This is a genomic window from Nocardia implantans, from assembly GCF_035544775.1.
GTDB lineage: Bacteria > Actinomycetota > Actinomycetes > Mycobacteriales > Mycobacteriaceae > Nocardia > Nocardia implantans.
The window spans coordinates 225,009-282,679 of sequence record NZ_JAYKYQ010000010.1 but is presented as its reverse complement, the minus strand read 5'-3'; the positions used below and the strand labels follow the sequence as shown (position 1 = coordinate 282,679).

General features: G+C 69.8%; 51 protein-coding genes and 1 pseudogene (2 of these 52 cut by a window edge). 12 read left to right on the top strand and 40 right to left on the bottom strand.

Annotated features, from left to right (window positions below; translation table 11 throughout):
- The 5 genes and pseudogenes from mltG to U3653_RS24265 all read right to left on the bottom strand — a co-directional run.
- Positions 1–1,227: the 5' portion of an endolytic transglycosylase MltG gene (gene mltG / locus U3653_RS24285; protein ID WP_195082323.1), read on the bottom strand. 291 nt of this gene lie to the left of the window's left edge; the window shows 1,227 of its 1,518 coding nt (coding positions 1–1,227); it begins with the start codon at positions 1,225–1,227; the stop codon falls past the left edge of the window.
- Positions 1,224–1,787: a Holliday junction resolvase RuvX gene (gene ruvX, locus U3653_RS24280; protein WP_195082322.1), complete on the bottom strand. Its 564-nt coding sequence runs from the start codon at positions 1,785–1,787 to the stop codon at positions 1,224–1,226. The genes mltG and ruvX overlap by 4 nt, the downstream gene beginning before the upstream one ends.
- Positions 1,787–4,456 carry an alanine--tRNA ligase gene (gene alaS / locus U3653_RS24275; protein ID WP_195082321.1) on the bottom strand — a complete coding sequence of 890 codons (2,670 nt, stop codon included), beginning with the start codon at positions 4,454–4,456 and terminating at the stop codon, positions 1,787–1,789. Before alaS ends, ruvX begins: the two co-directional genes overlap by 1 nt.
- Positions 4,457–4,528: 72 nt before the next feature.
- Positions 4,529–4,795 (bottom strand): annotated as a pseudogene (locus U3653_RS24270) (Uma2 family endonuclease); the annotation flags it as partial.
- Between the two features lie 207 nt (positions 4,796–5,002).
- Positions 5,003–6,346, bottom strand: a complete 1,344-nt coding sequence (locus U3653_RS24265) for a replication-associated recombination protein A (RefSeq protein WP_195082320.1) — start codon at positions 6,344–6,346, stop codon at positions 5,003–5,005.
- Positions 6,347–6,451: 105 nt separating this feature from the next.
- Here U3653_RS24265 and U3653_RS24260 point away from each other — a divergent pair, with 105 nt between their 5' ends.
- Positions 6,452–8,116: an alkaline phosphatase D family protein gene (locus tag U3653_RS24260; RefSeq protein ID WP_195082319.1), complete on the top strand. Its 1,665-nt coding sequence runs from the start codon at positions 6,452–6,454 to the stop codon at positions 8,114–8,116.
- A gap of 184 nt (positions 8,117–8,300) precedes the next feature.
- Here U3653_RS24260 and U3653_RS24255 read toward each other — a convergent pair whose 3' ends face one another.
- Complete coding sequence (locus U3653_RS24255) at positions 8,301–9,470, bottom strand: phosphotransferase family protein (protein ID WP_195082318.1); 1,170 nt, start codon at positions 9,468–9,470, stop codon at positions 8,301–8,303.
- Between the two features lie 190 nt (positions 9,471–9,660).
- Between U3653_RS24255 and U3653_RS24250 the strand changes: the two genes are divergently transcribed.
- Positions 9,661–10,632 (top strand): hypothetical protein, encoded by a 972-nt coding sequence (locus U3653_RS24250; RefSeq protein ID WP_323124417.1) that lies wholly within the window; start codon positions 9,661–9,663, stop codon positions 10,630–10,632.
- A 7-nt stretch (positions 10,633–10,639) separates the two neighbouring features.
- Here the strand turns inward: U3653_RS24250 and U3653_RS24245 are convergent, their stop codons facing one another.
- Together U3653_RS24245 and aspS are read right to left on the bottom strand one after the other, a co-directional pair.
- On the bottom strand, positions 10,640–11,608 hold the full coding sequence (locus U3653_RS24245; protein ID WP_195082317.1) for a DUF389 domain-containing protein: 969 nt from the start codon (positions 11,606–11,608) through the stop codon (positions 10,640–10,642).
- 63 nt (positions 11,609–11,671) lie between these two features.
- Positions 11,672–13,465, bottom strand: coding sequence for an aspartate--tRNA ligase (aspS, locus tag U3653_RS24240; RefSeq protein ID WP_195082316.1), 1,794 nt, complete (start codon positions 13,463–13,465; stop codon positions 11,672–11,674).
- 191 nt (positions 13,466–13,656) lie between these two features.
- On the opposite strand from aspS, the gene ypfJ reads away from it, so the two are divergent.
- On the top strand, positions 13,657–14,580 hold the full coding sequence (gene ypfJ, locus U3653_RS24235) for a KPN_02809 family neutral zinc metallopeptidase (RefSeq protein WP_195082315.1): 924 nt from the start codon (positions 13,657–13,659) through the stop codon (positions 14,578–14,580).
- Positions 14,581–14,697: 117 nt separating this feature from the next.
- Positions 14,698–15,234 (top strand): hypothetical protein, encoded by a 537-nt coding sequence (locus U3653_RS24230; protein ID WP_195082314.1) that lies wholly within the window; start codon positions 14,698–14,700, stop codon positions 15,232–15,234.
- A 76-nt stretch (positions 15,235–15,310) separates the two neighbouring features.
- On the opposite strand, the gene U3653_RS24225 is transcribed toward U3653_RS24230, so the two are convergent.
- Positions 15,311–16,927: a hypothetical protein gene (locus U3653_RS24225; RefSeq protein WP_195082313.1), complete on the bottom strand. Its 1,617-nt coding sequence runs from the start codon at positions 16,925–16,927 to the stop codon at positions 15,311–15,313.
- Entirely contained in the window at positions 16,924–17,253 is a 330-nt protein-coding gene (locus U3653_RS24220; RefSeq protein WP_195082312.1) for a type VII secretion target, read from the bottom strand. The genes U3653_RS24225 and U3653_RS24220 overlap by 4 nt, the downstream gene beginning before the upstream one ends.
- Positions 17,254–17,461: 208 nt before the next feature.
- Between U3653_RS24220 and U3653_RS24215 the strand changes: the two genes are divergently transcribed.
- The 4 genes from U3653_RS24215 (at position 17,462) to U3653_RS24200 (ending at position 22,702) form a co-directional block, all read left to right on the top strand.
- Positions 17,462–18,466, top strand: coding sequence for an NAD-dependent epimerase/dehydratase family protein (locus tag U3653_RS24215; RefSeq protein WP_195082311.1), 1,005 nt, complete (start codon positions 17,462–17,464; stop codon positions 18,464–18,466).
- Positions 18,467–18,497: 31 nt separating this feature from the next.
- Entirely contained in the window at positions 18,498–19,514 is a 1,017-nt protein-coding gene (locus tag U3653_RS24210; RefSeq protein ID WP_195082310.1) for an Rv2578c family radical SAM protein, read from the top strand.
- A gap of 111 nt (positions 19,515–19,625) precedes the next feature.
- Positions 19,626–21,626, top strand: a complete 2,001-nt coding sequence (locus tag U3653_RS24205; protein ID WP_323124418.1) for a 2-oxoacid:acceptor oxidoreductase subunit alpha — start codon at positions 19,626–19,628, stop codon at positions 21,624–21,626.
- A complete protein-coding gene (locus U3653_RS24200; RefSeq protein ID WP_195082309.1) occupies positions 21,623–22,702 on the top strand; it encodes a 2-oxoacid:ferredoxin oxidoreductase subunit beta in 1,080 nt (359 codons plus the stop codon). Before U3653_RS24205 ends, U3653_RS24200 begins: the two co-directional genes overlap by 4 nt.
- A 29-nt stretch (positions 22,703–22,731) precedes the next feature.
- Here the strand turns inward: U3653_RS24200 and U3653_RS24195 are convergent, their stop codons facing one another.
- The 3 genes from U3653_RS24195 to hisS form a co-directional block, all read right to left on the bottom strand.
- Positions 22,732–23,736, bottom strand: a complete 1,005-nt coding sequence (locus tag U3653_RS24195; protein WP_195082308.1) for a malate dehydrogenase — start codon at positions 23,734–23,736, stop codon at positions 22,732–22,734.
- Positions 23,737–23,862: 126 nt separating this feature from the next.
- Positions 23,863–24,510 (bottom strand): hypothetical protein, encoded by a 648-nt coding sequence (locus U3653_RS24190; RefSeq protein WP_195082307.1) that lies wholly within the window; start codon positions 24,508–24,510, stop codon positions 23,863–23,865.
- Positions 24,511–24,656: 146 nt separating this feature from the next.
- Complete coding sequence (gene hisS, locus U3653_RS24185) at positions 24,657–25,928, bottom strand: histidine--tRNA ligase (protein ID WP_195082306.1); 1,272 nt, start codon at positions 25,926–25,928, stop codon at positions 24,657–24,659.
- 139 nt (positions 25,929–26,067) lie between these two features.
- Between hisS and U3653_RS24180 the strand changes: the two genes are divergently transcribed.
- Together U3653_RS24180 and U3653_RS24175 are read left to right on the top strand one after the other, a co-directional pair.
- Positions 26,068–26,946, top strand: a complete 879-nt coding sequence (locus U3653_RS24180; protein ID WP_195082305.1) for a peptidylprolyl isomerase — start codon at positions 26,068–26,070, stop codon at positions 26,944–26,946.
- A gap of 405 nt (positions 26,947–27,351) precedes the next feature.
- Entirely contained in the window at positions 27,352–27,897 is a 546-nt protein-coding gene (locus U3653_RS24175; protein ID WP_195082304.1) for a hypothetical protein, read from the top strand.
- A 91-nt stretch (positions 27,898–27,988) separates the two neighbouring features.
- Here U3653_RS24175 and U3653_RS24170 read toward each other — a convergent pair whose 3' ends face one another.
- From U3653_RS24170 to U3653_RS24080, 19 genes are all read right to left on the bottom strand, one after another.
- Positions 27,989–28,372 carry a DUF4913 domain-containing protein gene (locus U3653_RS24170; protein ID WP_323124419.1) on the bottom strand — a complete coding sequence of 128 codons (384 nt, stop codon included), beginning with the start codon at positions 28,370–28,372 and terminating at the stop codon, positions 27,989–27,991.
- The gene (locus U3653_RS24165) at positions 28,369–30,204 is read right to left on the bottom strand and encodes a type IV secretory system conjugative DNA transfer family protein (protein WP_195082303.1); all 1,836 of its coding nucleotides are present in this window, start codon (positions 30,202–30,204) and stop codon (positions 28,369–28,371) included. Before U3653_RS24165 ends, U3653_RS24170 begins: the two co-directional genes overlap by 4 nt.
- 42 nt (positions 30,205–30,246) lie before the next feature.
- Positions 30,247–30,810 (bottom strand): hypothetical protein, encoded by a 564-nt coding sequence (locus U3653_RS24160; RefSeq protein WP_195082302.1) that lies wholly within the window; start codon positions 30,808–30,810, stop codon positions 30,247–30,249.
- 65 nt (positions 30,811–30,875) lie between these two features.
- The gene (locus tag U3653_RS24155) at positions 30,876–32,540 is read right to left on the bottom strand and encodes a peptidoglycan DD-metalloendopeptidase family protein (protein WP_195082301.1); all 1,665 of its coding nucleotides are present in this window, start codon (positions 32,538–32,540) and stop codon (positions 30,876–30,878) included.
- A 37-nt stretch (positions 32,541–32,577) separates the two neighbouring features.
- Complete coding sequence (locus U3653_RS24150; protein ID WP_067802237.1) at positions 32,578–32,886, bottom strand: transposase; 309 nt, start codon at positions 32,884–32,886, stop codon at positions 32,578–32,580.
- Positions 32,883–35,027, bottom strand: a complete 2,145-nt coding sequence (locus tag U3653_RS24145; protein WP_195082300.1) for a putative type IV secretion/conjugal transfer ATPase — start codon at positions 35,025–35,027, stop codon at positions 32,883–32,885. The genes U3653_RS24150 and U3653_RS24145 overlap by 4 nt, the downstream gene beginning before the upstream one ends.
- A gap of 7 nt (positions 35,028–35,034) precedes the next feature.
- Positions 35,035–36,525 carry an SCO6880 family protein gene (locus U3653_RS24140; RefSeq protein WP_195082299.1) on the bottom strand — a complete coding sequence of 497 codons (1,491 nt, stop codon included), beginning with the start codon at positions 36,523–36,525 and terminating at the stop codon, positions 35,035–35,037.
- Entirely contained in the window at positions 36,522–37,997 is a 1,476-nt protein-coding gene (locus tag U3653_RS24135; protein ID WP_195082298.1) for a hypothetical protein, read from the bottom strand. The genes U3653_RS24140 and U3653_RS24135 overlap by 4 nt, the downstream gene beginning before the upstream one ends.
- Positions 37,991–38,800 (bottom strand): DUF8175 domain-containg protein, encoded by an 810-nt coding sequence (locus tag U3653_RS24130; RefSeq protein ID WP_195082297.1) that lies wholly within the window; start codon positions 38,798–38,800, stop codon positions 37,991–37,993. Before U3653_RS24130 ends, U3653_RS24135 begins: the two co-directional genes overlap by 7 nt.
- 23 nt (positions 38,801–38,823) lie before the next feature.
- Positions 38,824–39,636 (bottom strand): DUF8175 domain-containg protein, encoded by an 813-nt coding sequence (locus U3653_RS24125; protein ID WP_195082296.1) that lies wholly within the window; start codon positions 39,634–39,636, stop codon positions 38,824–38,826.
- Entirely contained in the window at positions 39,633–40,289 is a 657-nt protein-coding gene (locus U3653_RS24120) for a DUF8175 domain-containg protein (RefSeq protein ID WP_323124420.1), read from the bottom strand. Before U3653_RS24120 ends, U3653_RS24125 begins: the two co-directional genes overlap by 4 nt.
- Positions 40,290–40,320: 31 nt before the next feature.
- Entirely contained in the window at positions 40,321–40,596 is a 276-nt protein-coding gene (locus U3653_RS24115; protein ID WP_228826988.1) for a hypothetical protein, read from the bottom strand.
- An 8-nt stretch (positions 40,597–40,604) separates the two neighbouring features.
- A complete protein-coding gene (locus U3653_RS24110) occupies positions 40,605–40,901 on the bottom strand; it encodes a hypothetical protein (RefSeq protein ID WP_195082295.1) in 297 nt (98 codons plus the stop codon).
- A gap of 51 nt (positions 40,902–40,952) precedes the next feature.
- Complete coding sequence (locus U3653_RS24105; protein ID WP_067811318.1) at positions 40,953–41,615, bottom strand: DUF6668 family protein; 663 nt, start codon at positions 41,613–41,615, stop codon at positions 40,953–40,955.
- The gene (locus U3653_RS24100; RefSeq protein ID WP_195082294.1) at positions 41,612–42,490 is read right to left on the bottom strand and encodes a MinD/ParA family ATP-binding protein; all 879 of its coding nucleotides are present in this window, start codon (positions 42,488–42,490) and stop codon (positions 41,612–41,614) included. Before U3653_RS24100 ends, U3653_RS24105 begins: the two co-directional genes overlap by 4 nt.
- 15 nt (positions 42,491–42,505) lie before the next feature.
- Positions 42,506–43,474, bottom strand: a complete 969-nt coding sequence (locus U3653_RS24095) for a DUF8176 domain-containing protein (RefSeq protein ID WP_195082293.1) — start codon at positions 43,472–43,474, stop codon at positions 42,506–42,508.
- A 57-nt stretch (positions 43,475–43,531) separates the two neighbouring features.
- A complete protein-coding gene (locus tag U3653_RS24090; RefSeq protein WP_195082292.1) occupies positions 43,532–45,130 on the bottom strand; it encodes a cutinase family protein in 1,599 nt (532 codons plus the stop codon).
- Positions 45,131–45,429: 299 nt separating this feature from the next.
- A complete protein-coding gene (locus tag U3653_RS24085; RefSeq protein ID WP_195082291.1) occupies positions 45,430–47,838 on the bottom strand; it encodes a RelA/SpoT family protein in 2,409 nt (802 codons plus the stop codon).
- A gap of 344 nt (positions 47,839–48,182) precedes the next feature.
- Positions 48,183–49,160, bottom strand: coding sequence for an alkaline phosphatase family protein (locus U3653_RS24080; RefSeq protein ID WP_195082290.1), 978 nt, complete (start codon positions 49,158–49,160; stop codon positions 48,183–48,185).
- A gap of 411 nt (positions 49,161–49,571) precedes the next feature.
- Here U3653_RS24080 and U3653_RS24075 point away from each other — a divergent pair, with 411 nt between their 5' ends.
- A complete protein-coding gene (locus U3653_RS24075) occupies positions 49,572–49,901 on the top strand; it encodes a YnfA family protein (RefSeq protein ID WP_323124443.1) in 330 nt (109 codons plus the stop codon).
- 85 nt (positions 49,902–49,986) lie between these two features.
- Here U3653_RS24075 and U3653_RS24070 read toward each other — a convergent pair whose 3' ends face one another.
- The 3 genes from U3653_RS24070 to U3653_RS24060 all read right to left on the bottom strand — a co-directional run bounded on the left by U3653_RS24070 (position 49,987) and on the right by U3653_RS24060 (position 52,893).
- On the bottom strand, positions 49,987–50,613 hold the full coding sequence (locus U3653_RS24070) for an NUDIX hydrolase (RefSeq protein ID WP_195082288.1): 627 nt from the start codon (positions 50,611–50,613) through the stop codon (positions 49,987–49,989).
- Positions 50,614–50,682: 69 nt separating this feature from the next.
- Positions 50,683–51,936, bottom strand: a complete 1,254-nt coding sequence (locus tag U3653_RS24065) for an adenylosuccinate synthetase (protein WP_195082287.1) — start codon at positions 51,934–51,936, stop codon at positions 50,683–50,685.
- Positions 51,937–51,945: 9 nt separating this feature from the next.
- Positions 51,946–52,893: a hypothetical protein gene (locus U3653_RS24060; RefSeq protein ID WP_195082406.1), complete on the bottom strand. Its 948-nt coding sequence runs from the start codon at positions 52,891–52,893 to the stop codon at positions 51,946–51,948.
- Between the two features lie 30 nt (positions 52,894–52,923).
- Between U3653_RS24060 and U3653_RS24055 the strand changes: the two genes are divergently transcribed.
- The gene (locus tag U3653_RS24055; protein ID WP_494338311.1) at positions 52,924–53,196 is read left to right on the top strand and encodes an MmcQ/YjbR family DNA-binding protein; all 273 of its coding nucleotides are present in this window, start codon (positions 52,924–52,926) and stop codon (positions 53,194–53,196) included.
- Positions 53,197–53,203: 7 nt separating this feature from the next.
- Here U3653_RS24055 and U3653_RS24050 read toward each other — a convergent pair whose 3' ends face one another.
- From U3653_RS24050 to secF, 5 genes are all read right to left on the bottom strand, one after another.
- On the bottom strand, positions 53,204–54,793 hold the full coding sequence (locus U3653_RS24050; RefSeq protein ID WP_195082286.1) for an ABC-F family ATP-binding cassette domain-containing protein: 1,590 nt from the start codon (positions 54,791–54,793) through the stop codon (positions 53,204–53,206).
- 161 nt (positions 54,794–54,954) lie between these two features.
- Positions 54,955–55,062: a DUF4291 family protein gene (locus U3653_RS24045; protein ID WP_195082405.1), complete on the bottom strand. Its 108-nt coding sequence runs from the start codon at positions 55,060–55,062 to the stop codon at positions 54,955–54,957.
- 49 nt (positions 55,063–55,111) lie between these two features.
- Positions 55,112–55,684 (bottom strand): adenine phosphoribosyltransferase, encoded by a 573-nt coding sequence (locus U3653_RS24040; protein WP_067811329.1) that lies wholly within the window; start codon positions 55,682–55,684, stop codon positions 55,112–55,114.
- A 37-nt stretch (positions 55,685–55,721) separates the two neighbouring features.
- Complete coding sequence (locus U3653_RS24035; RefSeq protein ID WP_195082285.1) at positions 55,722–57,443, bottom strand: ABC transporter substrate-binding protein; 1,722 nt, start codon at positions 57,441–57,443, stop codon at positions 55,722–55,724.
- 18 nt (positions 57,444–57,461) lie between these two features.
- Positions 57,462–57,671, bottom strand: partial view of a protein translocase subunit SecF gene (secF, locus tag U3653_RS24030; RefSeq protein WP_195082284.1) — the end only. Its footprint extends 1,026 nt past the window's final position; the window shows 210 of its 1,236 coding nt (coding positions 1,027–1,236); its start codon lies off the right edge, out of view; the stop codon is at positions 57,462–57,464.

Genomic DNA, 57,671 nt, shown 5'->3' with positions numbered 1-57,671 from the left:
GTTCACCGTCGAGTCGAACTGCAGCATCTGATCGGCCCGCAGCCGGTTCACGATCACCCGCGCCACTTTGCCCATGTCCTGGGGTTGCGCCTCACGTTCCACCAGCGAGGCGGCCACCAGCGTCTGATACGGCGTCAGTTTCGTGTCGGCGCCGGATTGCAGCAGTCCGGTGGATTCGTAGCTCTTCGCGCTCGCGGTCACCAACTGCCGCAGGATCTCCTGCGGTGTGGCGCTGGGATCGAAATCCCAGGTACCCGCGGCGATGAGGCCTTCCAGCTGCCTCGTCCGGTCCGGGCAGTCCTTGACACCCTGCATCGCCCACGCGGGCACCCCTAGCGCGGCCAGGTCCAGGCTCGCGCCCGCGGCATCGAGCTGTTCGTAGGTCACGCACTTCTGGTTGGCGCCGGTGCCGATGCAGCTGGCTTCCGCGATCTTGCGGTAGATGCCGTCGTAGCGCCCGCCGGTGTTCATGTCGTGCTGGTCGTGCAGCAGCCGCCCCTCGGAGACGACCAGATTGCCGACCCTGGACTGTTTGCTGACCAGCGTCGCCACCGCCTCCGCGGCGGGGCTCTGGCTGGGGATCGCGTAGAAGCCGGGCTGCACCGAGTTCATGTTCGAATTACGCACGGCCGCTTGGAAGAACGCGCCCGTGCTGGCCACGACACCGCGCTCGACCATGGTCGCGGCGATCTGCTGCGAGGTGTCGCCGGGATGCACCTGCACCACCACCAGCGGTCCCCCCGGCCCTGCGAAGTCTTTCGGCGGAGCCAGACTGCCGATGAACTTCATCCCGGCGAAGACGACGGCGCCTGCGAAGAGCAGCACGAAGACGCCCGCGACGACCCAGAGGGTGCGGCGGCGCTTCTTGCGCTCGGCGGCTTTACGCGAGGCGACCCGGGAGCGCTTACCGCGCTGCGAGCGGCCGGAGCGTTCGGGCTTGGCGCGTTTCGACTCCGCGCGTTCGGAGTCAGCGCGCTTCGAGCGGCGCGGCGCTTCCGCACGCGCGGCCCTCGGGCGCTGTCCGCCACGCCGCGGGGGCGGTGGTGGCGGTGCGGGCTCCGGCTCCTCCTCGTCGTCGACGTAACGGGGGATGACGGTGGTGTCGTCGTCGTAGTCGTCGTACCGGTCACCGTCGTACTCGCCCCAGGCCCGGTCGTCTCTCCGGTAACGCCGATCAGCTTCGCGCTGTCGGAACAGTTCCTCGGCCCGCGCCCACCGATCCGTCATGCATCGTCCCCGGGCGACGCAGGACGTCCCGCTTCCACCGACCTCAACACCGCACTCCGTTCGTCCAACCATCCTTGCAGGATCGACACGGCCGCCGCCTGATCGATCACCTGCCGCTGGCCACGCGCGCGAACTCCACTGTCCCGCAATGCACGTGCAGCTGACACCGTAGTCAAACGTTCGTCGGAAAGCCGGACCGGCACCGACCCGACAGCAGCCCGCAATCGCTCAGCGAATGCGCTGGCCAGCGTAGCCGCAGTGCCCTTCTCCCCGCGTAATGTCCGCGGCAATCCGACGATTACCTCGACTGCCTCGTACTCCCGCACAATTTCGGCAATTCTTTCGATATCGGGTGCGGGAGCCGATCGCCGAGACTGTTTCGCGCGCGGCACGGTCTCCACCGGGGTGGCGAGAATCCCGTCGGGATCGCTCGCGGCGACCCCGATCCGGACACTGCCGACGTCGACGCCGATCCGCCTGCCCCGACCGGGGTCGGTGGCCGGATGCGGCCGGTCGGCGCCGCGCTGCGCCGACCGCTCCGGTTCCGTTGGATCGCCCATCACCCGGCGAGTTCGGCCACCCGTGCCCGGACCGCGGCCAGGCCGGCCGGAATGCCGGAGGGGTCCGAGCCGGCGCCCTGCGCCATCTCCGGCTTGCCGCCGCCGCGTCCCGCGATGCTCGGGCCGAAGCTGCCGACCAGATCGCCCGCCTTGATGCCGAGCTCCTGAGCGGGCTTGTTCACCGCGACCACGAACGGCACCTTGCCCTCGGCGTTGCCGAGCAGCACCACCACGGCGGGCTCGCTGCCGAAGCGGCCACGGATGTCGGTGGCCAGGGTGCGCAGATCCCCCGCGGAGACGCCCTCCGGCGCGGCCACGGCGACCAGCAGCAGCCTGCCGATCCGCTCGGCCTCGTCGACGAATCTGCCCGCCGAGGACAGCACGGCTGCCATCTTCGTGCGCTCGAGCTCTTTCTCGGCCACCTTGAGCCGCTCCACCAGCTGCTCTACGCGCGCGGGCACCTCTTCGGAGGGCACCTTCAGCGCGGAGGCGACACCGGCCAGCAGCGCGCGCTCCTTGGCCAGGTACTTGTAGGAGTCCAAGCCGACGAACGCTTCCACGCGACGCACGCCGGAGCCGACCGACGACTCGCCGAGCACCGTGATCGGGCCGATCTGGGAGGAATGTTGCACGTGCGTGCCACCGCACAGCTCCATCGAGAACGGGCCGCCGATCTCCACCACGCGCACCTCGTTGCCGTAGTTCTCGCCGAACAGGGCCAGCGCGCCCATCTGCTTGGCCTTGGGCAGATCGGTGACGAAGGTGTTCACCGGGAAATCGGCGCCCACCGCGTCGTTGGAGACGGCCTCGATGTCGGCCTTCTGCTGCTCGGACAGCTGGCCCTGCCAGTTGAAGTCGAAGCGCAGGTAGCCCGGCTTGTTCAGCGAACCGGCCTGTACGGCGTTCGGACCGAGCACCTGCCGGAGGGCGGCATGCACCATGTGCGTGCCGGAATGGCCCTGCGTGGCGCCGCGCCGCCAGGCCGGGTCGGCCTGCGCGAGCACGACGTCGCCCTCGGTGACCTGGCCGTGCTCCACCGTGGTCTTGTGCACCCACAGCTTCTTGGCGATCTTCTGCACGTCGTTGACGCGCAGCTTCAGACCCGAGGAGGCGGTGATGGAGCCGCGGTCGGCGATCTGGCCGCCGGACTCGGCGTAGAGCGGGCTGCGGTCGAGGATGACCTCGACGTCCTGGCCGGCGGTCGCGGCAGGCACCCGGACGCCGTCGGCGATCAGGGCGAGCACGGTGGCCTCGGAGGTCAGCTCGTCGAAGCCGGTGAACTCGGTGGCGCCCCGGTCGACCAGTTCCTTGTAGATCGTCAGATCGGCGTGGGCGTGCTTGCGCGCCTGGGCGTCCTCCTTGGCGCGCTGGCGCTGCTCGGCCATGAGCGAGCGGAAGCCGTCCTCGTCGACCGACAGGCCGGCCTCGGCGGCCATCTCCAGCGTCAGATCGATCGGGAAGCCGTAGGTGTCGTGCAGGGTGAACGCGTCCGATCCCGCGATCGTGCTGCCGCCCCGCGCCTTCACCGCGGCGGCGGTGTTGTCGAAGAGGGTGGAGCCGGTGTTCAACGTCTTGAGGAACGCCGTCTCCTCGCCGACCGCGACGGTCTCGATGCGGCGGAAGTCGGTGGCCAGCTCCGGGTAGGACGGGGCCATCAGGTCGCTGACCACCTTCATGAACTCGCTCATCACCGGCTTCTCGGCGCCGAGCAGGCGGGCCGAGCGCACGATGCGGCGCAGCAGGCGGCGCAGCACGTACCCGCGGCCGTCGTTGCCCGGGTTCACGCCGTCGGCGATCAGCATGGCGGCGGTGCGGGCATGGTCGGCGATCACGCGGAAGCGCACGTCGTCCTCGTGCTGGACACCGTAGGAGCGTCCGGTCAGTTCTCCGGCCTTGTCGATGATCGGGCGCAGCAGGTCGGTCTCGTAGACGTTGTCCACGCCCTGCAGCAGCAGCGCGATGCGCTCGACGCCCATACCGGTGTCGATGTTCTTCTTCGGCAGCGACCCGACCGGCGGGTGCCCGAGCTTCGGGCTCAGCTCACCGCGGACGTCCTGCATGAACACCAGGTTCCAGATCTCGAGGTAGCGGTCCTCGTCGGCGACCGGTCCGCCGTCGCGGCCGTACTCGGGGCCGCGGTCGTAGTAGATCTCCGAGCAGGGGCCGCCCGGGCCGGGCACGCCCATGTCCCAGTAGTTGTCCTTGCCGTCGCGGAACTGGATGCGCTCCTCGGGGATGCCGGCGACCCGCTTCCAGATCTCGGCGGCCTCCGGGTCGTCCTGGTACACGGTGACCCAGATCCGCTCGGGATCGAACCCGTAACCGCCGTCGTCCTGCGGCTTGGAGATCAGCTCCCAGGCGAGGGTGATCGCCCCCTCCTTGAAGTAGTCACCGAAGGAGAAGTTGCCCGCCATCTGGAAGAACGTGTTGTGCCTCGTGGTGACGCCGACCTCTTCGATGTCGCCGGTCCGCACGCATTTCTGCACGCTGGTCGCCCGCGGGTACGGCGGCGCCTCCTGACCCAGGAAGTACGGCTTGAACTGGACCATGCCCGCGTTGACGAACAGCAGGTTCGGGTCGGCCAGGATCAGCGAGGCACTCGGCACCTCGGTATGGCCGGCACGGAGGAAATGGTCCAGGAAACGCCGTCGAATCTCGTGGGTCTGCACGAATACCCAGCCTACCGGTGCCGCGCACGCGAATTTTCATCGACCGGGCTCCGCGCGCGTCCCCGCGACCGGTCAGCGAACCCAGGCGCGCAGCGGCTCGCTGTCCAGCGTCATGCCCACGGGAGCAGGCAGTTCGACAGTCTTCCCGAACGCCCGCCGCACGGTCTTGCTGTACACACCGTCTTCCGGCTCGCTGAACACGACCACCTCGCAGCTGTCCCGGTCCACCAGCAGGTAGACCGGGATACCGGTCTCGGCGTACGCGCGCGGCGTCTCGACCCGGTCCCGACGATCGGTGTCGGTGTCGTACGAGGTCACTTCCACAATCATGAGGACTTTCGCCGGGTCGGCCCATTCGCCTCACCTGCGAAACTCCCGTCGGGGGCGAACACCCCATCCGGACGCACCCGCCCCTTCCGGTACGACTCGACCTGCAAACCGCGCTCCGGATACAGCCACATCTCCGGCCGTTGCGGAACGAAATGGCGGGCCGACCAACGGATGACCTTCACCGATACCGACACAGTACGCCTGGTACTGGGCGGATCAGCCGCGGACGATGCGGCGCAGCTTGTCGATCCTGGGGCCGATCTCGCGTTCGTGGCCGTGGTCGGTGGGGTGGTAGTAGTCGACGCCGACCAGTTCGTCGGGCGGGTATTGCTGGGCGAGCACGCCGTCTTTGTCGTCGTGGGGGTATCTGTAGCCCTGCGCGTTGCCCAGCGCCGCCGCGCCGGGGTAGTGGCCGTCGCGCAGGTGGGGCGGGACGGGGCCCGCCTTGCCCGCCGCGACGTCGGCCATGGCGGCGCCGATCGCGGCCACAACGGCGCCGGACTTCGGAGCCGTGGCCAGGTGGATCGTTGCCTGCGCGAGCGCGAGGCGGCCTTCTGGCAGGCCGACCAGCTGCACCACCTGCGCGGCGGCGGTCGCGGTCTGCAACGCCATCGGGTCGGCCATGCCGATGTCCTCGCTCGCGTGGATCATCAGCCGTCGCGCGATGAAGCGCGGGTCCTCCCCCGCGCTCAGCATGCGGGCCAGGTAGTGCAGCGCGGCATCGACGTCCGACCCGCGGATGGACTTGATGAACGCGCTGATCACGTCGTAGTGCTGGTCGCCGGCACGGTCGTAGCGGACCGCGGCCTTGTCGACGCTGGCCTCGACCAGGTCCACGTCGACGGTGCCGTCGAGCGAGGATTCCGCGGATGCTTCCAGGGCGGTCAGCGCGCGGCGGGCGTCGCCGCCCGCGATCCGGACGATGTGATCGAGCGCGGCGTCGGTCACGGTGTACTCGCCGCCGAGGCCGCGTGGATCGCCGATCGCGCGGCCGAGCACCTCGCGGATGTCGGCTTCGGTCAGCGACCGCAGCTGCAGCACCAGCGAGCGCGACAGCAGCGGCGACACCACCGAGAACGACGGGTTCTCAGTGGTCGCGCCGACGAGCAGGACGATGCGGTTCTCCACCGCGGCGAGCAGGGCGTCCTGCTGGGTCTTGGAGAAGCGGTGCACCTCGTCGATGAACAACACGGTCTGCTCGCCCGCCGACAGCCGCCGCCGCGCCATGTCGATGACCGCGCGCACCTCTTTGACCCCGGCCGAGAGCGCCGAGAGCGCTTCGAACCTACGGCCGGTGGCCTGGGAGATGAGCGAGGCGAGGGTGGTCTTCCCGGTGCCGGGCGGCCCGTACAGCAGCACCGACGCGGCGCCCGAACCCTCGATCAACCTGCGCAGCGGCGAGCCGGGCCCGAGCAGATGCTGCTGGCCGACCACTTCCTCCAGCGTGGCCGGGCGCATGCGCACGGCCAGCGGCGCGCCCGCGTCCCGGCGCACCACAGTGTCGATCGAATGCTCCGGGGGCACCGCGGCTCCGGGCACGTCGAACAAACCATCGCTCACGGCAGGAACGTTACCCAGGCGCACCGACAGCGCGACATGCCGTGGCGCGCCCTCGCGGTCCGCACCGCGAGCGGCACACGGAGTTGCGCGTCGCCGGTACTTCGGATGGGATCGGTACCCGTGACTGAAAACGCATCCGTTTCAGATCCCTCGTCCACTTTGCGCTTCGCTCGACGCGTGCTTTTCCAGGGCAGCGCCGCCACCGCGACCGTGGTGCTGGCCGCCGGGCGTGCCGACGCCGCGACAACGGTGTTCCGCCACGGCGTCGCCTCGGGGGACCCGCTGCCCGACGGCGTGATCATCTGGACCCGCGTCACCGTCTCCGACGACGCGGCGCCTGGCTCGGGCCTGGGTGACCCGGCGACCGTCCGGTGGGAGATCGCCGCGGACGAGCGGTTCGCCTCGACCGCCGCGTCCGGCACCGTGACGACCTCGGCGGACTCCGACCACACGGTCAAGGTCGACGTTTCCGGCCTGACTCCCGGCGTCGAGTACTTCTATCGGTTCAGCGCACTCGGCCAGACTTCGCCGGTGGGCCGCACCAGGACCGCGCCCGCCGCGGCCGACACACCGGACCGCCTTCGGTTCGGCGTGGTGTCGTGCGCGAACTGGGAGGCAGGCTACTTCGGCGCCTACCGCCATCTGGCCGCTCGCACCGACCTGGACGCGATCGTGCACCTGGGCGACTACATCTACGAGTACGGCCGCGGCAAGTACGGCGGCCGCGACGGCGCCGTGCGCGCGCACGATCCGGCCAACGAGATCGTCAGCCTGGCGGACTACCGCATCCGCCACGCCCAGTACAAGACCGACCCCGATCTGCTCGCCCTGCACGCCGCGCTGCCGTTCATCTGCACCTGGGACGACCACGAATCCGCGGACAACTCCTGGTCCGGCGGCGCGAACAACCACGATCCCGCCACCGAGGGCAGCTGGGCGGACCGGCGCGCCGTTTCCGCGCGGGCCTACCTGGAGTGGATGCCGGTCCGCGCGTCCGGCTCCGGCGCGGATGTGCGGATCTACCGCAGGCTGCGCTTCGGCACCCTGGCCGAACTCGCCATGCTGGATCTGCGCAGCTACCGCGACCAGGAGGCGAAGCCGGGGGCGAACTGGCGCGAGGCCGACAACCCGGCGCGCACCATCACCGGTAAGGCGCAGATGGAATGGCTCACCGCCGGCTTGGCCTCCGCTCCGGTGCGGTGGAAGCTGGTGGGTAACTCGGTCATGATCGCCCCGCTGGTGTTCCCGCCGCTCGAGCCCGCCACCACGGCGGCGATCACCAGCACCATGGGCCTCCCGCAGGCCGGCCCCTCGTTGAACGGCGACCAGTGGGACGGCTACACCGCCGACCGCACCCGGCTGTTCCGCGCCATCGTCGACCAGCAGATCTCCGACGTGCTGTTCCTGACCGGGGACATCCATTCCTCATGGGCCGCCGACCTGCCTCTGGACGCGGCGGGCTACCCGGGCGGCGCGACGGCGGGCGCCGAGTTCGTGGTGCCGTCGGTGACCTCGACCAGCATCGGCGACATGCTCCGGGCGAACTCCGCTCCGATCGCCGAATCGATCAAGACGGTCAACCGCCATTTGCGGTACGTCGAGTTGGATGCCCACGGCTACGGCGTCCTGGAGATCACCGCGGACCAGGCGCAGATGGACTGGTACTACCTGCTGAACGTGGCGGACCAGAACTCCGGTGTTCGCCATGGCGCATCGTTCGCCGTCCGCTCCGGGGGCCGGATCGAGCCGAGGCAGATCCCGCTCGGCTGAGCGCTGCCGTCGACCACTGGCGTCCTCCCCGGCACGCTACCGGCATTTCGGTGCCGGGACCGCACGACGATGCGCGTCCCGGTGCTGTGCCTGCGGGCGTCGACCACCTGGAGGCCGCCTTACTCGCACGCAGGGCGGGTGTCGCCGAGAGCGGCCTGATGCACGCGAACTCGACGCAGCGGGCTTACTCGCCCCAGCGTTCTTCCAGCCGCGCCGACACGTCCTCGGCGAAATCCCCCACGATGTCGTCTCCCGTGCACCGCGCGTCCTCGGCGAGCGCGGCCCAGCGGTTGATCAGCGCCGCCGAACGCGGCACCGAAAGGCCGTGCTCCCTGGCGGCGGCGATGCGGGCGTGGTCGGCGGGCAGGAACCAGTAGGTGGACAGCCAGACCCAGATCAACCGGGCTTCCAGGATGCGTTCGGCCAGCTGGTCGTCGTCGGCCAGCGCGGGCCACACGCCGACGACCTCCGCACGCCAGGCCTCCACCATCTGGCGCGCCCGCTCCCGCGAGAGCTCGAGATCGCACAGGCAGCCGGGGAAGGATACCAGCGCGTAGGCGATGTCCAGGGTGGCGTCGCGGAATCCGCCCCACTCGTAGTCGAGGAAGCGAGCGCCCTCCTCGTTCAGGATCACATTGTCCGGGCAGAGGTCCGACGGGCTGAACGCGCGGAAGCGGCCCGCGGAGTACAGGCGGTTGCCGCGCACGATGCGCTCGGCGATCTCGCCGGGCACCTCGATGCCGAGCTCGCGCTCGAGCAGACCGGGCACCTCGGCGATCGCCGACTCGGCCTGCTGGGCGATGCCGTCGACCCGGTGCACCACATCGACCCGGCGCAGCAACGCGACGAAGTCGGCTTCGCGCCCGACCGTGGCGGCATGCATCCGGCCCAGCGCCTGGGCGAACGCCATCAGGGCGTTGCGGGTGGCGGGCTCGGCGCCGGAGCGGAGCACGGCGGTCAACAGGGAGTTCTCACCGAGGTCGCTGAGGATCAGCAGACGGTCGGGAAGGCTGTGGGCGATCAGGTACGCGCCCGGCCGGTGCTCCCGGCTCAACGCGGTGGTGAACTGATACGACACCGTTTCGCGCAGGAACGCGGAGTCGATGCTGGCGACCCCGGGCGCCAAGCCGCTGGTCCGGCGTTCCTGGGCGGCGCCGCGAACCTGCTTGATGATCAGGGTTCGCGGCAGCGAGAAGGCATTTTCCGCTACACGCACACGTAGGACCGTCGTCCTACCACTACCGCTGAGTTCGATCGGATCGCTCAGCTTTACCGGAGCACCCATTCGCTTTGTGAGCAACTGTTGCGCTGCGGACACGACTTCGGCGGCGCGTTCGGCCAATAGTGCGGTCATCGCCTCTCAAAGTACTCGCTCGGGGTCACTTCTAGCGAGCGGTTACACAACCTTTCCGCGTCGCTCGGCGTGTCCGCGGCACGGCCGGACGGCGCCCGCCGGTCGCTTGACACCTCCGCACCCGTCGGGTTTTGTCATCGTCAACTGCCCTGCGCCACACCGCAAACCAGTTGAGTGGAAAGGTCTACGCATGACCGACACCCCGCCTCCCGCACCCAAACAATCAGCTGGCGGCGCTCCCTCCCAGCACGACGACGCACGCTCCGCCGCGCGGCCGGGGCAGCACGTGAACCCTGATCCGCAGGCTGCCGGCCCCAGGACAGGGCACGCCCCCCACGAGATGGCAGGCCCGGGCGGATACCCGCAGTACGAGGGGCCCGGCGCGGCGCATTACGGCAACGAACCACCGCAGCAGGCCCCACCTGCCGGCATAGGCCACCCCGGTTACGGCCCGCAAGGCACCGGGCCGGGCTGGGCGCCCTCCGGTCCGGCGCCCGCCCAGGAGCCGGTCTACGGCTACCAGCAGGTGCCCACCGGTCCGGCCACCCTGGACGTGGGCCGGGCGCTCAGTTACGGCTGGGCGCGATTCCGGTCCAATCCGGGGCCGTGGGTGGGGGTGACCGCGGCGGGCCTGGTGATCTACCTGGCATTCGTGCTCGTCGTGCAGGTCGCCGACCCTACGACGATGCTGCCGCTGCTGCTCGTCTTCCTGGCGGTCATGGCCGCGATATGGCTGCTGCAGGCGGCGATGGTGCGTGGCGCACTGTATGAGACCGACGGCACGCCACCGCCTTTCGGCGCCTACTTCCGATTCGTCAACGCGGGCAACGTGCTGCTCACCGCACTGCTGGCGTTCACGCTGACCTTCCTCGGGTCGGCGCTGTGCCTGCTTCCCGGGTTGATCGCGGGATTGCTGTGCGTGTTCTCGCTGCACTTCGTCGTCGATCAGGACCAGGGTCCCTTCGAGGCGCTGAAGTCCAGCTTCACGCTGGTGGTCGCCAACGCGTGGCAGGTGCTCCTGCTCGCGCTGGCGGTGCTGGTGATCACGTTCCTGGGGCTGCTGCTGTGCGGGTTGGGGCTGTTGGTCGCGGGCCCGGTCGCCGTGATCGCGGTGACCTACGCCTACCGAGTGCTCACCGGAGGCATCGTCGCCGCGGCGTGACGCAGGGTCACTTCTCGATCAGTGAGCGCATGCCGATCCAGCGCTTGAACCGTTCCACAGGACCGGCCTCGCTGCCCGCGCGCGGCCGGAGCTGGAGCACGATGATCCCGGCCACGATGATGCCTGCCATGTTCACCGCCAACTGCCCCGCGGACAGGAACGCCACCCGCCACTCCCCCAGGGTCGCCGCGACCACGGCGAAGCCGGCCGCGGGCACGGTGGTCACCGAGATGAACACCCCGACCAGCGCGGCCGATTTCGCGGTCACCAGCGACAGCATGCCCGCCGCGCCCGCGAGCAGCGCGACGACCAGGGAGAACGGCCCCACCTGATAGATGAAGTCGACCTGCTCGACGCTGCTCACCCCGTCCATGGTGATCCAGCCGACCTGCTCCCACACCAGCGTCGCGAGCAAGGTCACCATCATCGCCACCGGAAACCCGACGGCGAGCGCGATGGCCGAGCGACGGGCGAGCCCGAAGTCTTTGCGCGCCAGCGCCACCGCGAACGCCGCCAGCGGGCCGAACTCCGGCCCCACCACCATCGCGCCGACGATCGTCACCGGCGAATCGGTCGCGACACCTACGGCCGCGAGCAGGCACGCGATGGTCAAGAACGCCAGAAACGTCGCGTTGAGCCTCGACTCCTCGTGCGTCTGTGCGACCAGTTCCTCCCACACCACCGCGTCGCTCGGATCACCGGGCGCCTCGTGCACCGCGCGCTCGCCCGCCTCCGACAGGACCGTCTCGACCGGCGTGAGCGTCATCCCGCCGGATCGGCAGACGCCGAGAGCGGTCAGGTCCTCGAGCACGTCGTTGGCAGCCTCACGAGCCACGTCCGCTTGCACCAGATCGCCCTTCGGCTCCAGCGCGATGCCGCGGGCCAGGGTCACATGCGTGACCCCCGGATCGGCGGCGAGCACCGCGAGCACCTCGTCGGTGAGTTCGGGCGGGCTGATCAGGCGCAAGTGCAGCAACGGGTTTCCTCGCGGTCGGGCAGACGGAGCTGACCAGAAGGTACCGTCCGGGTGAGCGCTCCGCTACGACGCGGCCTCGGCGTGCTCGCCCTTCTTCTGCTCCGGCTTGACGTCCAGACCCGCCTCTTTGCGCTGCAGCTCGCTGATCGGCGCGGGCGCGTCGGTCAGCGGATCGACGCCACCGCCGGTCTTCGGGAACGCGATGACCTCACGGATCGAGTCCTCGCCCGCCAGCAGTGCGGTGACCCGGTCCCAGCCGAAGGCGATGCCGCCGTGCGGCGGCGCGCCGAAGGCGAAGGCGTCGAGCAGGAAGCCGAACTGCTCCTGGGCTTCCTCCGGCGTGATGCCCATCACGTCGAAGACACGTTCCTGCACGTCACGACGGTGGATACGAATCGAGCCGCCGCCGATCTCGTTGCCGTTGCAGACGATGTCGTAGGCGTAGGCCAGCGCCGAGCCCGGATCGGTGTCGAATGTGTCCAGCGACTCCGGCTTCGGCGAGGTGAACGCGTGATGCACGGCGGTCCAGGCGGAGTGGCCGACCGCCACGTCACCGCTCGCGGTCGCCTCGACGGTCGGCTCGAACAGCGGCGCGTCCACGATCCACACGAACGACCAGGCGTCCTCGTCGATGAGACCGACCTTGCGGGCGATCTCGACCCGCGCCGCGCCGAGCAGCGCGCGCTGCGCCTTCGCGGCGCCCGCCGCGAAGAACACGCAGTCACCCGGCACCGCGCCGACGTGCTTGGCCAAGCCGTCGCGCTCGGCCTCGCTGAGGTTCTTCGCGACCGGGCCGCCCAGAGTGCCGTCCTCGTTCACCAGCACGTACGCCAAGCCCTTGGCGCCGCGCTGCTTGGCCCATTCCTGCCACGCGTCGAGCTGCCGCCGTGGCTGGCCCGCGCCGCCCGGCATCACCACCGCGCCCACGTAGGGCGCCTGGAACACCCGGAACGGGGTGTCCTTGAAGTAATCGGTGCACTCGGTGATCTCCACACCGAAGCGCAAGTCGGGCTTGTCGCTGCCGAAACGGCGCATGGCCTCGGCGTAGGTCATGTGCGGGATCGGGGTCGGGATCTCGTAGCCGATCAGCTTCCACAACGCGACCAGGATCTCCTCGGCCAGCAGGATCACGTCCTCCTGGCGCACGAAGCTCATCTCGATGTCGAGCTGGGTGAACTCGGGCTGCCGGTCGGCACGGAAGTCCTCGTCGCGGTAGCAGCGCGCGATCTGGAAGTAGCGCTCGATGCCGCCGACCATGAGCAGCTGCTTGAACAGCTGCGGGCTCTGCGGAAGGGCGTAGAAGCTACCCGGCTGCAGGCGCGCCGGCACCACGAAGTCGCGCGCGCCCTCGGGGGTGGACCTGGTCAGCGTCGGGGTCTCCACCTCGACGAATTCGTGGCGGGCGAGCACCTCGCGGGCGGCCGCGTTGACCTTGGACCGCAGCCGGATGGCATGCGCGGGGCCTTCGCGGCGCAGATCCAGGTAGCGGTGCTTCAGGCGCGCTTCCTCGCCGGGCTGCTCGTCCAGCTGGAAGGGCAGCGGGGCGCTCTCGTTCAGCACCTCGAGTTCGGTGACGTTCACTTCGATGGCGCCGGTGGGCAGTTCCGGGTTCTCGTTGCCGCTGGGCCGCGGTTCGACGGTGCCGGTGACGCGCACGCAGTACTCCGCGCGCAGCCGGTGGGCCTGCGCGGCGGGTTCGCCCTCGCGGAACACCGCCTGGGCCACGCCGGACGCGTCACGCAGATCGATGAAGATCACCCCACCGTGGTCACGCCGCCGGGCCACCCAGCCGGTGAGAGTGACGGTCTGACCGGCATGCTCGCTTCGCAGCGAACCAGCCAAGTGGGTGCGCAGCACGGGGTTCCTTTCGACGACTCTGGCACCGGCGCGGTGTGACCAGGTGCGAGTCCATCGTAGTGAGACACATTCGGTGAGTGGAAACCGATATCGACGCGCCCGTGCCAAGCTGTATCCGAGGGAGTGTGAACCGGGGGCCCGGACCGCCGCGGGTTGGGTGACCCCGGGGGACGAGCGAGAAAGCGACGACGATGACCTTCAACGAGGGCATGCAGATCGACCCCGACCGGGTTTCGTCCGGCGGTCCCGGCATGGGCGGCAAGCTCGCGCTGGGCGGCGGCGCGGGCGGGCTCATCGTGCTGGTGCTGGCGCTGCTGCTGGGTGGCGACCCCGGATCCATCCTCGGCAGCTTCACCGGCGCGCAGGACCAGAGCCAGACGCAGCCGGGCACGGCAGGCACGCCGAGCCACTGCAAGACCGGCGCGGACGCCAACAGATACGTCGACTGCCGGGTGGCACTCACCGCGCAGAGCCTGGACGCCGTGTGGTCGGCCGAGCTGCCGAAGCAAGCGGGCAAACGCTATTCGCAGCCGAAGGTCGTGCTCTTCTCCGGAGCCACCTCGACCGGATGCGGCAACGCCACCAGCGAGGTGGGACCGTTCTACTGCCCGGCCGACCGGACCGCCTACTTCGACACCAGCTTCTTCCAGGAACTGGTGGATCGCTTCGGTTCCAGTGGCGGCCCGCTGGCGCAGGAATACGTCGTGGCGCACGAGATCGGCCATCACATCCAGAACCTGCTCGGTGACATCGGCCGCGCGCAGCGCGATCCCAGGGGCGCGAACTCCGACGCGGTGCGCACCGAATTGCAGGCCGACTGCTACGCGGGCATCTGGGCGCACTTCGCGGACAAGCAACCCGCGCCGGGCAGCGACCAGCCGTTCCTGAAACCGCTGTCCGACAAGGACGTCAACGACGCGCTGTCGGCGGCCGCCGCGGTCGGCGACGACCGCATCCAGCGCGCCGCGCAGGGCCGGGTGAATCCCGAAGCGTGGACCCACGGTTCGTCCGATCAGCGGCAGAAGTGGTTCCTCACCGGCTACAAGACCGGTCAGGTCCGCGCCTGTGACACGTATTCGGCGCCGGACCTGAACAACCCGTCCGGTCTGCGATAGCAGCGGATCCGAGCGATACAGCGCGCCGACTCCCGCCGAGGGTCGGCGCGCTGTCATGATCTACGGCAGTTCGCCTGTGCCGCAGGTGGACACGGACAGCACCGGAAGATGGGATCGATGCGAGTAACGAAAGCCGTTCTGCTGGTTGTGACGCTGATCGTCGCGGTGGGCTCGGGCGCCGCGACGGCCGACCCGGCACTGGATCGCCCCAGCGCGCTACCGCCGATCGCCGCGCCGCTGGCGCTGTTCACGCTGACCACCATTCCCGACGGTTGGCAGACGCGGACGGATCTGCGCCCGCAGCTGGAGATCTTCGCCGACGGCAGGGCGGTGAGCAGCCCCGACGCGGTGGCCGCCGAGCGTCGTCCCGAGACTCCGCCGAAGCGGATCGACGGGCATATCCCCTCCGACGTGCTCAGCGCGGCGCTGGCCGAGACCAAGGCGCTGGCCACGGCGGACCTGGGCGTGCCGAAGGCCACGGACCAGAGCAGCCGGATCATCGACCTCATGCCGCAGTCGCCGTCGGACGACGTGCACCTGGTGGTGTACTCGCCGGACACCACCGAGGGGCTCGGCGCGGAGCAGCAGGCCGCACGCAAACGCTTCGCCGACCTCTACCGGAAATTGATCGACTCGTTCGTGCAGGACAACTGAGACTCTCGTCGTCACCCGGCCCGGCGGCGGTGATCCGTTCGGGCCGGGTACGGCGCCCGGCCCGCTCGGCGTCGCGTCAGAACTGGTCCTGCTCGTAGTCGGAGCTGATGATCTCGTCCGAGTGCGTGGCACCGATGACATCCGGCGTCGACTCGCCCAGGGGGCCGGTGAGGTCGTCGTTGCCGGTGGGGCTCGAGTAGGGCTGCACCGTGCGCGAGTGTTCCTCGTCGTTGGCGCGCTGCCCCGCCGCGCCGGCCGGGCCGCCCATGAAGCTGCTCGATCCGGCGGGGGTCGTACCGGCCGGTGTGCCGGTACCGAGCGACATGCCCGGTACACCGGAGACCGGCCGGATCGGCGGGACAGTGGTGCCGGGCAGGCCGCTGGCTTTGGGAACCGACGGCGTGCTCGGGCTGCCGGGACGGCTGGGGCTGCTGCCCAGCAGACTGCTGGGCGTGCCGTGGCTGGTGCTCGGACTGTGCGGGGTGCTGTGCACCGACGACGGCGTGGTCGTGGGCGACGTGGTCCCCGGCGTGGCGGAGTCCAGGCCCGCCACCTTGGTCGCGGTGTCCGAAGCGGTGGACTGCGCCTGCTCCAGGATCGGTTGGCCGACGTTCTCGGCCAGAGCCTGGGCGACTTCCTGCGGCGCGGGCCCGCCTCCCGGCGCGACCAGCTGCTGCACCATCCCGCTGAGCTCGGCGGTCTTACCCGCCAGGTCACCGCGGGTGGCGTTGACCACGCCGACGGCCTGACCGAGGTGTTCGGTGGCCGACGCCATCAGCGTCGCCTGGGCGGGCGGGGTGAGGATCACCGGCGCGAGCGCGGTGGCCTGGGTGGCGAACGACGACGCGATGCCGAGCAATTGCGCGTTGCCCTGCTGCACCACCGCGGCGGCCCGCTGCGTGAGTTCGGAGATGTCGATGCCCCGCTGGCTGGTCTCCTGCCCCTGCACATTCGCCTGCTGACTCGCCGCCTGGGCGTTGCGCGCGGCCTGGCTCTGCCACAACTGCTCGACCGTGCTCATGCTGCCCTTGCCCACCTGCATGGCCATCTCGATGACCTTGGAGGACTGGCTGAGGATCGCGGTCGGGTCGAACGCGCCGATGACGCCGGTGCCGAAACTGCTCAGCAGGTCCAGGATCGGCTTCATCAACATGTCGACGCCGGGCAGCGCGGGCACCGCGACGCCCTGCAGCAGGGCGGCCACCGGATCGGCGGGCAAAGCGGGCAGCGAGCCGGCCGCGGCCGCCGCCTGATTCACCGTGCTGGCGATCGCGCTCGGCGCGGCGGCGAGCGCGCCGTTCAGCACGCCGTTCGCCTGATCGAGCGCCGTCTCGATCGCGGGTGCCGCGACCTGGTCGAACGCGGTGTTCGTGTCCCCGAGCAGCGCCGAGGCCTGATGCGCGACGCCGTGCGCGTCCTCGGCGCTCGGCGCGCCGTTCAGTCCGGGCAGACCGGCGGGCACGGTGGCCGACTGCTGATCCTCGGAGATCTTGCGCGACAGCACGAACGCGGGCGGCTCGATGGGGGGAAGGTCTTCGGGCAACTGCGGCAGCGGCAGGTCGAGCACCGCCTGGGCCGGTGTCTGCTGCAGCGCGTCGAGCACGGCCTGCTGGCCGATGGCGACGTTCTGCTCGGCCGCGTGCGCGACCGCCTCGTCCTGCGGCGCGATGAGGCCGCTGTCCAGTGGTCTCATACCGCGCCCCCGATCTGGCCCGCGATGGACCCGAGCGCACCGGCGTTGGACCAGTCCACGGCGTCGTACGCGGCGGCGGCGCTGAACGCCGAGTCGGACAGCTTGGCGTACCTGGCGGACAGATCGTTGATGTCCTTGGCCTGCAGCACTTGCGCCGCGGCGAACATCGCCAGGTAGTCCGCCCCGATCAAGCCGAAGACCGGCACGAGCGCCGAAACGTTCTTCACCGCGTCGAAATTGCCCGCCCCCGCGAGATCACCGGCGATACCGGCGTTCGTGGCGGCGAACGCCCGGACCGCTTCGGTCTCTACCGAGAGATCACTCATCGAGTTGCCCCCCAAATCGTCGTACAGATCCGCGTCATGCAGTTTTCGAATCCGCCTACCCTGCCGAATCGGCAAGGGCCGCTACGGATGCGCTCAATATAGCGGACCGGACCGGCATGTTTCGAGCCCGAACGCGCCGCAGGACCGGGCGAACCGGACCGAACTGGAACGTGTTGCAAATTAGAACAAGTTCTATATTCTCAGTCCCATGAAGGTCGCAGTGACCGGCGCAGCCGGCTACCTTGGCACGAATCTGCTCCGCCTCCTCACCGAGCGCGGTCACCAGGTCACGGCCGTCGATCGGGCCGTTCCCGCCGAGCCGGCGGCGCCCGGCGTCACCTGGGTGCGCGGCGACGTGCTCGACCCGGCGTCGATGCGCGCCGCGCTGGACGGCGCCGAGGTGGTCTACCACCTGGTCGCGGTGATCACCCTGGCCGAGAAGAACGATCTCGCCTGGCGGGTGAACACCGAGGGGGTGCGCGTTGTCGCCGAAGCGGCGCTGGCGGTCGGCGCGCGCAGGATGGTGCACGCCAGCTCGATCCACGCGTTCGACCAGTACAGCTGCGGCGGCCGGATCGACGAGAACGCGCCGCGCTCGACCGACCCGGCGCTTCCCGTCTACGACCGCTCGAAATGGGCGGGCGAGGTGGCGCTGCGCAAGGTGATCGACCAGGGACTCGACGCCGTGCTGTGCAATCCCACCGGCGTCTTCGGCCCGCTGGACTACGGCAAGCCGCTGTCCCGCATCAACCGGACGCTCAGGGACGCGGCGCTCGGGCGCGTGCCCGCCATGATCGGCGGCGGATTCGACCTGGTGGACGTGCGCGATGTCGCCGAGGGCCTGGCACTGGCCTGCGAGCACGGCCGCACGGGCGAGAACTACCTGCTCGGCGGCTCGATGATCTCGATGCTCGAGCTGTGCCGCGTCGCCGCGACCCACGGCGGCAAGCGCGGCCCGAGGTTCGCCATCTCCCCCAAGCTCGTGTCCGGCGTCATCCCGGTGCTCGCGCCGATCGGCAAGCTGTTCAACTCCGACATCGTCTCCAAGGCGGCGCTCGGCGCGCTGATCTCCGCCCCGGTCGTCGACCACGGCAAGGCCGAACGCGAGCTCGGCTACCGGCCGCGCCCGCTCGACGACACGGTGCGCGACCTGGTCACCTTCTTCGCCGACCCGGCGGCGCTCACCCCGCCCGGCGCCAAGCAGATCGCTTGACAGTCGCTAGAACACATGTTCGACTGAGGGGGTGCGGTGGCAAAGCCAGACCCTGGACGCCGAGGACGGCGCCTTGCCCGGGTTGTCCCGGGCCGGTCTGGTGCGCACCGTGCGGACACCGGAGTTCGAGGGCATCACGTTCCACGAGGTGCTGTGCAAGAGCGCGCTGAACCGGGTGCCCGAAGGCGCGAACGTGCCGTTCCAGTGGACCGTCAATCCGATGCGGGGCTGTTCGCACGCCTGCCGCTACTGTTTCGCGCGCGGCACGCACGAATACCTGGACCTGGACGCGGGCCGGGACTTCGACTCGCAGATCGTGGTGAAGACCAATGTCGCCGCGGTGCTGCGCAAGGAGCTCGGCAGGCGGTCATGGCGCCGCGAGCCGGTGGCGCTGGGCACCAACACCGATCCCTATCAGCGCGCCGAGGGGCGATATCGGTTGATGCCGGGCATCATTCGCGCGCTGACCGAATCCGGCACCCCCTTCTCCATCCTCACCAAAGGCACCTTGCTGCGCCGGGATCTGCCTTTGCTCACCGCCGCGGCGGGGCAGGTGCGGGTGAGCCTGGCGGTGTCGATCGCGATCCTCGACGAGGATCTGCACCGGAGCCTGGAGCCGGGCACGCCGTCGCCCCGGGCCCGGCTGGAGTTGGTGCGCGCGCTCACCGACGCGGGGTTCGCGGTGAACGTCCTGGTCGCACCGGTCATTCCCTGCCTCACCGACGGCCGCGCCCACTTGGACGCGATCTTCGGCGCGATCGCCGAGGCGGGGGCGGAATCGGCGGTCGCGTTCCCCATGCACCTGCGCGGCAGCACCAGGGGCTGGTTCCTGTCCTGGCTGGCCGAGCACCATCCGGCGCTGCTGCGCCGCTACCGCCAGCTGTACCGGCACGGCGCCTACGTCACCCCGGAGTACTCCGCCTGGCTGCGCTCCCGGGTCACTCCGCTGCTGGCGAAACACGGTTTGACGGCGCGCGGGCGACCCGAACCGGAGACACGAACCGAAACCGCACCCACGAGCGACGCGCAGCTGGCATTGTTCGCCTGACGCGGGCAACCGCCGAATCTCGCCGGTCCGCGCGCTTCACGGGCGCGCACCGCGTTCGACGGAGTAGTTTGGCGATGGCACCTCTCAGCGACGAGGAAGTGAAGCAGGCATATGGTTTCACACCAAAACGATGTCGGCACAGCTAAATTGGAAAAGGTTGTCATTCGGTTCGCCGGGGACTCCGGCGACGGAATGCAGCTGACCGGCGATCGCTTCACCCACGAGGCCGCCGCCTTCGGCAACGACCTGGCCACCCAGCCCAACTTCCCCGCCGAGATCCGCGCGCCCCAGGGCACGCTGCCCGGCGTCTCGTCGTTCCAGATCCAGATCGCCGACTACGACATCCTCACCGCGGGTGACCAGCCCGACGTGCTGGTCGCGATGAACCCCGCCGCGCTCAGGGCGAACCTGGAGGACCTCCCGCGCGGCGCCACCGTCATCGTCAACACCGACGAGTTCACCAAGCGGGCGCTCGCCAAGGTGGGTTACGCCGCCGATCCGCTGGCCGACGAGACGCTGTCGGACTTCGTGGTCCACCGGGTCCCGATGACCTCGCTCACCCTGGGCGCGACCGAGTCCACCGGAGTCGGCAAGAAGGACGCCCAGCGCGCGAAGAACATGTTCGCCCTCGGTCTGCTGTCCTGGATGTACGGGCGCCCGATCGGCGGCACCGAGCAGTTCATGCGGGAGAAGTTCGCGACCAAGCCCGACATCGCCGAAGCCAACATCCTGGCCTTCCGCGCGGGCTGGAACTACGGCGAGACCACCGAGAGCTTCGCCACCACCTACGAGATCGCTCCCGCCAAGCTCCCGCCGGGCACCTATCGGCAGATCACCGGCAACACCGCGCTCGCGTACGGCCTGATCACCGCCGGTCAGCTCGCCGGGCTGCCGGTCTTCCTCGGCACCTACCCCATCACGCCGGCCTCCGACATCCTGCACGAGCTGAGCAAGCACAAGAATTTCGGCGTCACGACCTTCCAGGCCGAGGACGAGATCGCGGGCATCGGCGCGGCGCTGGGCGCGGCGCTCGGCGGTTCGCTCGGCGTCACCAGCACATCCGGCCCCGGGCTCGCGCTCAAGAGCGAGACCATCGGCCTCGCGGTGATGACGGAGCTGCCGTTGGTGGTGATCGATGTGCAGCGCGGCGGTCCGTCGACCGGACTGCCGACCAAGACCGAGCAGGCCGACCTGTTGCAGGCGCTCTACGGTCGCAACGGCGAGTCACCGGTGGTGGTGCTCGCGCCCCGCTCCCCCGCCGACTGCTTCGCCACCGCGGTCGAAGCCGCGCGCATCGCCCTCACCTACCGCACTCCGGTGCTGCTGCTGTCCGACGGTGCGATCGCGAACGGGTCCGAACCGTGGTCCATCCCGCGCGTGGCGGAGCTGGAACCCATCGACCCGGCGTTCGAACCGGAAGGCGACGACAGCGATCCGTTCCAGCCGTACGCACGCGACCCCGACACGCTCGCCCGCCCGCTCGCCGTCCCCGGCACGAAGGGCCGCGCCCACCGCATCGGCGGTCTGGAGAAGGCGGACGGCAGCGGCAACATCTCCTACGACCCGGCCAACCACGAACTCATGGTCCGCCTGCGCCGAGCCAAGATCGACGGCATCGAGGTGCCCGATCTCGTGGTGGACGATCCGGACGGCACGGCCGAGCTGCTGCTGATCGGCTGGGGCAGTTCCTACGGTCCGATCGGCGAGGCGTGCCGGCGCGCGCGGCGGCGCGGTGTGCCGGTCGCCCAGGCGCATCTGCGGCATCTGAATCCTCTGCCCGCCAATCTCGGTGACGTGCTGCGCCGCTATCGCGTCGTGGTCGCGCCGGAGATGAACGGCGGCCAGCTGGCCATGCTGCTGCGAGCGAAGTACCTGGTCGACGTGCGGCCGTGGACGAAGATCGCGGGCACGGCGTTCTCCGCCCAGGAACTGGTCGGGGTCATCGACGCGGCGCTGGACGGGTCGATCGAGGAGCTGGAACAGAACAAGGTGTTCGCCGCGAAGGCGAGGGCCACATACCGAACGCTGCCGGACGAAGTCCGTCCACAGCCCTGTGCCGGGCCGAGCGCAGGCGAGGCAGCCACGTACCGGATGGCTGGGGGTAACGCATGACCATCGTGGAAACCGCACTGGTCGGCACCGACCTGGGACTGACCGGAGTCTCCGGGGTGCCGTCGGCGGACGGACCGCAGAAGGTGAAGGACTTCACCTCCGACCAGGAAGTACGCTGGTGCCCCGGCTGTGGCGACTACGTGATCCTGGCGACGGTGCGGGGCTTCCTCGCCGAACTCGGATTGCGCCGCGAGAACCTGATGTTCGTGTCCGGGATCGGCTGCTCGAGCCGCTTCCCGTACTACTTGGAGGCCTACGGGATCCACTCCATCCACGGTCGCGCGCCCGCGATCGCGACCGGCTTGGCGGTCAGCAGGCCGGACCTGTCGGTGTGGGTGGTGACCGGTGACGGCGACGCGCTGTCCATCGGCGGCAACCACCTCATCCACGCGCTGCGCCGCAACGTGAACATGACCATCCTGCTGTTCAACAACCGCATCTACGGCTTGACCAAGGGCCAGTACTCGCCCACCTCGGAGCAGGGCAAGATCACCAAGTCCACCCCGATGGGCTCGGTGGACCACCCGTTCAACACCCTGTCGGTGGCGCTGGGAGCGGAAGCCACCTTCGCCGCCCGCGCCCTGGACTCCGATCGTGCGGGACTGACCGAAGTGCTGCGCGCCGCCGCCGAGCACCGCGGCACGTCGTTCGTGGAGATCCTGCAGGACTGCCCGATCTTCAACGACGGCTCGTTCGACGTGCTGCGCCGCGACAACGCCGCGGACCATCTCATCCCGCTGCGGCACGGCGAGCCGATCCGCTTCGGGGCCGAGGGGGAATTCGCGGTTGCGCGCCGTGGTTTCGGGCTCGCGGTGGCACGCGCCGACAGCGTCGCGGAGTCCGACATCGTGGTGCACGACGCCTACGCCGACGACCCGGAGTACGCCTACGCGCTGTCGCGGTTGTCCGATCAAGGGCTCGAGCATGTCGTCACGGGCATCTTCCGCAGCGTCAGCCGGCCGACCTACGACGACGCGGTGCGCTACCAGACCGAGACGGCGCGGGAACGGAAACCGGTCGGTCCGGAATCGCTGCAGTCGCTGCTCACCGGCTCCGAGACCTGGACGGTCGAATAGCGGGCCCCGCGCCTGCTCCGCGGGGCCGGTCAAGCTCGCTTGGCGAAACCGAGGTCGATGACGGCGTCGCGCTCCTGCTCCAGCTCGGCGACCGAGGCGTCGATCCGGGCGCGGGCCTGCTCATCGATCGTCAGCCCGGGCACGATGGTGTACTCGCCGTTCGCGCAGGTGACCGGGAACGAGCTGATCAGCCCTTCGGGCACACCGTAGGAGCCGTCCGATGGCACGGCCATGGACACCCAGTCGCCGTCGCGGGTGCCGTGCACCCAGTCGTGGATGTGATCGATCGCGGCGCTGGCCGCACTCGCCGCCGAGGACGCGCCGCGGGCCTGGATGATGGCGGTGCCGCGCTGCTGCACGGTGGGCACGAACTCCTCGGTCAGCCACGCCGGATCGCCGACGAGGTCGAGGGCGGGACGTCCCGCGATGGTGGCGTGCGCGATGTCGGGGTACTGCGTCGCCGAGTGATTGCCCCAGATCGCGACCCGCGCGATGGCGGCGGCGGGCGCACCGGTCCGCTTGGCCAGTTGCGCGATGGCGCGATTGTGATCCAGACGGGTCATGGCGGTGAAACGCTCGGCGGGCACGTCCGGCGCGTTGCTCATGGCGATGAAGGCGTTGGTGTTGGCCGGATTGCCGATCACGAGCACCTTCACGTCGTCGGCGGCGCTGGCGTTGATCGCGGCGCCCTGCTCGGTGAAGATCGCGCCGTTGGCGGCGAGCAGGTCCGCACGTTCCATCCCGGCGGTGCGCGGCCGTGCGCCGACCAGCAGGGCGATGTCGGCGCCCGCGAAACCGATCCACGGATCGTCGCTGATGTCGACGGAATCCAGCAGCCCGAACGCGCCGTCTTCCAGTTCCATCGCCACGCCCTCCAGCGACGCCACCGCGGCGGGAACTTCCAGCAGCCGTAGACGCACGCGCGTGTCGGGGCCGAGCATCGCGCCGGAGGCGATCCGGAAGAGCATGCCGTAGGCGATCTGGCCCGCGGCTCCGGTCACGGTGACGGTCACGGTCCCAGCGGCGGTGCTCACGAACGAACTCCTTGCGATCGGCGGACTTCTGCTGCCCACCCTAACCACTCTCACCGCGACCGAACGCCCACGGTGAGCTACGCGACAGTGCCGCGCGCGCGGTCCCCGAGGACAACCGCGGCAAGGTCAGCCGAGCGTGGCGACCTCGCTGTCGGTGAGCACGATCGGCGACACCGCGTCCTTGGCGCGCGCCAGCCGCACGGCGCGATACAGCGGCCGCTCCTCCAGCCCGGCATCTCGTGCCTCGGCCCGCAATTGCTGCACCAGCATCTCCGAAACCGCTACCGCCGCGGCCAATTGACTGGCGGCGAGCGCGTCCGCGAGCCTGCGCAAACCGAGCAGATGCATTTCGCGGCCGCTGCCCGCGTCGGTGTACATGGCCAGCGGAACGACCTGCGACACCTCCCCCGCGGTGACCCGCAGGGCGATCCGGCTCAACCGGGCCGGGAACACCAGGACTTCGACCCCGGTGGCCGCCGACATCTCCACCCGCCGCTCGCCGAACAGCCTGCGCGCGTGAATCACCGTGCCCGTCAACCACATTCGCCGCCGGCGCAGCGCGACGGCGTACAGGACGGTCGGCGCGCCGACGACGATGCCGACGGCGGCCGCGATCGGCCAGCTCACCACGGTCGCGGCCAGCAATGCCGCGCCGAGCCCGATGCCCGACGCGGCCAGCGCGAGGCGGCGCAGCATCGGCGCGTACAACTCGGGCGCGACCAGATCGAGGCCCACCGGCGCGATCGCCTGCTGGTCATCAGAATTCGTGGACACTGCTCCGCCCTCTCGCGACTCCGGCGGCGGTGGTGCGCGCGCCGGTCACGCTACCGCTCCCGTCGCCCGGCCGGCCACGGGTTCGACGCACAGTACCGTGCGGTCGGCGGTCGCGCCGCGAAACCCGACGCGTACCCGCCACCGCGCTACCCGGCCAGCGACTCCCGAATCACGCCGACCACCTCCGGCAGCGGAATCTGCCGCTGGTCACCGGTCGCCATGTCCTTGAGCCCGATGGTGTTCTCCGCGAGATCGCGATCGCCGAGCACGAGGGTGAACTTCGCCCCGGAGCGGTCGGCCGCCTTCATCGCGCCCTTCACACCGCGTCCGCCGTAGGCCAGATCGACCCGGACGCCCGCCGCGCGCAACTGGGCGGCCACCACCACCAGCCGCTGCTTGGCGGCGTCGCCCAGCGGCACGCCGAACACCTCGCAGCGCGCCGGGTTGCCCGCCGACTTGCCCTCGGCCGTCAGCGCCAGCATGGTCCGGTCCACGCCGAGGCCGAACCCGATACCCGACAGCGGCTGCCCGCCGAGTTCGGCCATGAGACCGTCGTAGCGGCCACCGCCGCCGATGCCGGACTGCGCGCCGAGACCGTCGTGCACGAACTCGAAGGTGGTCTTGGTGTAGTAGTCGAGGCCGCGCACCATGCGGGGGTTCACCACGTACGGCACACCGAGCGCTTCCAGGTGGCCGAGCACCTGCTCGAAGTGCGCCTTGGCCGACTCCGACAGGTGATCGATCATCAGCGGCGCGTTCGCGGTCATCTCCCGCACCTGCGGCCGCTTGTCGTCCAGCACGCGCAGCGGGTTGAGCTGGGCGCGCCGCTTCGTCTCCTCGTCCAGCGGCAGCCCGAACAGGAAATCCTGCAGCAGTTCGCGGTACTGCGGGCGGCAGGTCTCGTCACCGAGCGAGGTGACCTCGAGCCGGAAGCCGTCCAGGCCGAGCCCACGGAACCCGGCATCGGCGATGGCGATGACCTCCGCGTCCAGCGCCGGATCGTCGACGCCGATCGCCTCGATGCCCACCTGCTGCAACTGCCGGTACCGGCCCGCTTGCGGCCGCTCGTAACGGAAGAACGGACCGGAGTAACACAATTTCACCGGGAGCTGGCCGCGATCGAGACCGTGTTCGATCACCGCGCGCATCACGCCGGCGGTGCCTTCGGGCCGCAGCGTGACGCTACGGTCGCCGCGGTCGGGGAAGGTGTACATCTCCTTGGTGACCACGTCGGTGGACTCGCCGACACCGCGGGCGAACAGGCCGGTGTCCTCGAAGACCGGCAGCTCGATATGCCCGTACCCGGCCAGTCGTGCGGCGCGGAGCAGGCCGTCGCGTACCGCGACGAACTCGGCCGAGCCGGGTGGCACGTAGTCCGGTACCCCCTTCGGGGCGGAGAAGCTGCTGGTCTTGGTCACGATGCTCCAGTTTCCACCACTACGGCCCCGCAAGTCCAACCGGTTGTCCGAACCGCCTCTCGAGGAGGTTGCGGAACAGTCTCAGGGAGAAATGGCACACTCTTATCCCGATGTAACCGGATACGGGAGGAACGTGGTAGTGCCGACCAACGAACAGCGACGAGCAGCGGCGAAACGCAAGCTGGAACGTCAGCTCGCCAACCGGGCCGAGCGGGCGCGCAAGCGCAAGCAACTCACCATCGCCGGATCGGTACTCGGTGTCGTCGTGGTGGTCGCCGCCGTGACGGGGGTGTACTTCTTGACCCGCGGCGACGACAGCAGCAGCTCCGACGCCGCCGACGCCTCGCTGTCCAGCACTCCCGCCGCGGCCGCGCCGCCGTCCGCGAAGGCCAAGCCCGCGACGGTCGACTGCACCTATCGCGACAGCGCCAAGCCCGCCGACAAGCCGGTCGGCAAGCCGAAGGCCGACGGCATCCCCACCACCGGCGTCGATGCCAAGATCAGCGTCAGCGTGGAGACCAGCCAGGGGCCGATCGGGCTGACCCTGGACAACGCCGATTCGCCGTGCACGGTGAACAGCTTCGTCAGCCTGGCGTCGCAGAACTACTTCGACGGCACCAGCTGTCACCGTATGACCGCGGGCGAGGGCCTGAAGGTCTTGCAGTGCGGCGATCCGACGGGTACCGGAATGGGCGGACCCGGTTACGAGTTCGACAACGAATACCCGACCGATCAGTACGCTCCGAACGATCCTGCGGCGACCTCGGAGCCGATCGCCTACAAACGCGGCGTGCTGGCCATGGCCAACGCGGGACCGGGCACCAACGGCAGCCAGTTCTTCATCGTGTACGCCGACTCCCAGCTTCCGCCGCAGTACACCATCTTCGGCACCGTGGACGACAACAGCCTCGGCACGCTCGACAAGATCGCCGCGCTGGGCCAGGACGACTCCAACGGCCCCGGCGACGGCAAGCCCAAGCAGCCGGTCACGATCCAGTCGGTGCGTATCGACCGCTGAGTGTGCGCCCTCGGGCCCGCCGCCGTTCTCCGGCAGCGGGCCCGAGTCGTGTCCAGCCCCAGGTCCACGTGAGAAAGTCGAGCCATTCTTCGGTTAGGATGCCCTCAGCTCGAAGATCGTCCGGCTCGCCCGAAGACACGCCGGAAATGTGCGATATATGCCGATGAAGCAGCGCACTCGTTCGTTTGTGCCGACCTTTGTCAGGTAACCTCGAAACAAGAAGTTCTTGCAGCGTAGTGCGGCCTCGGCCGGGCTATCCCCGGGCAGGAAGCGCCACGCCACAAGTCTTCGGGTGTCCACGTTTGCAGGCGGGACCCGCTGCACGGGACTACAGTTCGCGTGGCGGCGTCCGTAACGAAGCACCACAATCATCCATAGTGATCACTGCAGCATCGGGGAGCAGCCATGTCCGAGGAACTGGACGACATCGGCCGGGAAACCGCGGCCATGATGAGGACAATGTTGCAGCTTGCGACGCTGGTCGCCTTGCGGACCCGCGAGCGTGGTCAGAAGGAAGCCGAAGCGCGCGTCAAGCTCACCGAAGCCCGGCTCAAAGAGGCCAAGGAACTGCAGCTGCGGGAGGCCCGCGACGCGAAGGCCAAGGATCCGCGCAACACCGAGCTGGCCCGGCTCATCGAGAAGCCCATCCCGCAAAAGGGTGTGTCGCTGGAAAAGGACCGGTTCTCCGCGCAGGCGGAGGCTTCCCGAATGGCGGCCACCGCCGCGGGCAACCCGGCTATGCGGTACGACTCCCAGGAACGTCGCATGGCGATCGCGGCCCATCTGGCCAAAATGGGTGTCGCGCCGGAGCTTGCCGCGGTACGGATGCTGATCGAAGTAGGACAGGCACAGCCGCCCGGCGAAGCCGTGCGCACCCGGCCCGGTGAGGCCCCTACGGTCACCAGGGCGGGACGGGAACAGGAGTCCCGCGGCCTGGAACGAAGTCGATAGCCGGAAGACGAACGAGTGCCCGCTGGATCATCCAGCGGGCACTCGGCTGTCGGCGAACCCTTTCGACGGGAAGTGCCCTGACGCCTCGTCGTCACGCAGGAAAGTTACCTATCGTGGGGTCGCTGAACATGCCGTTCTGCGGCGCTTTCGTCGGCAGCGGACTGAGCATGTCCTTGTGTCCGTTGCGCACACTGCAGTACTTGAACGGCCCCTTGGGATCGAACAACTTCGCCATATGCGGATCGGCGTGATCCAGGAACCAGACGCTCAGTCCGGTCGCTCCGTCCTGGCGGTAGTGCTCCCAGGCGCGCCACAGCGCGTCCAGCCGGGCGATGGCCTCCGCGTGTTGCCACCACTCCGGGCACCACACGGTGTCACTGAGATCGGTGACCTGCCGACGGTAGATCACGCTGAGATAGTTCTCGACGAAATCCACCACGTTCGCGTAGTGCATGTTCTGCTGCTGTTCGTTCACAGCGGCCGGACCTCCTCGACTTGGCCGTACTCCGGCGGTGGCGTCGACTTGCTCAGCGACGGCGAACCGATGACGTCCGCGATTCGCGTCTTGTGCTGCGGATCATGGTGCGAGATGGACTGTTTCACGTCCGCAGCGTACTCACCCTCCCACCACGGCACGGTGCGGATGAGCACCGGTGGCGCACCGGAGGGGAACAGGATGGCCCGTCCGCGCGGCAGCGTCGCCAGTCCGTTGACCGAGAAGGTCTTGGACGAGCTCAGCGAGCGCGAGTAGCTCTTGCCGCCCTTGGATTCGGAGACCGACTGCGAGATCGCGTCGTACTCGCCGAGCACGTCCGAACGTTCCTGCAGGAACTTCGTGTCGTCCACGCCGCTGCCGAGCACTTTGATGTTCGCCGCCGACCACAACGCGTTCATGCCGCTCTCGCCCCAGCAACGGACGCCCTGCGCCCAGGACTGCAGCACGGTCATCACGACGATGCCCCGCGAGCCGAAGTGGCTGTACTGCTTGGGCAGATCCTTCCAGCGCACCACGTTGGCCGCCTCGTCCAGCACCGCCAGCAGCGGGATCGCCAGGCGGCCACCGGCCGACTGCGACGCCTTGCGCATCGCCACGTCCACCACCGCCTCGGTGAGCGCGCTCACCAGCGGCGCGGCCGAACCGCGGCCCTCGAGCGACAAACTGTAGAGCGTTCCGTTCTTCTCCAGGAACTCCAGCTCGTCGAATTCCTGGCGGTCGCCGCCCCGGGAGATCCACGGATGCACGTTCGACAGTTTCAGGCACCGGATCATCTTCTTCGCCGTGCCGAAGATGCCGCTGCGCGTGCGCGGATCGGTGTTGTACTGCGAGGACAGGCCCGAGGCCGTGTAGTGATGGCGGGCGGCGCGCAGCAGCTCGATCGGTTCGGTGTCCTGCGGGTTGGTCACCCACTCCCACACCTGCACGATCGGCCTGCTGCCGTTGCGGTCGCCGACGGCGGCGGCGAGGAACAACCCGGCCAGCAGGTCCTCGGCCTCGGGATCGAAGAACGCGTCGGTCTTGGTGTCGCGGCCGTCGTCACCGTCGGCGAAGTGCCCCGCCAGCCGCGCCGCGCGCATCTCACAGCCCTCGCGCTTGGCGTCCACCCAGGACAGCGGATCCCAGAACCAGGTCGGCTCCTCACCGGCGACGCCCTGCGGATCGAAGACGAAAGTGGGACTTCCCTTCCCCTCGCGCACATCCCGGGTCGCGTCCACCACGTCGCGCTTGTTCGAGGTCGCCAGCACCGGACCGATCGCGGTGAGGATCGCCGGGATCACCCGCGACGTCGACTTGCCCTGGCGCGGACCCCAGATGTCCAGGTGCAGATCCTCGTACGAGCCGTAGAGCATCACCCCGTCGGCCACACCGACGCCGATCGGCACGCCCGGAGCGTCGTTGTAGCCGAGCTTCACCCCGAGCTGCTGGGCCTTCTCCCGGACGCCCGCCTCGGTGAGCATCGAGATCGCGCCGCCGTTGCCCATCACGTCGGCCTTGTCGTCGACCGGCAGCCTGCCCTTGGACCTGCGCTTCTCCAATTCCTTGCGGATCACCAGATACGCGACGACGCTCAGGATCACCAGCAGCACGATCGCCGTGGCCGCGGCGGGCCAGCGCAGCCTGCCCCGGGCCAGATCCGCCAGGATGGCGATCGGGTTGAAGGGGACCTTCTGCGGGCTGCCCTCCAGCATGTTGCCCAGATGCAGTGCCAGCCAGAGGGTTCCGAAGATCGCGAAGCCGGCGTAGGTCAGTAGCAGGCTGACGTCGGGTCCGGGGATGGCCGGATCCGTCACCTTTTTCTTCTTCGCCATGTGTCCCTCCTGGGTAGGCCGTCCGGTACGGAAAGCGGGTGGTCAGCGGAATGCGTCGAGCCGCCAGCCGTCGGGTGTGCGCACAACGGTGGCGATCACCGTCGCGGGCGGCAGCGGCTCCTTGCGTCCGTTCGGATAGACGACGGTCTGCTCGATCCCGATCTTGAACTGCTGGATGTTCGGATCGCTCAGGGCCGGCGCCTTCTCCCCGGACGCGAACGTGAACGCCTCCACGTGCGCCCCTTCCCTCGCCCAATCCGCCCATTGCAGCGTCGACTTCGGCGTCTCGGCAGCGGTGGGCGTGGCATCAAGCATACGAATCAGGCTGGGGCCGAGAAACTTCCGCGCCCGGCCCAGGGACTCGCCCTGGGCCTCGGTGGCGGGCTGCCAGCTGTAGATCTCCCGCAATGCCGCCACCGCGACACCGTCCGGCGTGACCGGGTCGGGTGCGGGCACGCCCTCCAGCAATCGGGGTGTGGACGTAGCGGGGTGCGCCGCATCGGATCCCGAGTCCGCGCGGTCGGTCCGGCCACAGGCCGCGCCCAGCACCGCGACGCTCACCACCAGCATCACCACCAGTTTCGCGCGTGCATTCGCTCTATCCATCCAGGCTAGCCGCACACCGGGGCGTCGCGGCAGTACCGCCACCGTGTGTTCGCGCCCGTCAACGCTCACAGCACCCTCCTCGCCCGTCCGTCTCCCGGCACCGCGACTTCCGAAACGCCACCGCCAGAGCGGACGTCCGCGCCGGGCACCGACTGGATCATCCGCCCGTTGCCCGCGTAGACGCCGACCTGTGCGGGTCCGCGCGGACCGAAGGAGCTGAACACCAGATCCCCCGGCTGCGCCTTGCTGATCGGCACTTCCGCGCCCGCCTCCCACTGCTGTTCGGCCGTGCGCGGCAACGTCACCGTGCCGGAAGACGCCGCGAACACGGCCGCCGCGGTCAGACCCGGCCCGTCCAGTCCCCCGCCGCTCGGTCCTTGCGGCCCGCCGCCGCCCCAGACGTAGGGCGTGCCGAGCCACTCGTGCGCCGCTTGGACGATCTGGTCGCCGGGCGAACCCTGCCCGGGGGTGAACCGGCCGAGTGAACCCGGCGCCCGGTACTGCGCTTCCATCGTCAGGATGTTGCGCACGTACGGCTGCGTCTCGGCGTAGTGAGCGGCGAGCTGGTTCGGCATACCGCCGGAGGCCAGCACCGCGCCCTCGCCCGCGTTGTACGCCGCCAGCGTCAGCGCGACGACATCGCCCTGCACCCTGCCCTCGGCCTGCCACCGCTGGATCTGGTGCGCGATCGCGCACATGTAGCGCCCTTGACCGATGATCGCGTCCCCGTCGTCCCACACGCTGGCGACGCCGTTGCCGTCGGCGTCGATCACATAGGGCTGACCGTCGTCGGGGTTGATGCTCACGGCGGTGGTGGGCAGGAACTGGGCCAAGCCCTGCGCACCGGCCGGCGACGTCGCGCCGCGGCGGAAACCGGACTCCTGCCTGCCCTGCGCGGCCAGCAGCGAGGGCGTGATCTGCGGGCAGAGGGAACCAGCGCGGCGATACCAGATCTCCAGCTCCTGCGGCACCTTGCCCGGGGCGAGCGCGCCACCGGCCGTGCCGAAGCCGAGGCTGCAGCGGGGATCGCTGGAAAAGGCGCGCGCACCGCCGACATCCGGGGTCGGCGCACCGTCCAGCCATGGCAGCGGGTCGATCTGCCGTCCGCCGGTGAACCGGCCGCCGGGGACGATCTCGAAATGCAGGTGCGGGCCGCTGGACTCACCCGCCGACCCGACCGCGCCGATGTGCTGCCCAGCGGTCACCGTGTCGCCCGCCCGGACCAGGACGCCGGAGTCCCACATGTGGCCGTACACCGCCGAGTACGACCTGCCGTTGGTGTCCACCGAGTCGACCACGATCCAGTTGCCGAATCCGGACGCCGGACCGGCGGCCACGACACGGCCGTCGGAGACCGAGAAGATGGGCGTGCCGTCCGGCGCGGCCAGGTCGACGCCCTTGTGCGCGCCACCCCGCGAGCCGAAGGTGTCCGACACGGTGAAGGTTCCGGTGGCCATCGGCAGCGTGCGGCGCAGCGGGCCCGCTCCCGCGGCGAGCGATGGCGTGGCGGTCGCGGCCGGATTGGTCCGGCTCGCGCCGGGACCGGTGGTCGCGGCGGCGCGCCGATCGCCCGGCGGGTAACCGCCCAGGGGCGGAAGCGCCGACTGCGAGCCGAGCACGGAGCCGCCCTCGCAGGCGTCGTCCACGGCGGGCATGACGATGACCAGCACGATGGTCATCAGGCCGAGCACCGCGCCGAGCGCCGTCCACAACGCCGTTTTGCCGCTCACCGCCGCACTCCGGCATCCTGCCGCGCGCGTGCGGGGTTCACGTGCGGCGCCGAGTCTCGTTGAGCGTGTCGGCCAGCGTGCGGTTCATCTCGGCGGCGGCCGCCAGTTGCTGTTGCAGCAGTGCGACTTTGCGCCGCAGCGCGGTCGCGTCCATCCGCTCCAGGCTGGGGCCTTCGGCCGCGCGCACCCAATTGCGCACCGAGTTCGTGTGCACACCGATCTGTTCGGCGACCACCCGGCAGGCCTCCGACTCGCTGCGCAGTTTGCCGGTCAGCGCGATGACCTGCTCGACCGCCGCTTGGCGCACCTCCGGCGACACGCGTCGGTAGGACCGGTGGGGCATCATGCTGCGCTCCCCGGTGAGTCCGTCCCCCGCGAGATCGATTCGGTGAACTCGCTGAACCGCTGGTTGGTGTCGTGGATCCCGCTTTCCTTCTCCGACAGCGTGAATTCCATGTGGAACGGGATGCCCGGACGGCGATCCTCGCCGATCTTCAGCAGGAACTTGCCGGTACCCGGCGGGGACGGCCGCTGCTGTCCCGGTTTGAGCGCCTCACCGGTCAGCGCTTGCGGCGCGGACCATCCGGTCACCATCTCCTCCTCGGCCGATGTGAACGGAACCGTGCTGTCGAGCCGTTTGATCTCCTCGGCCGGGAGCGCGCCGAAGATCTTGGCGCGCGCCCGCTCGAGGAAACCGAGCGCCTTCGCGATGGCGGCTTCCGATCCGAGCGCCTGCAGGTCCTTGATGGTGTGGCTGATCATGATCAGCGCGGTGGCGATGCCGCGCTGCAATCGGGTGAGCTCGTCGACGCGGTCGACCATGAAGTCACCGAGGCCGAGCACCTGCCACAGCTCGTCCATCACCACCTGGAAATAGCGCTGCGGACCGAGTTTCGCGTCGGCGAGCACGTGCGCGGCCTCCACCGAGGCGAACCCGTCGGCCCAGCAGGCGAGCATGACCGCGGCCTTGAGCTTCTTGTCGCCGGTCGGGATGTGCGAGACGTCCATGCACACCGCGACCGCGCTGGTGTCGATCGGCACGGTGGTCTGCCCGTTGAAGACCGCGCCGAACGGTCCCTGGGTGAGCGCGCGCAGCGAGCGGCGCAGACCCTTGATCGCCTCCTGATACTCCGCGACGTCGTCGGCGCCCGCGTCCAGCATCAATTCCTCGCCGCCGCCGACGATCACCTCGAGCAGGTTCTCCATGATCGGCGGCTGGTCCGGCGTGTACCCGCTGCCCGGCCGGTACAGGATGCGCAGCGCGGTGGAGATCAGCGTCTCCTCGTAGTCGCGGACCCGGTCGCCGCGAACAAGCTCGACGAGGCCGGCGATCAACGTCACCTGCCTGGCCCGCAGGTCCTGCAACACCTGCAGTTGCAGCGCGGGGAACTCCTCCAGCCGCGGGACGACCGCGCCGAGCACGCCGGCGGCGAGCGGGTTGAGCTTGCCGTGCCCGTAACCCAGATCGATCACCTGGCCGCCGACGAGCTCGACCATCTTCCGGTAGTCCGGCTTGACGTCGGCGAGGATCAACGGCGTGATCCCCTGCGCGATGCCGCCGAGCACGATCCGGCGGACCAGCGAGGATTTGCCGAAACCGTTGAGGCCGAGCACGAACAGGCTGGGCGCGGTGATGAAACTGCCGCGCATGAACCAGTTCATCGGGTCGAAGCAGACCGGAGCGCCGGTGTGCAGATGCGACCCGAGCGGCGTGCCGATCAGCGGCGCGCCCGCGCCGACCGACCACGGCCACAGACCGGCGACCTGGGCCGTGGTGGCGCGGTACTCGACCGGGCGGCCGACCACGTTCATCCGGCCGCCGCCAGGGCCCGCGTAGCCGCGGTCGGTGAGTTGCGCCGTGCTGCGGTCGAATCCGTCCTCGATCGTCTGCTCCGCGCGGGCCGCGTAATTGCGGCGGCGGATGTCGTCGGTGCGGACCCGGAACTGCGCCCACGCCGCCCGCAGGCCGTTGCCCTCGCGGGCGATCATCTCCAGCTTGGCACGGGTGGCGTCGTCGAGCAGCGGCGGCCCGGACTGCTTGCGCCGATCGGCTTTCGCCTTCGCGCGGCGGGCCGCCTTGTCCGTGTACGGGCTGCCCATGGCGCGGTCGGCGGTGTAGTCGACCTTCGCAGGCCGTGCCATGCGGCCGTTCCTCGCGCCGTTGCGATCCGGACGCGCGGCGCCGCGCTCGGCGGCCGCGTCACGGGACGTGCGCGAGGTCCGCTCGGCGCGAGAACGTTCGGCGTGGCCGCGTTCGGCGCGCGCGCCGTCGCTGCGGCCCGCGCCCGGTCGCGCGCGCCGTTCGCCCGCGCGCCGGTCGGCCGTGTCGACGCCGAACCGGTCCTCGCCGTTCACCCGCGCCGAGTCCCGTGTGGGGCGCCGCCGCTCCGGCCGCTGTCCCCACTCGTCCCGTCCGGATTGCTCGAGTCGCCTGCGGCGTGCGTCCTCGTCCCGTTCTCGTACGGGTGGCTCGTAGTCCCGTGCCATGAATCGCTCACCCCGCCAGTGCCTTCGGAATTGTCGCGTGTTCCGGCAGGATCACCCCGCAACCGAGCGAGGCCGCGAAGGCCGCCGCCTGGTAGCGGTAGCACCGCCGAATCTTCAGGCGCGCCTGGGTCGACAGGTCGCGCGTGATGGCTTCGATACGCGGCAGGTCACCGCGCAAGGGCTCGGTGATGGTCACCAGCGCCCCGAAGCGGGTCACACCGTGACCCCTGGCCTGCTCTTCGCGGGCCTGCTGAGTCGCGCCGACCCGCAGCGTCGCCGCCGCGGACACGACTCCGCGTTCGCTCTGTTGGGCCACCAACGCGTTCTTGAAATCGTCGTCGACGATCTCGGCGGCGTCGGCGGCTGAATGCGGACGGTACACGATCGCGATACGTTTGCGCGGCACTTCGGGATTCGGTGCGAGCAGCCGCTGCAGCACCCGCTCGTCGACCGCGCCCTCGGGCGCGGCGTCCATCTCCCAGGTGACCGACCGGCCACCGTCGTGCACCAGGTGATCCCACTTCTCGTCGTGGGACACCGGGCCCGCGTCCGCCCAGTCCAGGCCGTGCCCCTCCGGTTCGCCCGCGGCCACCTCGAGGTCGGCCTGGGAGGCGGGATCGTAACTGCGGCGGATGAACGAGATCACCTCGTCCGCCGACATCGGCTGGGCGCGCACACCGGCTTCCGCCAGCGCGGCGCAGATGCCGGGCAGGCGACGGCCGATCTCCACGGCCTCTTCGGCCGGGTTCTTGCGCCGCTCGGCGGTGGTGGCCTTGAACGTGATCGCCACCCGCGGCAGCAATTGCACCCGCTCCTGCGGCAACTCGGTGGCCAGCTCGTACATCACCTGCTGGGCCAGCTCCGGCGCCTCCGGCCTGGTGATCGTGGAAACCTCGGTGAGCAAACGGTTTCCGGTCTCCGGCACGGTGTCGATCACCGGAACCACGGCGACGATGTCGCTGGTCTGGCCGACCGAGGCGAGGAAGGTTCCCCACGCCGACACCCACCGGTCGATCACGGGCTGATCCACCGCCTCGTGACCCTGCGGCCACGCGCGCAGCACCACGGTGTACTGGGCGAACTGGGGCAGGTGGATCATGCCGAAGCTGTAGCCGCCCGCGTCGATGCCCTCGTACAACTTGGAGGGTGCGAGCAGGCCCGGCAAGCGGGTGACGCCGCCCGGGATCCGGGAGAAGCGGCCACCGCGGTACACGTGCTCGCCACGACTGCGCGAGCGCATCCAGTTGAACATCATCAATCCCGTCTCGTAGCCCGAACGACCTCCGGTCCGCCACACCAGCGGGACCATCACGACGACACCCGCGCCGCCGACGATCACACCCCACTGGAAGCCGCCGACCATCGCGGTGATCAGCGCCGTGATCACGACCGCGAAGCCGAGCACGGTTTCCTCCCAGCGCAAGCCGAAAAGGCCCGCGCTGCGCGGCTTCTGCCAGAGTCCGTACGAGCGCCGCTCGTAGGTGTCGCTGATTGTCATCGCGGAATGGTGCTCCTCCCGAGGTCGGGTGAACGGTTCGTCCAGCGATCGCCCGCGACGTCACCCATGGCTTGGTCGGCCCGGCTGAGCCCGCCGCTCGCGGCGCGCGCCGCGCCGATCCGGCCTGCCGTCCTGGCCGCTCCGGACGCTACCCCGGCCGCGCCCGCAGGTCCGGAGGCGCGCGGAGCCGCGCCGCCCTGCGGACCGCCGCCACCACGCGGCGGCGTCGGCCGTGGCGCGCCGCCGCCACCACGCGGTCCGCCCGCGCCGCCCGGACGCGGGCCGGTGCCGCTGCCGCTCACATAGCCGGCCCGGCCCGGCGCCGCCGCGTCCCTGACGCCGACGGCCTTGGTGCCCATGGCGCCGAGCGCAGCCACACCGACCAAGGTGCCGCCCGCCGCGGTGAAACCCGAACCGCCGCTGCCGACGATCGCGACGGCCGGAGTGGCCAGTCGCATCAGCGCGGGCAGCACGAACGCCACGCTGCACAGCAGCACGATCGCGACCAGCATGCGCTGGGCCTGTTCACCGTCGGGCAAACCGCTGGTCGGGGTGAGCGAGTCGACGTGGCCCGCCGTGGTGAACGCGATCATGTAGACGATCGCCGCCACCGGCTTCCACAGCATGAAGGCGATGATCCAGCCGATGAGCTTCTGATAGGACTGCTTGCCGATGTTCATGCCGGAGGCCGCGGCCGCCAGCGGCAGCACACCGGCCGCGATCACCAGCAATCCTTGCCGGACGATGGCGAGCACGATCTGCGCGAGCGCGCCGAGCAGGCCGACGATCGCGATGATCAGCACCAGGCCGGGCGAGAAAGCCTGCAGCTTACTGGTTTTCACCATCAGCTCGGCCAGGTCCTTGGCATTGCCGTTGGTCGAGTCGTCGATGATCCACTCCGCGAAGCGGTCCGACGCCTGCGTGCCCGCGACGATCACCGCGCCGAGCATCCAGGAGCTGAACACGACGCGGGTGAACATCCGGAACGATTCGGCCGCCTCGTTCATCGCGGCCCCGCGTCTGGCTTCGGCCAGTCGCGCCCCGGACAGGATCACCGACGCGATCAACAACAGGATCTGCGCTTGATAGGTGTAGTCGTTGATCTTGGTGAACAGCGACCCGGAATCGCTGGCCGCCTCGTTGGGCACCTTCATCCAGAAGGTCAGCGCCAGGATGATGGCCTCGCCGAGACCGTTCATCAGCGAATCGACCACCTTGCCGAAGGTCGAATCCCAGGCCTTGTCCTTCACCGCCGTCGCCGCCTGGCCGGGATGCGAGGCGGCGTTACCCGCCTTGCACGCGGCCGACGCGGCGTCACCGAGGGTGAAGCCGGGCAGTCCGAGGCCGTCGAGGCTGTCGTGGATCTCGTTACACGTGTCGTCGAAGCCGTACGTCTGGCCGTAGGCCACGGTCGGAGTCGCGATCATCACCGTGAAGATGACCGCGAGGATTGTGACTAGCCGCCTCACCATTGTGTCCACCCATCGATCGAGCCGATCGTTTCGAGCGGCTGTGCGTCGCCCGCGGACGACTTCAGTCTCCAGCCACCGTCACGCCATACCACGTTGAGTCTCATGGCCACCCAACTTCGCCCGCCGTGCAGGAACTCACGGGTCTTGCGGGCGACACGAACAACAGCGAAATCGTCACCATAGCTTTCGATTCGGAACGCGTCGGACGCGTACAGCAGCGGTTTGACGCTCTCCGGCAGGACGTCGGGCACTTTGCCCTCGGCGATCTTGCGCTCCCGGTCGGCGAGTTCCTCGGGCGTGAGGATCACCACCTGCTGCCACAGCGTGTGGTCGGTGGGCCGGGCCACGGTCCGCCAGTAGATCTGCTCGGCGGCCAAGGCGGCGCCCTGCGGGGTCTTGGCGAATCCGAAGGGAACGCCGTTGTCGATGCGCGCCGGCCCGTCGGTCGTGGAGAACGGAACGACCGGGCCGCCGTACACCTGTTGCCATCCGCCCGGCTGGTTCGTGCCGCCCGGCGCGCCGGTCAGCCACTCCGGATCGGTCGGCGTCCGCGGCGCGCCCGACTGGGTAAGGGCTTGTCCGGCAGGATCTTTCGGGATGTCGAACCGATGGCCGAACGAGTCCTTTCCCGATCCGGCGAACGAGGGTCCCGAAGCCGGGCCCCCGGCGAGATCGGTCGCCGCCGTCGTCGTCTGCGCCACCTGATCGGGTGCCGCGTCGTGGTCCCGGACGGCGAACACGGTGACGACCGAGGCGACCGCAACGGCCAGTACCGCACCCGCGCCCAGCACAGCGGGCGGCATGCGATCGGAAGACCTCCTCCGGCTCACCATCTCGTCCACCCCTGCAACGACTCGATGTACTCGGTCTGGGCGTTGTTCGTGGTCGTCGGCTTCAGGCGCCAGTCGCCCGCGTCCCACACCATGGCCAGGCGCGTCGCGGCCCACAACTGTTTTCCGTCGATCACCGGCCCCCTGGTGGCCAGCCGGACGATGGCCAGATCGTCGGCGTAGTCGTCGACTTTGAACGCGTCCGAGGCGACGAAGTAGCGGGTCACCTTTTCCGGCTGCTGCCGCGGCAGCCGGTCGTCGGCCAGCGCCTTGTCGTAGGCGGCGATCTGCTGGGCGGAGACCCGGACCTGGCGCACATACAGGTCGCGGTCGGCGGGACGGGCGTTGAGCCGGTAGGTGATCTGCGCCGCGGCCAGCACCGCACCCTGCGGGGTGTGCGAGTATCCGACGGCCAAGTCGTCCTCGATCCGCGTCGGCCCGTCGGAGGTGGAGAACGGGACGGACGCGCCGTACACCCGCTGCCAGCCGTGCGGTTCGGCGGTGCCCTCCGGCGCGGCGGTCAGCCAGTCCGGATCGGAGGGCTTGCGCTGCCGGGACGGGTCCTGCGGAAGGGGTTGTCCCGCAGGGTTGTTCGGGATGTCCACGCGCCTGCCGAGGATGTCCAGCTCGGGGCTCGCGAAGCCGGTGCCGCCGGGGCCTTCGGTGACGGCGGGTGTGCCGTCGACCGGCTCGTCGTCGCGGCTGACGAAGACGAAGATGCCGACCACCACGATGAGCGCGAGCACGGCGGCGGAGGCGACGATCCCGAAGGAGACACGGTCGCGCGTGTACGACTCCCTGTCGCTCACGTCGGTGCCTCCACTTTCACGATGTCGGTAGGTAATGCGTCGATCGAGTCGATCGGCCGGTCGGTCGAATCCGGGTCCGGCAGCCGTAACCTCCAGTCCTCGCCGAACCACTCCACGGCGGTGTGATGCACCGCCTTCGATCTGTCGGAGTACTCGGTGTACACGTCGACGGTGGAGCGCGACTCGGTGTAGCCGGTGATCTTGTAGCCGAGCAGACGAGGCGCGAACTCCGCGCCGGCCGGGCCGGTGATCGAGAGCTGCACCCGGTTGATCGCCCACTCGTCCTTGGCCGGACCCGGAACCACCTCCGCCGCGGCGACTTTCGCCCACTGCGTATCCGCGGCCACCGCCAAGCGCACCGAATGGGTCAGCGCGGCGATGGCCGCGCCGCGCGGCGAGTGCTCGAAACCGGTCGCCGCGCCGTCGGCCGTCGACCTCGGCCCTTGGCCGGTGTGCGGCAGCGGCACCCCTTGGAACGGCTGCCATCGCACATCGGTGGGAGCGGCCGAGAGATCCGGCCCCACCGAGTCCGCGTCGCCGCCGCAGCCGACCGCCGCGAACAGCAGCGCGGCGCCGACGACTCCGGCCGCGGGGCGGCGGATGTCACGCCGCCACGCCGCGGAGTCCGCCGGCCGCAAAACTGTCGAAGTCATTCCCGCGTCGTCCCCGTCCCGCTCCGGCGGCTCACGCGGGCAGGAACGCCAGGGCGATCCCCGACGCCGTGCTCGCCACCACAGCACCAAGCAGGCTCATCAGAACGCCGTGCGAGGCATCGTTCATGGCCAGGTCGCTGCGAAAGACCAGCCACAGTTTCCCCGCGGAGACGATCATCCAGGCCAGGCACACCAACAGGACGAACCACAGCAGCCAGTTCAGCAGCTGCATCAGCGGTGCGAGCACGTCGGCGGGCATCTGCTTGTAGGCCAGCGTCCCGGCCGCGAGCATGTGTACGGTACCCATGGTCGGCATCAGGTCCCGATGACCGCGTTCATGATGGTGCCCGCGCTGGTGGCGACCACGCCGCCGATCATCGCGCCCGCCACCATCTTCGGCGACTCCAGACCACCGCCGGTCCACTTCTCCCAGGCGAACTTGCCGCCCGCGTAGACGATGCCGCAGATCCCCGACAGCAGGACGAACCACGTGAGATACCGCACCAACTGCAGGATCTTCTCCGAGCCGGGCGGCGCCTCGGGCGTCGGATTACCGACTTGCGCGAGTACGGTGCCGTACGTGTCCTGCACGGCGAGGATGAGCGTGCTCATCGGGTGCCTTTCTCGAATAGTGGGTGGTGGTCGCCGATGCGATGCGGACGTTCACTCATCGGGCGGCTTGCGCAGATCCGGTGACCCGCGGTCGTAGCTGGCCTCCTCCAGTGCCGTCCGAGCGGCCGCCACGATGTCGGCGCCGAGCTCCCGGACATCGAGCGGGACTTCCTCCAGCAGATCGAGCTTGCGTTTCCTCGGCGGCACCGGGTCGCCGGGCGACCACACCGGCAGCTGCTCCGGTTCGACCAGCGTCCACTCCTCGTACCACGGCACCTGCCATACCTGTCCGGCCAGGGAGCCGACCACGTCGCGGTAGCGCCGGATCTCGGGCGCCATCCGTCCCGGCCTGGCGGCGACGGTGATCAGGCCGAGCACGTCGCAGGGACCGGCGAAACCCGAAAGATGTTGGCGCAGAAGGTCGTGCGCGCGGGACAGACCGGCGATGGTCTCTCTGGCGACCAGGACGACGAACGGACTTTCGCGGTCGAAGACGCCGGGCCAGCGGCGGCCCGAATCCGCCGCGGGCGCAAGCACATGCGCGAGGGTACTGGCTCCGGCCCCGCCGTGCACACCCAGCAGCCAGACCAGCGGCGCACGGCCGACGCCCGGCACGGGGCGGTCCCAGATGGCGGCACGGCGGGACTCCGGCGGAGCGATCACACCGGCGGGCGCTGGGTCGGGCTGACGCGGAAAAATCATGGCGGCGGTCATGATGCCACCCCGGCCAGCAGGCGCCCATACGCCCGGCGCGTCTCGGCGGCCAGCGAGGCGTGCCGCACGAGTTCACCGCGGGCCAGATGCGGATCGTAGGGAATCTCCCTGATATCGCGGACCCACCCGGACAGGTGCTCGCGCAAATGATCCGCTACCCGGGAGTCGTCACCGGGATACTGGTGCGAGACGACGATGGTGGTGTCGCCGACGATGCCGCCGCCATGTCCTTCCTCGGCCTCACCGAACTGGTCGTCGAGCCATTCCAGAGCCACGCGCAGCCGGTTGGCCGCGTCGGTGCGAGCCGGAATGGCAAGTACCAGAGCGACATCCGCGTCATCGAGCAAGGGCAGCAGTTGCCGGGCGGCAATCGGATGTCCCCCGTCGTAGACGGCGGTGTATCCGGCGTCGCGCACGGCACGGGCGACCGTGAGATAGGTCGCACGCCTGCGCAGCGGCGCCGCGTCGCGCCACAGCAGGCCGATGCCGGAGGTCGCCCGTGACAGGCACTCCTTCAACGGCGCGGGCTCGTCGTCGCCGCGTCCGTACAACCAGGACTGCAAACTGATCGGGTGCAGGTGCTCGTCCGCGCCGCGCAGCGCCAGATCGCTGCCCGCCGACGTGGCGTCCACTGCGACCGTCGGCGTTCCCCCCGTGCCCAGCTCACCCGCCAGACCCAGTGCCGTCGTGGTGGTACCCGCACCACCGCACCCGCCGACCACCAGGATCGGCCGCGGCGCCGGACGATCCGCTTCCGAACCGTCGCCCTTGCCGCGCCGTAACCGCACCACCGGAGCCTTGGAACGCACCGGCCGGCTCGATGTGGCGCCCTCCCCGGGCGCCTCGTCGAGCCAGCGGCTCCAGTCCTCTCCCATCGCTTCTGCTCTCCTTTATCCGGCCGTGATACCCGTGATCAGGGTGCGGCCGTCGATCACCGCGGTGGTGACCGTCTGCCTGCTGTAGGTGGCGGGCGCGCCGCCGGGCCGGTATTCGGTGACCTCCACCGAATACCGGTTGTCCGCGACCGTCACGATCCGTACGCAGTGCGTCGTGCCGATCGGGACGGAGTCGATCCCCCGCTGGATGACCCAGGCGGGCTGGACGTCGGCGTCCGGGGCCACGGCCGCGCGGGCGCGTTCCCCCGAGCGCTCGACGTAGTAGGCGTACTGGAACGACAGCACCGCATCGGGGCCGGAGCCCGCGCCGCCCGCCTCCGCGCTGCGCACGATCGCGTCACTGCGCTCGGTCGGGCAGGCGCCCGCGCTCACCGCGCGCGGATCGCCTGCCGCGTGCGCGCCCCCGACGGTGAGCTGCACCGACTCGGACATATGCGTGTCTCTCGGCAGCGCGGCGCGATCGGCGGCGGAGCGCAGCAGGAGCAGCACGCCCACCGCGGCGACGGCGATGATCACCACCGCCGCGATCCCGATGAGCACCAGCCGGGCCCTGCGGACGGCCGGATGGTCACGGGCGGCTTGCCGCAGCGCGCGCGACACCGTGGGGCGCGGCCGCTCGACCGGCTCGTGTTCGTCGTCGCCTGCCCACGGGAACGGCGCCGGACCGGTCCGGCGCGGCGGGACGTAGTCGTCGTCGGGGCCGGGCGCCCGGCCGGTCACCACCCAATCCGACCACCCGCCGGTGAATTCGCTGCGCTGCGCGGGCAGGTCCGACGGGATCTCATCGGGCCTGCGCTGCCACGGCTCGGCGTCGTCGCGGATGTGGTCCGGGTAGCGCGAGGGCGCGTCGTCGTCCGCGGGAGCGATGGTGTTCGCCTCGTCCCGCTCGCCCGCCTCCGGCGCCCCTTCCTCCGGCTCCAGAGCGCCGTACCAGCGGGAAAGCTGTTTGTACGACTTCAACATTCCCCCATTCCCGCAGAGCAGGGCACGCAGTGTCGCATCGTCGGACCCTCTCGGCGATCAGTTCGTGGAGAACGGGTAGGTGCTGGGTGTGCCGGTTCGGTCGGTGGGCGGAATCGATGTCACGCCGCTGGATGAGGCGCCATCGGCTCCTGTCCCGAACGGAAATTGTCCCGTACCGGACGAACTCGGCGTGGGAGACGCGCCGGAGCCGTCCCCGAAGAATCCGGTCGGCTGCCGCTGCGGCACCGCCCTCGGCTCGGCCTCGCCGCCGAAGGCGTCGGCGAGGTCGCGCGCGATCGCGGCGAACCAGTCCGCGACGAACCGGGTGGGAACGGCACCGTTCGCCGAGACGGTGGCGCTGTTGTAGGCGGTGTGGCGCTGCACGGTGTCCCAGTAGCGCACCCAGGTGGTCGTGTTGAGCAGCTCGCTGTTGTCGGTGATGTTCTGCACCACCGCGTCGAACGCCTGGGTGATCAGACGGACGCCGGTGGTCGGCGGGATCAGCTGGGGAACGGCGCCGAGCAGCTTGGCGCCCAGCGACAGCAGGGCGGCGGGCGGGTTCGCCAGTCCAGCGGTGGCCAGCTCGGTGATGTTCGCCGGGGCGAGGACCGTGCGGACCACCGCGATCACGGAGTTCAAGCCGATCATGCCGACTTTCAGCAGCGCCTGCAGCGCGGCGGGCAGATCCAGCGGCGTGCGCGGGTCGGAGGCGTCGGCCAGGCGCTGCGAGATCGACTTCCGCGGCGAGATCGACAGGGTGGCCAGCGAATTGCCTTGGATGTCCCCCTTCACCACTTCGGTCGCGGTCTTGATGGAGGTGAACGCCAACGCCTGCGCGATCGACACCAGCGAGGCGATCGGGTCGCCGCCGCTGAGCTTGGACTGGCCCGCCACGTTGGCGACCGCCTTCAGGATGGGCGCGCCGTCGGGGGCGTCACAGGCGAGATCGCCCGCCGCGCAGAAACTCGCCACCCGGCCGGTGAGCGCTCCGAAGTTCGCGGCCTTGTCTCGTTCCGGGCCGATGCCGCCGCCGGTGGCAGGCGTTTGCGGCAGTGCGGCGATGGACACCAGCCGGTCGCCCGAGGTCCCCGGCGCCGGGTCGGGCGTCGCCTTGCCGGGCGCACCGGGAAACAGCGGCGCACCGGGATTGCGGGTCGGGTCGCCGAACAGCGCGACCGCGGCGATCTTTTCGGCGGGCAGCACACCGCGCCCCTGTCCGATCTCTTGGGCGAACATCGAGGCGACGTGCGCGCCTTGGGAATAGCCGACCACCGCGAAGCGGCTGTTCGGGCAGGCATCAGCGACGGTAGCGGCCATGCCGCGCAGACGTGCGAGGCCGTCGGCCACGGATTCCGAATAGGGTGCCGCGCCACCGGCTGTCGCGCCGCCGAAGCCGGATTCGTAGGGTACATAGGCCCGATCGACGAGCCCGGTGTCCGGGGCTTTCGCCATCATCGGACGGAACACGGTGGAGAGCATGCCGGTGTCGGTGGTGGGCGCCGCGTCCGGCGACGACTCACCGGTGCCCTGAATTCCCAAGGCGTACAAGGCCGGGCAGGTGGTGAGGCGAATCTGCGTGGACGGACCGGCGGGATCCGGCGGCTCCGCCGCGGCGACACCGGCGGTCGCCACAGCCACGGCGAGTGCTACCAGCATCCCCGAGAGTCTTGCCGAGTATCCAGTCATAGCGATCCGCAATCAAGTCGTCTGCCGCAGCTACCTCAACGCCATGAAACGCAATAGACCGTAACAGATTCCGGCTATTACTGCCGCATCGACGGAAAACTTCCAGGACACACCGAGTTGAACGCGACACGCGGTGGCGCGTTCCGGGGAAGGGTCCGACAAGTTTCCGGCACCGCGCCCCGAATGGCAACCCCTGGAGCCGAGTTGGGAGCGAACGAAACCCCTTGCGCTTCCAGTTAATTGACAGCTATTCGCAAGGGGCGTGCGCGTCAGGCCGCGGAGGTGACGCGGTAGACGTCGTAGACGCCTTCCACGTTGCGCACCACATTCAGCAAGTGCCCCAAATGTTTCGGATCGCCCATCTCGAAGGTGAACTTGCTGATCGCCACCCGGTCGCCGTGCGTGGCCACCGAAGCGGACAGGATGTTGACCTTCTCGTCGGCCAGCACCTTGGTCACGTCGGACAGGAGCCGCGTGCGATCGAGCGCCTCGATCTGGATGGCGACCAGGAACACCGAGGACGGCGACGGGGCCCAGGACACATCGATGATCCGTTCGGACTGCTCACGCAGGGAGCCTGCGTTGGTGCAGTCGGTGCGGTGCACGCTCACCGCGCCGCCGCGGGTCACGAAGCCCATGATCTCGTCGCCGGGCACCGGAGTGCAGCACTTCGCCAGCTTGGCGACCGTGCCGGGAGCGCCGGGGATCAGCACGCCCGCGTCACCGGTGACCCGCTGCCTGCTCGGCGTCGTCGACGGGGTGGAGCGCTCGGCCAGCTCGTTCTCCACGTCGCCGATGCCGCCGAGCTGCGCCATCAGCCGCTGCACCACATGGTGCGCGGAGACCTGGTGCTCGCCGACGGCGGTGTAGAGCGTGGAGATGTCGGTGTAGTGCAGTTCGTGGGCGACCGCGGTCATCGCGTCCACGCTCATCAGCCGCTGCAGCGGCAGCCCGACGCGGCGGACCTCCTTGGAGATCTGCTCCTTGCCGCTCTCCAGCGCCTCCTCGCGGCGCTCCTTGGCGAACCACTGGCGAATCTTGGCCTTGGCGCGCGGGGACACCACGAAGTTCTGCCAGTCGCGGCTGGGTCCCGCGTTCTGCGCCTTCGAGGTGAACACCTCGACGACCTCGCCGTTCTCCAGCTGACGCTCCAGGGCGACCAGGCGACCGTTCACCCTGGCGCCGATGCACCGGTGCCCCACCTCGGTGTGCACGGCGTAGGCGAAGTCCACCGGCGTCGACTTCTGCGGCAGCGTGATCACGTCGCCCTTCGGCGTGAACACGAAGATCTCCGGCGATTTCAGGTCGAAGCGCAGCGACTCCAGGAACTCCGCCGGATCTGCGGCCTCCCGCTGCCAGTCCAGCAACTGGCGCATCCAGGCCATGTCGTCGACCTCGGCGGTGTCGGTGGAGTGCTTGCCCCTGGTCTCCTTGTAGCGCCAGTGCGCGGCGATGCCGAACTCCGCGGTGCGGTGCATGTCCTGGGTGCGGATCTGCACCTCCAGCGGCTTGCCGTCCGGCCCGACCACGGTGGTGTGCAGCGACTGGTAGACGCCGTAGCGCGGCTGGGCGATGTAGTCCTTGAACCGGCCCGCCATGGGTTGCCACAGCGAGTGCACCACGCCGACGGCCGCGTAGCAGTCGCGCACCTCGTCGCACAGGATGCGGATGCCGACCAGGTCGTGGATGTCGTCGAAGTCCTTACCCTTGACGATCATCTTCTGGTAGATCGACCAGTAGTGCTTCGGGCGGCCCTCGACGATCGCGTTGATCCGGGAGGCGGCCAGCGTGTTGACGATCTCGGCCCGCACCTTCGCCAGATAGGTGTCGCGCGAGGGCGCGCGGTCGGCGACCAGCCGGACGATCTCGTCGTACTTCTTCGGATGCAGGATCGCGAATGCCAGGTCCTCCAGCTCCCACTTCACCGTCGCCATACCGAGGCGATGGGCCAGCGGCGCGATGACCTCCAGCGTCTCCTTGGCCTTCTTGGCCTGCTTCTCCGGCGGCAGGAAACGCATCGTGCGCATGTTGTGCAGCCGGTCGGCCACCTTGATCACCAGCACGCGCGGGTCGCGGGCCATCGCGATGATCATCTTGCGGATGGTCTCCGCCTCCGCGGCCGCGCCCAGGTTGACCTTGTCCAGCTTGGTGACGCCGTCGACGAGGTGGGCGACTTCGGAGCCGAAGTCCTGGGTGAGCTGTTCGAGGCTGTAGCCGGTGTCCTCGACCGTGTCGTGCAGCAGCGCCGCGACCAGCGTGGTGGTGTCCATGCCGAGTTCGGCGAGGATGTTCGCCACCGCGAGCGGATGGGTGATGTACGGGTCGCCCGATTTGCGGAACTGATGCTTGTGCCGCTCGTCGGCCACATCGAACGCGCGCTGCAGCAGCGTCAGGTTCGCCTTCGGGTACAGCTCGCGATGCACGGTGGCCAGCGGCTCGAGCACCGGCTTGACCGCCGCGATGCCGCGCTGCCCGGTCATGCGGCGGGCCAGGCGGGCCCGCACCCGGCGCGACGCGGAGGTCGGAACGGCGGAGGAGGTGCCGGGTTGCCGCGGCGGCGCCGGATTCGCCTGCGCCTGCGGCTTCGGGGACTGCGCGGCGTCGGTGGCGCCCGCACCGTTCGGCCGCGGGCCCGACGTCGATTGCTCGACCTTCGCCTCGCCCAGATGCTGAGTCATGCCACCACCTCTCCGCGCCTCGATCGGACCACCCTATCCGACCGGTGCAACCTCCCGGACCACCAACTTTAGTCCGGGCGGAGCACCGACGTCCGTTCCGCGGACGAAGGATGCCCGCCGGGGTGCCGGTAGCAGCGACCGGCGCGGCTGCGAAGCGGTTCCCGTCATCCTTTTCGAGTGCCGCGTCCGGGACCCGTCCGTGCGTGGGACTCGAAAGCCTCCCTCGCGGCTTCGACGCTGTCGGCGGGTCGCCCAACTTGCTCCTACCAGCTCTTATACCCGTGCGGCGACCCGGCGACGCACGATCCGGCCAGGAATGCGAGTCGATGCGGGACCAGGGGCGGTCAGCGAATCGCGGCGGGTTGTGCGCCGGCGAACGGCGTCCGGCCGGAGCCGGGCTCGGAGCGCAGCGACCGACCGTCGAGATCGGCGGCGGGGGCGACGTCGAGCAGGTCGAGCACGGTCGGGGTGATGTCGACCAGGGTCGCTCGGGTGCTGGTGGCGCCGGGCCGGAAGTCCGGGCCGCGAGCGATGACGAAGTTGGTCGTCTCGTCCGTGGACTGGCCGCCGTGTCCACCTCGGGGAGTGTGGCCGTGGTCGGCGGTGACCAGGACGGTCCACCGCTCGGCGGGGTGGGCGGCGGCGCGAGCGTCCACGGCGGCGACGATGCGCCCGACCAGGACGTCGACGCGCGTCACGGCGTCGAGGTAGGCGCGCGAGGCGCCGCCCGCGTGGTGACCCGCGTGGTCGACCTGGTCCAGATGGGTGAACAACAGGTCGGGCGCGAATCTGCCGATCGCGGTCACCACGGCCGCGGCGGTGGCGGCATCGGTGCGCGACTCGTCCGGATCGTCCGGTACGGGCGCGGTGGAGACGACGACGTCGGCGCGCGGGTTGCCGCTGCCGGTCATCGTGGCGATCCGGTCCCAGGTGGCGATGGACTGGGTCTTCGCGGTGGGCCGGGCCCGTTCCAGCCGGGTGAACACCGTCGGGTACCGCGCGAACGGCTCGGCGGTGAACTCGTTGTTCGTGATGCCGTGCTTGCGATCCCACACCCCGGTCAGCACGGTGGCCCAGGAGGGGCCGGAGATCGTGATGTGCGGGGCGATGGAGGAACGGCTCAGCAAGCCGGCAGCGCTGAGCCGCAGCAGATTCGGCGCCGGTGCCTGCTCGATCTTGTCGTACATCAGGCCGTCCAGTCCGATCACGACCACTTTGTCCGCGGGAGCATCCCCGTGGGCGACTCCGGCCGCGGCGGACAGCGGCAGGAACGCGGCCGCCGTGACGGCAACGACTTTCGCCAGCAGTTGCGCTCGGCTCATACCGCGACCATGCGGGACCGACCGGCACGTGCGATAGCCTGCCGCGACAGTGTTCATGGACGTTTCATCGCGCACCACATTGCCCGTAGCCTCGCTGAACAGGCCTCGAACACGGAATAGCCGACAGCTATATACCGATTTCACGGGTGGTCGCTTCCAGGTGAACGCGAAGTTTCGCACTGCGGCCGAAGATTCACCTCGGACGGGGCTGCCACGAGGCGGCGGAGGCGGGCGGGGCGGTGCTCGCCGTCCACGGACATGCCTACGCGTGGAGAATATTCGGCCGCACCGAGGGTGGCGTGCCGGTGCGCGACGTCTCCCATCCGGTGCTCGGGCGCGGCTACGCCGTTCCCGAGGTCGGGCCGGGTTCATGTCGCCGCCCGCCCACGCGCCAGTATCGTCCGCGCCATGATCGTCGCCCGTTCGATGCTGCTGTTCGCCCTCGCCGCGCTCGCCGAGATCGGCGGCGCCTGGCTGGTGTGGCAAGGCTGGCGGGAACAGCGCGGCGTCGTCTGGATCGCCGCGGGCGTGCTCGCGCTGGGCGCCTACGGGTTCGTGGCCACCTTCCAGCCGGACCCGAACTTCGGCCGCATCCTGGCCGCCTACGGCGGTGTCTTCGTCGCGGGCTCGCTGGCCTGGGGCGTGCTGGTGGACAAGTTCCGCCCCGATCGCTGGGACTACCTCGGTGCGGCGATCTGCCTCGCCGGCGTGGCGGTCATCATGTACGCGCCCCGCCGCTGACCGGTGCCCTCGGTCGACGCCGGCACGACACCTCGGGAACCCCCACGCGGCATCGCCCGAGCGCCCCACGGTGCGTGCGCGCCATTCACTCCGGCGCGCCGAATGCCCACACCGCGGCAGGCCGGCCGGTTGCTTTGACCCGGCGCCGTTCGGTGGTGCGCGCCAGACCCGGGATGGCCGCCAGCGTCCGGTTCAGATTCGCGGCATCGGGACGGGTCCCGGACAGCGCCGTGACGGCCTCCACCGCCCTGGTCGCGGGGAACTCCGCGCCGAGGAGCGCGCGGGTGAACGTCAGGTCCTTCCACAGCAGCCGCGTCAGAACGCCGCGGGCGACGCCGACGATGCGATTGTGGTCGAACGCCAGCTCGGGCACCTCGTCGAATTCGATCCACCGCGCCGGGCCCTCGTGCGGTCCCACCACCGCCCACATCGCGATCGACAGCGTCGGCCCGCGCGGGTCGCGGTTCGGCTCGTCGAAGGTCACCAACTGCCCCACCGCCCCGATGGCTTCCTCCGGGACGCCCAATTTGGTGTGCACGGCTCGCCGCGCCGCGACGGCCAGCCGCTCGCCTCGCCCGAGCAGCACACCCGGCAGGGCCTGCTGCCCCGCGAACGGCTCCATCGCCCGGGGGGCGATCCCGAACCGGACGCCGCCGTCCTCGTCCCAGAACCGCAACGCCACGACATCCACCGACACAACGGACTGCTCCACGCCGCCCCATCCTGCCCGACCAGCCTCCCGGCATGTGGACCCCTCTCGCGGTGTGCCGCCGTGGACGATTCACGCCGCCGCGCGATACGCCGTCTGCGTGCGGTGACGGCGACCGGGGCCGTCGGCGGTGAGGACGACCGGCACGCCGAGCGTCCGGGCCAGCCACGGCACCGGGTCGTCGGGCAGTTCGGCGAGCACGGGCTCGGCGCGCGTCACCATCCGGGTCAGTTCGCGCTGGTGCTCCAGGTCCTGCCACCGGCCGATGGGCAGCGTATCCAACCTGCCGCCGTCCACGGCGTAACCGGTTGCGGCGTAGCGTCGCCCGGGCACGTCGAGGTGATTGACGGCGAGTCCGTCGATACCGCCGGAGACCTCGATCGCGTAACGCAGCAACACCGTGTCCAGATGCCCGAGACGGAATTCGCCTTGGTAACGCCCGGACGTATTGTGCGGCTCGGGCACGTCGAGGCCGGGATCCTCCGTGGGGAACGGGCCTGCGCCGTGGCGGGTCTGGTAGGTGCGGGTCACGCCGAGCACGTAGCCGGACGCGCCGATCTCGGCGAGCATCGCGCGCGCGTTGCGTGGCTCGACGGTGGACCAGGTGGTGTGCGGATGGAACCCGCGCCATTCGTCCAGCAGGACGCCTTGCGCGCCTTCGAACACCACCGTGCCCCGGCGCGCGAACCGCGCCAGCTGGTCGGCGCCGACGATCCGCACCGCCGCGGCGAACTCCTGGTACATCTCGACCAGGTCGTCGATCGGTTCGAAGCGATGTTCGCTCGGGGCGACGAGCGGCCCGTAATGTGCCGCCAGCGTGCGCAGTTTGCGCCGCAGCACCATCGGACGCAGGCAATCCGCCACGATGGGAGCCGCGTGCGCGAGGGCGTAGCCCGCGGTCTCGCCGATCCCCCGCCCGCACGAACCGTGCCGCGCGGAACCCCGCGCGTCCTCGCGAGCACGGTTGGCGGCGATGTGGATCGGCGTGGTGAGCAGGGCTCGCCCGTCGATCCGCAGCAAAGACAGCGGGTCGTGGACGCCCAGCGCGGCCAGCCCGCGCGCCTCGGCGGCCAGCGCGATCGGCTCGACGAGCATGTGCCGCGACAGCAGCGTCGGCACGCCCGCGAACGTCCCCGAGCCGAACTGCGCGAACGTGTGATGGCGTCCTTCGGCGATCACGTTGTGGGCCGCCTGCGCCCCGCCGTTGAACCGGACCACGGCGGAGACCTCGAATCCCGACTCCGGTGCGCACAGCCAGTCGACCGTCGCTCCTTTGCCCGCGTCCCCGAAACCGAGATCCACGACGATGATGTGCGCACCGAACATCACACACCTTCAGCCGCGCCCACGCGGCAAGGCTCGTGGCCGCCGGTCGTCGGCGTCCAGCGCTTTGCCGACCGACGCTGCTTCGGCCGCGGAACCGACATCGCGCAGATCCGCCAGTCCACCGGCCAAGTCGACGCGCCCCTCCGCCAATCCGATGGTCAGCGCGATGAGTTCGCATACCGCGGCGGGATCGTCCAAACGCAGGAAGTTCTGGCCGAGCAGCCCGCGCCAGTGCTCGGCGATCTCCGGGTCGTGGAAGTAGCTCGACTGGTTGGGCAGGATGTAGTGCACGTGCCAGCGTTCGGCGAGCTCACGGTAGACGGATTCGACCGAGATGTCTTGGCGCACACCGTCGCCGATGATCGCGCGAATGTGCCGGGAGGCCAGCCGCGGCTTGTTCAGTTCGTCGCCGATCAGGAAGAGGTAACCCTTCTTGCGCCGCTTCTCCCATGCGTCGGTCGCGATGTGCGTCGCGAGGAAATAGGCGGCCAGTTCGTAGCTTTCGGACTTCTGCCCACCGCCACCGCCCTCCAGGAAGACGGCCCGCAACTGCTCGTCCATCCGGTTGTCGGATTCGAACTGCCCCACCTGCAGTGGCACGCGATCGGTGTCCGCGTCACCGATCGCGCCGAACAGGATTTGCGGATCGTCCGCGTAGCCCTTGCGCCGCAGCAGACCGTGCAGGGTGCCCAGCTTGTCCTGCATGATCCGCGGCACCCGGCCCATCGATCCGGTGACGTCGAACAGCACCGCGATCGGCAGCGAGTTGGCGTGGTCGGCGGAATCCCGGCATTCGCGCACGCCGATCCCGAGCGGGTCCAGCATCGGGTGCACCCGCCAGTTCGCGTGCGGCTCGGCCCGCATCTCGGCGGTGTAGCCGAAGTCATCGATGCCACGAGCGGCGCGGAAGGTCTTGGCCGCGCGGTAGGCGGAGTCGTCCCAGTGTCCGTATCCCATTACGATCACGTCCTCTCTTTGTTTTAGTCTATTCGACCAAAACTTAGCCGGTCAAGAGTCGCGAGCCCGGAGGACCGGCACCGGGAGCCGGGCACCACGGTCTGGTGCCCGGCCGCCTTCGGCGTGCAAGCCGAACTGGTCGCCGCCGAGCCCGCCCGGTTCTTCGTGCCGCCCTGCGTCGGGCACCGGGGCTGGATCGGCGTGCGCCTGGATGTGGAACCGGACTGGGCCGAGGTCGCCGAGATCGTCCGGGACGGTTACCGGCTCGTCGCCCCGAAGCGGCTCTCGGCACTGCTGGACTGACGGCGGGTCAGGTCAGCAGGGTCTCCGACAATCCCTCCGCGGTGAGCTCGAGGCGCCGGGTCACCCCGATGTCGTCGAGGAACCGCGCATCGTGACTGACCACGATCAGCGCCCCTTCGAAACCGGCCAGCGCCTGGGTCAGATGCTCCAGGCTGGGCAGGTCGAGGTTGTTGGTCGGCTCGTCCAGCAACAGCAGGCGCGGCGCAGGGTCGGCCAGCAGCAGCATCGCCAGCGCCGCGCGCAACCGTTCACCGCCGGACAACGCCGCCGCCGCGACATCGGCGTCCGCGCCACGGAACAGGAAGCGGGCCAGCTGCGCCCGGATCCGCTCCGCCGACGCGTGCGGCGCGGTGGCGGCGACGTTCTCGAACACCGACCGCCCCTCGTCGAACACGTCCAGCCGCTGCGGCAGCATCCGCCACGGCACTTTCGGCCCCTCCTCGGCGATACGCCGCAGCAGCGTCGTCTTGCCGACGCCGTTGCGGCCGGTCAACGCGATCCGTTCCGGGCCGGACACCCGCAGCGTCACCGTCGGCCCGCACGCCAGCTCGACTCCGTCCAGTTCGATGACGTCCTGACCGGGGTACAGCCGTGTATCGGGCAGCTCGACCCGGATCTCCCGATCGTCGCGCAACAGCTCCTTCGCCTGCTCGAGCTGTTCCTTGGCGGAATCCAGCTTCTCGATGTGGTTGTTGCGCAGCTTGCCCGCGGACACCTGCGCCTGCCGTTTGCGTTCGGCCATCACGATTTTCGGCTCCCGCTTCTGGTCCCACATCTTCTGCCCGTACCGCTGCCTGCGGTCGAGTTTGATGCGCGCTTCGACGAGTTCGCGGGCCTGCTTGCGGACATCGCTGCGCGCGTCCCGGATCGCGGCGCGGGCAGCCTCCTGCTCGGCGGCGACGATCCGCTCGTACTCGCTGAAATTGCCACCGAACAAACGGAGTTCGCCGTGGCGCAGCTCCGCGATGGCCGCCATCCGCTCCAGGAGCTCGCGGTCGTGGCTGACCGTGAGCACCGTGCCGGAGAACTGGCCGATCACCTCGTAGAGCCGTGCCCGAGCCACCCGATCCAGATTGTTCGTCGGTTCGTCCAGCAGCAGCACGTCCGGCTCGGCGAGCAGCTCGGCGACCAGTCCGAGCAGCACCGTCTCGCCGCCGGAAAGCGTGTCGAGCGTGCGATCGAGATGCGCCACCGAGTCGGCGACGTAGTGCAGGCCGAGCCGCGCCAGCAACGCCAGCGCCCGCTCCTCGACATCCCACTGGTTGCCGACCAGGTCGAAGTCGGCACCGCTTCCCGAACCGGACTCGATGCGGTGCAACGCTTTTCGCACCTCGGCGATGCCGAGCACCGCGTCGACGCGCTGCCCCGCGCCCAGACCGAGATCCTGGCGCAGATACCCGAGCTGCCCGGCGACGGTGACCGACCCGCGAGCAGGCTTCAGCTCCCCCGCGATCAACCGCAGCAAGGTGGATTTGCCCGCACCGTTGCCGCCGACCAGGCCGATGTGGCCGGGGCCGAGAACGGCGTCGAGCCCCTCGAAAACGGGGGTGCCGTCCGGCCAGCCGAAAGTGAGATCGGAAAAAGACAGATTGGTCATGCCAGCTCCCAGAGGTTGCGACGAGACACGGCGCGCGAATGCGGGCCGCACGGTGGCTACCTCACATGAGCAACGGCAGAACTCCGATCAACGGGAACAAGACCTGTACAGGTTAACGACAACTCCGACCGATGCGCCAGTGCAATTCGGATCACACTTCGTCAGAACGACGCGCCGATCGCCACCGCCAGGCCCAGTTCCCGGCCGGGCTCACTCGTCCAGCCGCAGCGACACCTCATCCACGAGAACGAGGGCTTGGTCCACGTCAGTCGTTGCGCGAGTTCCGGCGGCGGGCTCTCGCGCGCCGCCGGTAGCGGCTCAGAGCTGAACGATCGAGGTCAGCGGGTAGTCGCCCTGCCGGGCGCGTCCGCCGAGGAAGCCGAGTTCCAGCACCACCGCGGCGGCGGCCACCTCGGCGCCGGACTGCTTGAACAGCTCCGCCGCCGCGGCGAGCGTGCCGCCGGTGGCGAGGACGTCGTCCAGCAGAAGCACGCGACGGCCGGCCAGATCGATGCCGTCCGCGGGAATCTCCAGCGCGGCGGTGCCGTATTCGAGGCTGTATTCCCGGCTGATCACCGGCGGCGGCAGCTTGCCCGCCTTGCGGACGGCGAGCACGCCGGTGCCGAGGGAGGCGGCGACACCGGCCCCGAGCAGGAAGCCACGAGCATCGACGCCGGCCACCAGATCGGCGTCGGGTGCGCACGCGGCCAGGCAGTCGACCACGGCGCGGAAGCCCTCGGCGTCGGCGAACACCGGGGTGAGATCCGCGAAACGCACACCGGGCGTGGGGAAGTCGTCGTGCCAACGGGTCAAGCGGTCGACCATCTCGGCGGCTCTTGTGGTCCGTTCGGCGGCTACATCCTCGGACTCGATCGCCGCGTGCTTGCTCATCGACACCTCTCCATGGTCACATCACCCACACCGTCTGTCACCGCTCGAGCACCCACCGGTCCATGTTCCAGCCCGTTCCGGCCTGGTTGGGGGCGGCGATCCCGTTGCGCAGCCCCTTGCCGAAGGCGATCGTGCGCGGGGTGGCGAACAACGGAATGCTCGGCAGCTCCGCCCACAGCAGGTTCTCGGCCTCGGTGAGCAGATTCAGCTGTGCGGCCGCGCTGTCGTCGGCCCCGAGCTGATCGGTGATCGCATCGTAACGGCCGCTGCCGTACCGTCCGAAATTGAGACCGTTTCCGGTGCGCAACGCGCTGGCCGCGGCCACTCCCGCCAGGGAGCCCGCCGGCCCGGGCGCCGACGCGGTGCTGCCGAGGACGGCGTCGACCTTGCCCTCGGTGAGCCGGGTGGGCGTGAAATCGGGCGCTGCGGCGTCCACCACGGTGATGCCCGCCGGTTTGCACGCTTCGGCGATCATGGCGACGGTCTGCGCGCGCCGGTCGTCCGGACCCAGGTAGCCGATCCGGACGGTGGGGTTCGGCGCACCCGAGGCGGCGACGGCTCTGGTCGCGTTGGCCACGTCGCCGCCGGAGTAGTTGTTCGACGCGCCGATGACCGCCGGGTAGAGCAGGGCGTCCTGTTGCACCACGTGCGCATTCAGCGGCCCGGAGCCCAGCCCGGTCTTCGGTGCGTCCGGCACCTTGCCGAGCTTGTCGAACAGCGTCTGGCGCGGCAGGCACAGCGCGAACGCCCGGCGCGCCTCGACGGAGGCGAACACTCCCCCGGTGGACAGCGTCAGTTGCTCGGCGCCGCGGCCGGGCAGGGTCTGCACCGAGAAGCCGTTCAGATCCAGGTCTTTCACCGAGTGCGCGCCGATGTCGAGCACACCGACGGCGTTCTCGCCGACCTTCTTCTTCACGTCCACGTTCTTCGGCCACACCACGATTCGCCCGGTCGCCGGTTTGTTGCCCCACCAGCGCTCGTTGGCCACCAGCACCAAACCGTCCTCGCTGCCGAAGGATTCGATGCGGTAGGGCCCCGACGAAGGGAACCGCGACAGGTCCAGCCGTCCGTCGGCCGGGATGGTCCAGCCGGTGTTCCAGAACTCCGCGATCCGGCCCAGCGCGTTCGGATCGCCGGTCTGCAAGGCCGACACCACGTTGGGCACGTTCGCCACGCGAGCCGCGACATGCGCGGGCATCAACTCACCGGCGGCGAACAGGTTGCGCCAGGGCAGATACCGCCTGCCGGGCCGGAACACGACCGTGGCGTCCCGCGAGCCGGGCTGGCAGTCGACCCGTTCGATGGCGTCGTAGCCGCTGGTGCTCGCGGCGTCGAAGAGCGGAACGGGCCCCCGGTCACCCGGCTTGGTGTACCGGCCGCTGCGGGCGGCCCACGCCAGCACCAAGTCGTCGCAGGAGGTCGGCACACCATCGGAGTACACGCCGTCGGGATTGAGGCGGTACTGGATGGTCTGCGACTCGCCCGGCACCTCCTTGGCGGTCCCGAAGTCGGTGTCGGCGACCTGCTGGCCGTCCGGACCGGTGTAGAAGAAGCCGGTCAGCACCCGGGCGAACACCGCGGAGGACCCGGAACTCGCCCCCAGCGTGCTGGCCCCGTTATAGGTGGCGATGGTGGCATCGGTCGCGTAACCGATGGAGGGCACCTGATTCTTGCTGGAGCAGCCGACCATCAGCCCGGCGGCCACCGTCCCCGCAGCGAGCGCTCCGATCAGTCGTACCGCACTGCGTGGCTGTCGCATGAAACCCCTTGCCTGGTGTCAGTTCCGCCTCTTGTGCCGTTTCCCGCTCGGGCGCGCGCCGGGACGCGGCGTCTGCCCGGCCGCGCGCTGCTTGCGCTGCGCCGGTTCGTGCTCTCGACCCGTTGCCATGCTCGCCCGGCGCTCGGCCGCGACGCCCGCACGGGCGCTGGCCGCGCCCGCCCGCTTGGCCATGACCTTCTTCGTGTGCGCCGCCACGGGCCCCCAGCG

What these genes read in the sequence shown, in the direction of transcription:
- ypfJ (WP_195082315.1), top strand. Translation starts at nt 13,657, where the DNA reads ATGACCTTCAACGAGGGCATGCAGATCGACCCCGACCGGGTTTCGTCC.
- U3653_RS24130 (WP_195082297.1), bottom strand. Translation starts at nt 38,800, where the DNA reads ATGCCGCCCGCTGTGCTGGGCGCGGGTGCGGTACTGGCCGTTGCGGTC.
- U3653_RS24090 (WP_195082292.1), bottom strand. Translation starts at nt 45,130, where the DNA reads ATGCTGGTAGCACTCGCCGTGGCTGTGGCGACCGCCGGTGTCGCCGCG.
- U3653_RS24255 (WP_195082318.1), bottom strand. Translation starts at nt 9,470, where the DNA reads ATGACCGCACTATTGGCCGAACGCGCCGCCGAAGTCGTGTCCGCAGCG.
- U3653_RS24050 (WP_195082286.1), bottom strand. Translation starts at nt 54,793, where the DNA reads ATGACCAATCTGTCTTTTTCCGATCTCACTTTCGGCTGGCCGGACGGC.
- U3653_RS24225 (WP_195082313.1), bottom strand. Translation starts at nt 16,927, where the DNA reads ATGAGACCACTGGACAGCGGCCTCATCGCGCCGCAGGACGAGGCGGTC.
- U3653_RS24135 (WP_195082298.1), bottom strand. Translation starts at nt 37,997, where the DNA reads ATGGTGAGGCGGCTAGTCACAATCCTCGCGGTCATCTTCACGGTGATG.
- U3653_RS24215 (WP_195082311.1), top strand. Translation starts at nt 17,462, where the DNA reads ATGAAGGTCGCAGTGACCGGCGCAGCCGGCTACCTTGGCACGAATCTG.
- U3653_RS24150 (WP_067802237.1), bottom strand. Translation starts at nt 32,886, where the DNA reads ATGATGCCCCACCGGTCCTACCGACGCGTGTCGCCGGAGGTGCGCCAA.
- U3653_RS24105 (WP_067811318.1), bottom strand. Translation starts at nt 41,615, where the DNA reads ATGACCGCCGCCATGATTTTTCCGCGTCAGCCCGACCCAGCGCCCGCC.
- U3653_RS24035 (WP_195082285.1), bottom strand. Translation starts at nt 57,443, where the DNA reads ATGCGACAGCCACGCAGTGCGGTACGACTGATCGGAGCGCTCGCTGCG.
- U3653_RS24060 (WP_195082406.1), bottom strand. Translation starts at nt 52,893, where the DNA reads ATGGGATACGGACACTGGGACGACTCCGCCTACCGCGCGGCCAAGACC.
- U3653_RS24200 (WP_195082309.1), top strand. Translation starts at nt 21,623, where the DNA reads ATGACCATCGTGGAAACCGCACTGGTCGGCACCGACCTGGGACTGACC.
- U3653_RS24115 (WP_228826988.1), bottom strand. Translation starts at nt 40,596, where the DNA reads ATGGGTACCGTACACATGCTCGCGGCCGGGACGCTGGCCTACAAGCAG.
- U3653_RS24100 (WP_195082294.1), bottom strand. Translation starts at nt 42,490, where the DNA reads ATGGGAGAGGACTGGAGCCGCTGGCTCGACGAGGCGCCCGGGGAGGGC.
- U3653_RS24110 (WP_195082295.1), bottom strand. Translation starts at nt 40,901, where the DNA reads ATGAGCACGCTCATCCTCGCCGTGCAGGACACGTACGGCACCGTACTC.
- U3653_RS24085 (WP_195082291.1), bottom strand. Translation starts at nt 47,838, where the DNA reads ATGACTCAGCATCTGGGCGAGGCGAAGGTCGAGCAATCGACGTCGGGC.
- U3653_RS24220 (WP_195082312.1), bottom strand. Translation starts at nt 17,253, where the DNA reads ATGAGTGATCTCTCGGTAGAGACCGAAGCGGTCCGGGCGTTCGCCGCC.
- U3653_RS24095 (WP_195082293.1), bottom strand. Translation starts at nt 43,474, where the DNA reads ATGTTGAAGTCGTACAAACAGCTTTCCCGCTGGTACGGCGCTCTGGAG.
- U3653_RS24260 (WP_195082319.1), top strand. Translation starts at nt 6,452, where the DNA reads ATGGGATCGGTACCCGTGACTGAAAACGCATCCGTTTCAGATCCCTCG.
- U3653_RS24145 (WP_195082300.1), bottom strand. Translation starts at nt 35,027, where the DNA reads ATGGCACGGGACTACGAGCCACCCGTACGAGAACGGGACGAGGACGCA.
- U3653_RS24205 (WP_323124418.1), top strand. Translation starts at nt 19,626, where the DNA reads ATGGTTTCACACCAAAACGATGTCGGCACAGCTAAATTGGAAAAGGTT.
- U3653_RS24250 (WP_323124417.1), top strand. Translation starts at nt 9,661, where the DNA reads ATGACCGACACCCCGCCTCCCGCACCCAAACAATCAGCTGGCGGCGCT.
- U3653_RS24230 (WP_195082314.1), top strand. Translation starts at nt 14,698, where the DNA reads ATGCGAGTAACGAAAGCCGTTCTGCTGGTTGTGACGCTGATCGTCGCG.
- U3653_RS24065 (WP_195082287.1), bottom strand. Translation starts at nt 51,936, where the DNA reads ATGTTCGGTGCGCACATCATCGTCGTGGATCTCGGTTTCGGGGACGCG.
- U3653_RS24160 (WP_195082302.1), bottom strand. Translation starts at nt 30,810, where the DNA reads ATGGATAGAGCGAATGCACGCGCGAAACTGGTGGTGATGCTGGTGGTG.
- U3653_RS24080 (WP_195082290.1), bottom strand. Translation starts at nt 49,160, where the DNA reads ATGAGCCGAGCGCAACTGCTGGCGAAAGTCGTTGCCGTCACGGCGGCC.
- U3653_RS24140 (WP_195082299.1), bottom strand. Translation starts at nt 36,525, where the DNA reads ATGACAATCAGCGACACCTACGAGCGGCGCTCGTACGGACTCTGGCAG.
- U3653_RS24040 (WP_067811329.1), bottom strand. Translation starts at nt 55,684, where the DNA reads ATGAGCAAGCACGCGGCGATCGAGTCCGAGGATGTAGCCGCCGAACGG.
- U3653_RS24175 (WP_195082304.1), top strand. Translation starts at nt 27,352, where the DNA reads ATGTCCGAGGAACTGGACGACATCGGCCGGGAAACCGCGGCCATGATG.
- U3653_RS24165 (WP_195082303.1), bottom strand. Translation starts at nt 30,204, where the DNA reads ATGGCGAAGAAGAAAAAGGTGACGGATCCGGCCATCCCCGGACCCGAC.
- U3653_RS24120 (WP_323124420.1), bottom strand. Translation starts at nt 40,289, where the DNA reads ATGACTTCGACAGTTTTGCGGCCGGCGGACTCCGCGGCGTGGCGGCGT.
- ruvX (WP_195082322.1), bottom strand. Translation starts at nt 1,787, where the DNA reads ATGGGCGATCCAACGGAACCGGAGCGGTCGGCGCAGCGCGGCGCCGAC.